The 57,671-nt window shown below is 47.7% G+C and carries 51 protein-coding genes, 2 tRNA genes, 1 other RNA gene and 2 pseudogenes (2 of these 56 running past the window's edge); 47 read left to right on the forward strand and 9 right to left on the reverse strand.

The annotated features are described in order from the left end of the window. From PGS38_RS10150 to PGS38_RS10165, 4 genes are all read left to right on the forward strand, one after another. Positions 1-628 carry the 3' portion of an MBL fold metallo-hydrolase gene (locus PGS38_RS10150; RefSeq protein WP_055218850.1) on the forward strand. Its footprint begins 170 nt before the window's first position, so only the last 628 of its 798 coding nucleotides appear in the window; its start codon lies beyond the left edge, outside the window; its stop codon occupies positions 626-628. A 97-nt stretch (positions 629-725) separates the two neighbouring features. Further along, positions 726-998 (forward strand): ACT domain-containing protein, encoded by a 273-nt coding sequence (locus PGS38_RS10155; RefSeq protein ID WP_022462719.1) that lies wholly within the window; start codon positions 726-728, stop codon positions 996-998. A gap of 19 nt (positions 999-1,017) precedes the next feature. After that, positions 1,018-2,382: a PFL family protein gene (locus PGS38_RS10160; protein ID WP_055267333.1), complete on the forward strand. Its 1,365-nt coding sequence runs from the start codon at positions 1,018-1,020 to the stop codon at positions 2,380-2,382. A gap of 227 nt (positions 2,383-2,609) precedes the next feature. Beyond that, positions 2,610-2,843 (forward strand): hypothetical protein, encoded by a 234-nt coding sequence (locus PGS38_RS10165; RefSeq protein WP_055267335.1) that lies wholly within the window; start codon positions 2,610-2,612, stop codon positions 2,841-2,843. On the opposite strand, the pseudogene PGS38_RS10170 reads toward PGS38_RS10165, so the two are convergent. Further along, positions 2,764-2,946: pseudogene (locus tag PGS38_RS10170) on the reverse strand (IS66 family transposase); the annotation flags it as partial. The gene PGS38_RS10165 and the pseudogene PGS38_RS10170 sit on opposite strands and share 80 nt — an antisense overlap. Before the next feature lie 481 nt (positions 2,947-3,427). On the opposite strand from PGS38_RS10170, the gene PGS38_RS10175 reads away from it, so the two are divergent. The 4 genes and pseudogenes from PGS38_RS10175 (at position 3,428) to PGS38_RS10195 (ending at position 7,360) form a co-directional block, all read left to right on the forward strand. Further along, a complete protein-coding gene (locus PGS38_RS10175; RefSeq protein WP_118594900.1) occupies positions 3,428-5,602 on the forward strand; it encodes a hybrid sensor histidine kinase/response regulator in 2,175 nt (724 codons plus the stop codon). 24 nt (positions 5,603-5,626) lie between these two features. Next, positions 5,627-6,364 (forward strand): annotated as a pseudogene (locus PGS38_RS17810) (substrate-binding periplasmic protein). 257 nt (positions 6,365-6,621) lie between these two features. Continuing rightward, entirely contained in the window at positions 6,622-6,927 is a 306-nt protein-coding gene (locus PGS38_RS10190) for a response regulator (RefSeq protein ID WP_055228394.1), read from the forward strand. 121 nt (positions 6,928-7,048) lie between these two features. Then, positions 7,049-7,360, forward strand: a complete 312-nt coding sequence (locus PGS38_RS10195; RefSeq protein WP_147342484.1) for a hypothetical protein — start codon at positions 7,049-7,051, stop codon at positions 7,358-7,360. Here PGS38_RS10195 and PGS38_RS10200 read toward each other — a convergent pair. Then, a complete protein-coding gene (locus PGS38_RS10200; protein WP_117805083.1) occupies positions 7,303-8,553 on the reverse strand; it encodes a tRNA(Met) cytidine acetate ligase in 1,251 nt (416 codons plus the stop codon). The genes PGS38_RS10195 and PGS38_RS10200 overlap by 58 nt on opposite strands. Positions 8,554-8,768: 215 nt before the next feature. On the opposite strand from PGS38_RS10200, the gene pta reads away from it, so the two are divergent. From pta to ilvA, 11 genes are all read left to right on the forward strand, one after another. Further along, entirely contained in the window at positions 8,769-9,764 is a 996-nt protein-coding gene (gene pta, locus PGS38_RS10205; protein WP_022462726.1) for a phosphate acetyltransferase, read from the forward strand. Between the two features lie 99 nt (positions 9,765-9,863). After that, a complete protein-coding gene (locus PGS38_RS10210) occupies positions 9,864-11,060 on the forward strand; it encodes an acetate kinase (RefSeq protein ID WP_022462727.1) in 1,197 nt (398 codons plus the stop codon). 74 nt (positions 11,061-11,134) lie between these two features. Further along, positions 11,135-11,662 (forward strand): YceD family protein, encoded by a 528-nt coding sequence (locus PGS38_RS10215; RefSeq protein ID WP_055267341.1) that lies wholly within the window; start codon positions 11,135-11,137, stop codon positions 11,660-11,662. Between the two features lie 2 nt (positions 11,663-11,664). Then, complete coding sequence (gene rpmF, locus PGS38_RS10220) at positions 11,665-11,844, forward strand: 50S ribosomal protein L32 (RefSeq protein ID WP_022462729.1); 180 nt, start codon at positions 11,665-11,667, stop codon at positions 11,842-11,844. Positions 11,845-12,051: 207 nt separating this feature from the next. Then, a complete protein-coding gene (locus PGS38_RS10225; RefSeq protein ID WP_055218872.1) occupies positions 12,052-12,837 on the forward strand; it encodes a hypothetical protein in 786 nt (261 codons plus the stop codon). Between the two features lie 228 nt (positions 12,838-13,065). Next, positions 13,066-14,106: a phosphate acyltransferase PlsX gene (gene plsX, locus PGS38_RS10230; RefSeq protein ID WP_118601360.1), complete on the forward strand. Its 1,041-nt coding sequence runs from the start codon at positions 13,066-13,068 to the stop codon at positions 14,104-14,106. Continuing rightward, on the forward strand, positions 14,096-14,329 hold the full coding sequence (gene acpP, locus PGS38_RS10235; RefSeq protein WP_117802558.1) for an acyl carrier protein: 234 nt from the start codon (positions 14,096-14,098) through the stop codon (positions 14,327-14,329). The genes plsX and acpP overlap by 11 nt, the downstream gene beginning before the upstream one ends. A 105-nt stretch (positions 14,330-14,434) precedes the next feature. After that, positions 14,435-15,127 (forward strand): ribonuclease III, encoded by a 693-nt coding sequence (rnc, locus tag PGS38_RS10240; RefSeq protein WP_055218876.1) that lies wholly within the window; start codon positions 14,435-14,437, stop codon positions 15,125-15,127. A gap of 7 nt (positions 15,128-15,134) precedes the next feature. Beyond that, entirely contained in the window at positions 15,135-18,695 is a 3,561-nt protein-coding gene (smc, locus tag PGS38_RS10245) for a chromosome segregation protein SMC (protein ID WP_118594897.1), read from the forward strand. A gap of 60 nt (positions 18,696-18,755) precedes the next feature. Beyond that, complete coding sequence (gene ftsY, locus PGS38_RS10250; RefSeq protein WP_022462735.1) at positions 18,756-19,697, forward strand: signal recognition particle-docking protein FtsY; 942 nt, start codon at positions 18,756-18,758, stop codon at positions 19,695-19,697. Positions 19,698-19,732: 35 nt separating this feature from the next. Further along, positions 19,733-20,944, forward strand: coding sequence for a threonine ammonia-lyase (ilvA, locus tag PGS38_RS10255; RefSeq protein ID WP_055219017.1), 1,212 nt, complete (start codon positions 19,733-19,735; stop codon positions 20,942-20,944). Between the two features lie 124 nt (positions 20,945-21,068). Here ilvA and PGS38_RS10260 read toward each other — a convergent pair. Next, positions 21,069-21,153, reverse strand: a tRNA-Leu gene (locus tag PGS38_RS10260). 25 nt (positions 21,154-21,178) lie between these two features. Continuing rightward, positions 21,179-21,263 (reverse strand) — tRNA-Leu (locus tag PGS38_RS10265). Positions 21,264-21,466: 203 nt separating this feature from the next. Between PGS38_RS10265 and PGS38_RS10270 the strand changes: the two genes are divergently transcribed. From PGS38_RS10270 to PGS38_RS10355, 18 genes are all read left to right on the forward strand, one after another. After that, positions 21,467-22,474: a deoxyguanosinetriphosphate triphosphohydrolase gene (locus tag PGS38_RS10270; RefSeq protein WP_055218880.1), complete on the forward strand. Its 1,008-nt coding sequence runs from the start codon at positions 21,467-21,469 to the stop codon at positions 22,472-22,474. A gap of 16 nt (positions 22,475-22,490) precedes the next feature. Then, positions 22,491-24,269 (forward strand): DNA primase, encoded by a 1,779-nt coding sequence (dnaG, locus tag PGS38_RS10275; protein ID WP_055228390.1) that lies wholly within the window; start codon positions 22,491-22,493, stop codon positions 24,267-24,269. 105 nt (positions 24,270-24,374) lie between these two features. Further along, complete coding sequence (gene rpoD / locus PGS38_RS10280) at positions 24,375-25,517, forward strand: RNA polymerase sigma factor RpoD (RefSeq protein ID WP_055228389.1); 1,143 nt, start codon at positions 24,375-24,377, stop codon at positions 25,515-25,517. A 22-nt stretch (positions 25,518-25,539) separates the two neighbouring features. Beyond that, complete coding sequence (locus PGS38_RS10285; protein ID WP_118594896.1) at positions 25,540-26,238, forward strand: tRNA (adenine(22)-N(1))-methyltransferase; 699 nt, start codon at positions 25,540-25,542, stop codon at positions 26,236-26,238. 118 nt (positions 26,239-26,356) lie between these two features. Continuing rightward, positions 26,357-28,012, forward strand: coding sequence for a nucleoside kinase (locus PGS38_RS10290; RefSeq protein ID WP_243037597.1), 1,656 nt, complete (start codon positions 26,357-26,359; stop codon positions 28,010-28,012). A gap of 91 nt (positions 28,013-28,103) precedes the next feature. Then, an RNA gene (gene rnpB, locus PGS38_RS10295) (RNase P RNA component class A) lies at positions 28,104-28,454 on the forward strand. A 182-nt stretch (positions 28,455-28,636) separates the two neighbouring features. Continuing rightward, the gene (locus PGS38_RS10300; RefSeq protein ID WP_117510305.1) at positions 28,637-29,233 is read left to right on the forward strand and encodes a Maf family protein; all 597 of its coding nucleotides are present in this window, start codon (positions 28,637-28,639) and stop codon (positions 29,231-29,233) included. Positions 29,234-29,249: 16 nt separating this feature from the next. Further along, positions 29,250-31,424, forward strand: a complete 2,175-nt coding sequence (locus PGS38_RS10305; protein WP_118594895.1) for a M3 family oligoendopeptidase — start codon at positions 29,250-29,252, stop codon at positions 31,422-31,424. 233 nt (positions 31,425-31,657) lie between these two features. Beyond that, complete coding sequence (locus PGS38_RS10310) at positions 31,658-31,867, forward strand: FeoA family protein (RefSeq protein WP_022462744.1); 210 nt, start codon at positions 31,658-31,660, stop codon at positions 31,865-31,867. A gap of 19 nt (positions 31,868-31,886) precedes the next feature. Next, a complete protein-coding gene (locus PGS38_RS10315) occupies positions 31,887-32,108 on the forward strand; it encodes a FeoA family protein (protein WP_022462745.1) in 222 nt (73 codons plus the stop codon). A 116-nt stretch (positions 32,109-32,224) separates the two neighbouring features. After that, the gene (gene feoB / locus PGS38_RS10320) at positions 32,225-34,375 is read left to right on the forward strand and encodes a ferrous iron transport protein B (protein ID WP_022462746.1); all 2,151 of its coding nucleotides are present in this window, start codon (positions 32,225-32,227) and stop codon (positions 34,373-34,375) included. A 97-nt stretch (positions 34,376-34,472) separates the two neighbouring features. Continuing rightward, the gene (locus PGS38_RS10325; protein WP_022462747.1) at positions 34,473-34,607 is read left to right on the forward strand and encodes a FeoB-associated Cys-rich membrane protein; all 135 of its coding nucleotides are present in this window, start codon (positions 34,473-34,475) and stop codon (positions 34,605-34,607) included. 33 nt (positions 34,608-34,640) lie between these two features. Next, positions 34,641-35,096, forward strand: a complete 456-nt coding sequence (locus tag PGS38_RS10330) for a transcriptional repressor (protein ID WP_022462748.1) — start codon at positions 34,641-34,643, stop codon at positions 35,094-35,096. 176 nt (positions 35,097-35,272) lie between these two features. Further along, complete coding sequence (locus PGS38_RS10335; RefSeq protein ID WP_022462749.1) at positions 35,273-35,584, forward strand: DUF6110 family protein; 312 nt, start codon at positions 35,273-35,275, stop codon at positions 35,582-35,584. Between the two features lie 97 nt (positions 35,585-35,681). Next, positions 35,682-37,769 (forward strand): heavy metal translocating P-type ATPase, encoded by a 2,088-nt coding sequence (locus PGS38_RS10340; protein WP_118594894.1) that lies wholly within the window; start codon positions 35,682-35,684, stop codon positions 37,767-37,769. Between the two features lie 364 nt (positions 37,770-38,133). Then, complete coding sequence (locus PGS38_RS10345) at positions 38,134-38,424, forward strand: DUF2325 domain-containing protein (RefSeq protein WP_022462751.1); 291 nt, start codon at positions 38,134-38,136, stop codon at positions 38,422-38,424. An 18-nt stretch (positions 38,425-38,442) separates the two neighbouring features. After that, a complete protein-coding gene (locus PGS38_RS10350) occupies positions 38,443-38,997 on the forward strand; it encodes a DUF3793 family protein (protein ID WP_055228382.1) in 555 nt (184 codons plus the stop codon). Between the two features lie 91 nt (positions 38,998-39,088). Beyond that, positions 39,089-39,511, forward strand: a complete 423-nt coding sequence (locus PGS38_RS10355) for a flavodoxin (protein ID WP_022462753.1) — start codon at positions 39,089-39,091, stop codon at positions 39,509-39,511. Between the two features lie 94 nt (positions 39,512-39,605). Here PGS38_RS10355 and PGS38_RS10360 read toward each other — a convergent pair whose 3' ends face one another. Further along, positions 39,606-40,760 carry a DUF4317 domain-containing protein gene (locus PGS38_RS10360; RefSeq protein ID WP_022462754.1) on the reverse strand — a complete coding sequence of 385 codons (1,155 nt, stop codon included), beginning with the start codon at positions 40,758-40,760 and terminating at the stop codon, positions 39,606-39,608. Positions 40,761-41,035: 275 nt separating this feature from the next. Here PGS38_RS10360 and PGS38_RS10365 point away from each other — a divergent pair, with 275 nt between their 5' ends. From PGS38_RS10365 to nadC, 4 genes are all read left to right on the forward strand, one after another. Continuing rightward, positions 41,036-42,250, forward strand: coding sequence for an AI-2E family transporter (locus PGS38_RS10365; RefSeq protein WP_242991186.1), 1,215 nt, complete (start codon positions 41,036-41,038; stop codon positions 42,248-42,250). 384 nt (positions 42,251-42,634) lie between these two features. Further along, on the forward strand, positions 42,635-43,543 hold the full coding sequence (gene nadA, locus PGS38_RS10370) for a quinolinate synthase NadA (RefSeq protein ID WP_118594893.1): 909 nt from the start codon (positions 42,635-42,637) through the stop codon (positions 43,541-43,543). 40 nt (positions 43,544-43,583) lie between these two features. Continuing rightward, positions 43,584-44,960, forward strand: coding sequence for an L-aspartate oxidase (locus PGS38_RS10375; RefSeq protein WP_118594892.1), 1,377 nt, complete (start codon positions 43,584-43,586; stop codon positions 44,958-44,960). Further along, entirely contained in the window at positions 44,926-45,780 is an 855-nt protein-coding gene (gene nadC / locus PGS38_RS10380; RefSeq protein WP_022462757.1) for a carboxylating nicotinate-nucleotide diphosphorylase, read from the forward strand. Before PGS38_RS10375 ends, nadC begins: the two co-directional genes overlap by 35 nt. Positions 45,781-45,921: 141 nt before the next feature. On the opposite strand, the gene PGS38_RS10385 is transcribed toward nadC, so the two are convergent. Next, positions 45,922-46,554: an SdpI family protein gene (locus tag PGS38_RS10385; RefSeq protein ID WP_022462758.1), complete on the reverse strand. Its 633-nt coding sequence runs from the start codon at positions 46,552-46,554 to the stop codon at positions 45,922-45,924. Beyond that, positions 46,538-46,822, reverse strand: a complete 285-nt coding sequence (locus PGS38_RS10390; protein ID WP_022462759.1) for an autorepressor SdpR family transcription factor — start codon at positions 46,820-46,822, stop codon at positions 46,538-46,540. Before PGS38_RS10390 ends, PGS38_RS10385 begins: the two co-directional genes overlap by 17 nt. 194 nt (positions 46,823-47,016) lie before the next feature. On the opposite strand from PGS38_RS10390, the gene PGS38_RS10395 reads away from it, so the two are divergent. Continuing rightward, positions 47,017-48,198, forward strand: coding sequence for an MFS transporter (locus tag PGS38_RS10395; RefSeq protein WP_022462760.1), 1,182 nt, complete (start codon positions 47,017-47,019; stop codon positions 48,196-48,198). 60 nt (positions 48,199-48,258) lie between these two features. On the opposite strand, the gene PGS38_RS10400 is transcribed toward PGS38_RS10395, so the two are convergent. Beyond that, positions 48,259-48,696 carry an aspartate carbamoyltransferase regulatory subunit gene (locus PGS38_RS10400; RefSeq protein ID WP_022462761.1) on the reverse strand — a complete coding sequence of 146 codons (438 nt, stop codon included), beginning with the start codon at positions 48,694-48,696 and terminating at the stop codon, positions 48,259-48,261. 19 nt (positions 48,697-48,715) lie between these two features. Then, a complete protein-coding gene (gene pyrB, locus PGS38_RS10405; RefSeq protein ID WP_022462762.1) occupies positions 48,716-49,636 on the reverse strand; it encodes an aspartate carbamoyltransferase in 921 nt (306 codons plus the stop codon). A gap of 413 nt (positions 49,637-50,049) precedes the next feature. Here pyrB and pheA point away from each other — a divergent pair, with 413 nt between their 5' ends. The 5 genes from pheA to PGS38_RS10430 form a co-directional block, all read left to right on the forward strand. Next, positions 50,050-51,180, forward strand: a complete 1,131-nt coding sequence (gene pheA, locus PGS38_RS10410) for a prephenate dehydratase (RefSeq protein WP_055222099.1) — start codon at positions 50,050-50,052, stop codon at positions 51,178-51,180. Positions 51,181-51,256: 76 nt separating this feature from the next. Beyond that, the gene (locus tag PGS38_RS10415) at positions 51,257-52,585 is read left to right on the forward strand and encodes an ATP-binding protein (protein WP_055222098.1); all 1,329 of its coding nucleotides are present in this window, start codon (positions 51,257-51,259) and stop codon (positions 52,583-52,585) included. 83 nt (positions 52,586-52,668) lie between these two features. After that, positions 52,669-54,210: a Ppx/GppA phosphatase family protein gene (locus tag PGS38_RS10420; protein ID WP_022462390.1), complete on the forward strand. Its 1,542-nt coding sequence runs from the start codon at positions 52,669-52,671 to the stop codon at positions 54,208-54,210. 13 nt (positions 54,211-54,223) lie between these two features. After that, positions 54,224-56,410 carry an RNA degradosome polyphosphate kinase gene (locus PGS38_RS10425; protein WP_022462391.1) on the forward strand — a complete coding sequence of 729 codons (2,187 nt, stop codon included), beginning with the start codon at positions 54,224-54,226 and terminating at the stop codon, positions 56,408-56,410. A gap of 605 nt (positions 56,411-57,015) precedes the next feature. After that, positions 57,016-57,671, forward strand: the 5' portion of a protein-coding gene (locus PGS38_RS10430; protein WP_118594891.1) for an ABC transporter ATP-binding protein. Its footprint extends 499 nt past the window's final position; only the first 656 of its 1,155 coding nucleotides appear in the window; the start codon lies at positions 57,016-57,018; the stop codon falls past the right edge of the window.

Here is a 57,671-nt window from a genome sequence, read left to right on the forward strand (position 1 = left end):
GCATTCCGATCATATCCAGGGCCTTGGCGTGCTGGCGCGCCGGTACGGTATTCCGATTTACGCAACGGATGGAACAATTCAGGCGATGCAGCAGACGAAGAGCCTTGGAAAGTTTCCGGAGGGGATTTTCCACACGATTCACGCGGATGACACGTTTACGCTGGGTGATATCGCCGTACATCCGTTTACGATCTCCCACGATGCGGCAGAGCCGGTCGGCTACCGCATGGAATCCGGCGGGAAATCGATTGCGATCGCGACGGACCTTGGTGTCTACAGCGATTACACGGTTCAGAATCTGACCGGGCTGGATGCCGTTTTGTTGGAGGCAAATCACGACGAGAACATGCTTGCGGTCGGACCGTACCCGTATCCGTTAAAACAACGGATCGCCGGGGCGAAAGGCCATTTATCGAACCTGGCGGCAGGCCATCTCCTCTGCGAGATTCTGCACGACAATCTGCAGGAAGTGCTGCTCGGCCATCTGAGCAAGGAAAATAATTATGAGGCACTGGCCTTTGAAACCGTGGCCTGCGAGGTCACAACGGGTGATAATCCGTATCACTCGGGTGATTTTCATCTCGCTGTCGCTAAAAGAAGCGAAGTATCACCGTTAATTGAGGTTTAAATATACATTTTTAGCTACATACCATGTTTTTCGCAAGGCCGCCATTACCGGTTTTTCCGGGGCTTTGACATAAAACCAGAAAAAGGAGAATGGAAACATGAAGAAGACAATTATCACTGTCGTAGGCAAGGACACCGTGGGCATTATCGCAAAGGTATGTAATTATCTGGCAGAGAACCAGGTAAACATCGAAGACATTTCTCAGACGATTGTGCAGGGATATTTCAACATGATGATGGTAACGGACGTCTCCAAGAGCGAGAAATCCAACGCAGAGCTTGCAAAAGATCTGGAGGAGCTTGGAAGTTCCATCGGCGTTGTCATCCGCTGCCAGCATGAAGATATTTTCAATATGATGCATCGTATCTAAAGCGAAGGAGAAAAACGACATGATAAATCTGTTTGAAGTAAAGGAAACGAACGAGATGATCGAAAAAGAGAATCTGGACGTTCGTACCATTACCCTTGGAATCAGTCTTATGGACTGTATCGACTCCAATCTTGACAAGCTGAACCGCAAAATCTACGACAAAATCACGACGACTGCCAGAAATCTGGTTTCCGTAGGTGAGGAGATCGAGGGCGAGTTCGGTATTCCGATTGTAAACAAGAGAATTTCCGTTACCCCGATTGCCTTAGTCGGCGCAGCAGCCTGCAGAACGCCGGAGGATTTCGTGACGATTGCACAGACTCTGGACCGTGCGGCAAAAGAAGTCGGCGTCAATTTCCTCGGCGGCTATTCCGCTCTGGTAAGCAAAGGTATGACGACAGCAGATGAGCTTCTGATCCGTTCTATCCCGCAGGCACTGGCTGTTACGGATTTTGTCTGCAGCTCCATCAACCTTGGCTCCACCAAAACCGGTATCAACATGGATGCTGTCAAACTGATGGGTGAGATCATCAAGAAGACGGCGGAGGCAAGCAAAGAGAACAATTGCCTTGGATGCGCAAAACTCGTTGTTTTCTGCAATGCACCGGACGACAACCCGTTCATGGCAGGCGCTTTCCACGGCGTAACCGAGGCGGATGCCATCATCAATGTCGGCGTTTCCGGCCCTGGTGTTGTCAAACATGCTCTGGAAAAAGTACGCGGCGAGAACTTTGAGGTACTCTGCGAGACGATCAAGAAGACCGCATTTAAGGTAACGCGTGTCGGCCAGCTCGTTGCACAGGAGGCTTCCAAGCGGCTGAACATTCCGTTTGGTATCATTGACCTTTCCCTGGCACCGACTCCGGCGATCGGAGATTCCGTTGCGGATATCCTTGAGGAGATCGGCCTCGAGCACGCAGGTGCACCGGGAACGACGGCGGCGCTGGCACTTCTGAACGATCAGGTGAAAAAGGGCGGTGTTATGGCATCTTCCTATGTCGGCGGTCTCTCCGGCGCATTCATCCCGGTTTCTGAGGACCAGGGTATGATCAACGCAGTCAACGACGGTGCGTTGACCATCGAGAAGCTGGAAGCTATGACTTGTGTCTGCTCTGTAGGCCTTGACATGATCGCCATCCCGGGAGACACGAAAGCATCGACCATCTCCGGAATCATCGCAGATGAGCTTGCCATCGGTATGGTCAACCAGAAAACAACGGCAGTCCGCCTGATTCCGGTCATCGGAAAAGGCGTGGGCGAGACCGTAGAATTTGGCGGCCTCCTCGGCTATGCACCGATCATGCCGGTCAACAACTTCTCCTGCGAGGCATTCGTCAACAGAACAGGAAGAATCCCGGCACCGATTCATTCGTTTAAAAACTAAAGAGAAAGCTGAAAAGCCGGCAGTGATCCTGAATGGAAAGGATCGCTGCCGGCTTTTTTTACTATCTGCGCAAATAAAAATAGTAATTTTAAGGAATGTATAGTATGATATATTACATATTGATAATTTTACTTGCAACCCATAAAAAGTGTAAGAAAAAATGAATTATTACGGGGAACTTCAGCGGTAGCAGCCGTTGTTCTAGCAATACCTCTGCGGATGTGGATGTGAAGGCCGCCATAGAAAACACAAAGTATTATTTGAACAAAAACGGCAAAATGCAGACTGGCTGGCAGAAGATCGGTGGAAAATGGTATTACATGGATAAGAACGGAGCGCTGCAGGAATCTAAATGGATCAGCGGAATTTATTATGTAAAAGTCGATGGGCAGTCCGTTCGTCTGATGAAAGACCGGAAAGCTTTCCTTCCTCCCGGTAAATCGCACGGATCGGGTTCATGATGAGGTACAAAACAGACTGTTTCCTCAGATCTTTCGGTATGACCTCCAGTGCCTCATGGAACTTGCGCCTGTAATGTACCCAGCACCCTGCGATCTTCAGATCTCCAAAATATGATGTTCCTCAACTTCGACTTTTCAGGCACAAAGCGGTAACATCTGGATATGGCATCTGGAAGCTGTTTTCATTCTTTTTGCCGATCTGTTTTTTTCTTTTTGGCTGCTCTTATTGGACAGCACGATCTGTTCCATCATCAGCTGCATCTTATCATTGCGGGTCTGTGTCTGTTTTGTCAGTTCCTCCATCTGATCCTGAAGACAGAGAAACAGAAGAAAATATATCTGCCGAAAGTCCATTTCCGTTTTTGATACACATCACTGGAACTTTGGGCACAGTTGCTGTTCTTTTTTTGCCTTTTAACGCTAAAAGGTAATGTTTTTCTTGTGTGCAGTAAAGTGTTAGAGTATAATAAAACCAGTTTTTTTGCATAAGTTTAAGCGGAGAATCCTGCCGTAGCAGGATCCTTTCTTACGGTGTTATTTCACAGACGTAACCATAATAGTTTTACTGCAGGGGGGGATAGAAAATGAAAACAAAAGAGATTCAGGAACTCTATCAAATAAAATTACATAGTATGGACACGATCCTGCATCAGATATCGCTTATGGATCAGGTGGAAAATGAGCAGGAGCTGTCAGAAATTATTCACTCTTTGTTGCAGGCGATTGGAAACTATACAGGGGCAGACCGGGTATATGTTTTTGACTGGGAAACCGATCAGAAGGACAGTCTGAGCAATACATTTGAATGGTGTGCCGATGGAGTGGCACCAGAGATAGATAACCTTCAGGCAATCCCGGTCAGTTCGATGCCGAACTGGGTGAAACGATTTGAAAACAAGGAAGTAATCGTGATTCATGATCTGGAAGCGACAAAAAATTCTGAACCGGAAGAATATGAATTGTTAAAAACACAGGAAATATGTTCCTTGATTGCGGTGCCGATTTATGCCAATCATCAGATGAATGGATTCATCGGGGTAGATAATCCTGATTTGAGGCAGAATGAGATTTCCATTACACTGCTGTCTGATGTTGGCGGACATCTTGGATGTGTGAGGGAAAATCTGAAAAGTACGGTACTGTTGAAAAAGGCTCTTGATGAGGCGACAAAGAGGTCAGAGATTATTGCCGCAATTGCTACGTTGTATGTAACAATCGTACAAGCCAATGTTAAAGAGCGGACATATGAGCTTTTGAAAGGCCATGACCTTGTGCAAAAAATCCTTGGACAAAAGGGGAAAATTGATGATGTTATGGAAAGACTTCCAACAGCATTTGCCGCCCAGGAAGAGAGAAAAAAATACCGGGAGTTTCTTGACTTTGATACATTGACAGAGAGACTTCGTAATACGAATTTTGTTTCGATTGAATTTATGGGAGTAAACGGAGAATGGCGGCTGGCCAGATTTATTGTAAAGAGCAGAGATGCACATGGAAACGCTGTGGATGTGCTTTATGTCGTACGAGATATTACGGAAGAAAAATCACGGGAACTCATGTATCAGAAACAGCTTAAGGAAAGCATGGAAGATGCTCATCGCGCGAATCTTTCAAAAACAGCCTTTCTCCGGCGTATGAGCCACGATATCCGTACACCGCTAAACGGAATCGTGGGGATGATCCATATCGCTGAAAAATATAACAATGATGTGGTCAAGTTAAGGGAATGCAGGAAGAAGGTACTTCAGTCCGCCGATTATCTGCAAAATCTGATCAACAATGTCCTGGATATCAGCAAACTGGAATCCGGTTCCCTTGTGTTGGAACATAAATCCTTTGATCTGGCAGAACTGTTAAGGAATAATCTGACGGTTGTTGCAATGAGTGCTTATGAGAATGGTGTAAGATTTGAAGGCGGCGTGGAAGCAAGCACAATCCGCCACAGATATTTGATTGGAAGTCCGGTACATCTGAGCAGGGTTTTAATGAATCTTTCTTCCAACGCGATTAAATACAATCATTTTCATGGAACAGTGAATGTTCATTGCGAAGAATTATCGGATGATGGGAATATAGCTGTTTTTCAGTTTGTATGTTCAGATACCGGTCTTGGTATGAGTGAAGAATTTCAAAAACATGCGTTTGATGCTTTTGCGCAGGAAGGCAAACAGTCAACTACAACATTCAGTGGCTCCGGTCTGGGACTTTCGATTGTCAAAGATATTGTTGAACGGATGGGTGGAACGATAGAACTGGAAAGCGAAGAAAATGTAGGAAGCACGTTTACGGTTACGGTTCCATTTGAAATAGATTATTTGGCTGAAAATAATGATTCACAGAAGGACAGCTACTCACAGGACAGGGATCTGTCAGGAAAACGGGTGCTTCTTGTTGAAGATAATGTCATTAATATGGAGATAGCCCATGAAATCCTGGGGGAGGAGCATCTGAACATTACAGAAGCGAAAAACGGAAAAGAGGCACTTGAAATATTTCAGAATTCCAGGTTGGATGAGTATGATGTCATCATCATGGATGTGATGATGCCGGTCATGGATGGGCTGGAAGCAACAAAAGCAATTCGTATGCTGGAACGTGAAGATGCCAAAAAGATTCCAATCATTGCCATGACGGCAAATGCTTTTGAGGAAGATCGGAAAGCATGTCTGGAGGCCGGGATGAATGAACATATTGGAAAGCCGATTGATATTCCGCGATTAAAAAGAGCGATCACAAAACTGCTGACAAAAAAGGGGTAGTAAACGCAAAAACATAATCATTCATTGAAATTAAGAAAAACTATAGTAATTTTATTAGGACTTTTGATATTTAGCAGTCACCCTGGCAGGGTGCAAAAACACAGATAACACGAAAGAAGAAACCGAAAAGCCTGTTATTACCCTCGGCAGCGACAGCTATCCACCATACAATTATCTGAATGAGGATGGTGTACCGACAGGAATTGATGTAGAACTGGCTACGGAAGCATTCAAAAGAATGGGATAACAGGTGAAGGTTGTCCAGATCAACTGGGAGGAGAAAAAAGAACTGGTGGAGAGCAGCGAGATTGATTGTATCATGGGCTGTTTTTTCTATGGAAGGACGTCTTGACGATTACCGCTGTCCAGTCCACAACCAAACCGGAAAGCATCTTTCTGAACCGGACGGATGAGAGGATCCCAAAGCTGGGAAATCTGATCATCCTGGGACACCGGGAGCTGATCTATACGTTTCTGGGAAAAGGATATGTAGATGCGGTTGCTGCACACGAGGAATCTATCGTTCAGTATAGGAAGGATTATGATGCAAGCTTCCGTATCCTGGAAGAGCCTCTGATGATCACCGGAATAGGCGTTGCTTTTGCAAAAGAGGATGACAGGGGAATCTGTGAGCAGATGGGCCAGACACAGGAAGAGATGCGTCTGGATGGCACATCCCTGAAAATCATTGAAAAATACCTGGATGATCCCCAGAAGTATCTGGAGGTGGAGAAAAACGGATCCAGCTGCTCGGCGGTCTGATAGGAATCTGTGTAGCTGTAGTCTCTCTGTTTTATTTCTTCCACGCAGAAAAAGCAGAAGCAGAGAAAAGAATGGTGGAGATTGTAAACTATGTGAAAGTGCAGTGTTCCACTACACCCATTATAATGAATCTTCGGAATCCAAAAGTCTCCTCCGTGCCATTGAAAGTGCCAGACAAATGAGTACAAATATTAAAATGGAAACAGAAAACGGCGGGCAGCTAAGAGAGGATTTCCTGAAAGAAAAAAGGTGCCGACGTGACAAAAACATGGGATGGTCAGGAAGCTGTTGAACTGTTCAGAAATAGTGAACCTGGTGAATTTGATGTCATTCTTATGGACATTATGATGCCGGTCATGAATGGTTATGAAGCTACAAAGATGATTAGGTCTCTGGACAGAGAGGATGCAAAGAAAATACCGATCATTGCAATGACAGCAAATGCGTTCACGGAGGACAGAATAAGGGCAAAAGAAGCAGGGATGAATGAACATGTTGCTAAGCCTGTTGATGTGGAATTACTGATGAAAGTAATTTATAGCGGGAGTGCTATGAAGCATTAATAGTACATGAGAAAACAAGGAGGAATTCAGTTGTTGGAGAAAGCGGTTCAGGCTGCAATATATGAAAAAGCTCTTAAAAATCATTATATAGAAATCCTGTACATTGATTTTGAAGATACTCATGCGTTATGCATCTGGCAATATAGATGATCTTAATCGGATAAAACAGCAGATGACGATGGAAGCAATCACACAGGGAACAGCAGAACACATCATGCATCATGTTATGATCAATTTTATACTGAATGGTGAGATGCGTTTCATGCAGTTTGACTTTACAAGAGAAAGTGCAGATACAAAAAATGTTTTCCTGTTTGTGGAGGACTATACAGTTCCACAGCAGCAGATGATGCTGCTGCTGGAAAAAAGCTGGTTCTATAACAGAACCAGCTTTTTTGTGTATTCATGGACGAACTGTGTCCCTGTTTTGTGAGAACGGACAGTCTCGTAAAAAAGAGAGGCCTGTATATCGCTCTCAAAGGCGGCAAGTGCATCGCCGGTAAGAAGCCGCGGGGCGTCGGCTGCCTTGGCAATGAGCGGCAGAGAAGAACGTCTTCTAATCTCTTTTAACAATGCACCGGCACTTTTTCGGAAACCGAGAACACGGTTATAGCCGGCCGGGTACAATGTTTTCTGGTTCAGAAGCAGATGCATCAGGGCACGGCTGATGCGGGTGTAGGTCATCTCTTTTGTTTTGAGCTGCAGGGCGAACTCCGAGAATGAGGAGCATGCGTGGCGCTGGCGGAGGATGCGGTTGGCAAGATCCGGCGAAAGATCAAGATAAGAGGAAAGGGATTCCTTCGTTTCTGTGAGGAGCCGCGCGGCGAGGAGCAGGCTGAAATCATCGCTGGAAAGCAGGCCGTGTGCGGTGACGGCGTCCTGGAAAGCGGGATAGACTGCTTCCGGCATGCAGGAGGCGAGCGCGGACAGTTCCGGATCCTTATGCGGATTGGAAAAAAGAAGATTCCGCATTGCTGTAGCAGAAGGGAGTGCCTGTGTGAAAAGCGCTCCTTCGTGGTAGCCGCTGCCCTCCCGGCGGATCGTTACCGGCCGAATGCGGCTTTGTGACAGCAGAAGTGCCTGGACATATTCAATGCCTAAAATATTGTTTGGTTCTTTTAAAAAGGTATCAAGTTCTTCTTTTGAAAGCGAAGAGAAGGAAGCGCTGTCAGAAAAATAAGCGGAAAGTGCCTGTGCGCGCGCCGTCGGGAAGGAAAGTCCGTTCCGAAGCAGACCGGAGAGCAGCTCGCGGTATTCCTCCGGCTCGTGGAGCAGAACATCAGCGAGTTCCAGAAACGGCGCCGTGTCTCCATATTCACTGCCAAAGCAGAGAAAATCGACGCAGCCAAGCGCAGTAAGAAGCGATACCGCCCCGCGTGCGAAATGCTGTGCACTGCCGAGTGCAAAGTGACACGGAAGCTGTAAGATAAGGTCCGCGCCGCCAAGAAGCGCCAGCTCCGCACGGTCATGTTGGTCAAGAATCGCAGGTGCGCCGCGCTGGACGAAATCGCCGCTCATAATCACGACAAGATAGTCCGCCCCGGTCAGTTCCCTGGCTTTTGCCAGCTGATAAGCATGGCCGTTATGAAAAGGATTATATTCTGCAATGACTGCGGTAATGGTCATAAAACGTACCTTCTTTCGAAAAAAATAGCACGATTCCAAACAGAGAGGAACCGCGGATCACATAGCCCTATCGTAACAAAAACAGAAAAGGAATGCAAGAATTCCTCCGTTTTGGATTTTTTGTCCAGTTGTTTTGAATTTTATACTTGCGAAAGGGCAAAAAGCGTACTACAATGAGAATATCGAGTAAATTTATCGAAAGGAGTCAAAAGATCATGGGATTTATTGACACAATTAAAGCAAGAGCAAAAGCAGACAAAAAAACAATTGTACTGCCAGAGTCAGAAGACAGAAGAACATATGAGGCTGCTGCACAGATCCTGAAAGAGGACCTTGCAAATCTGATCATCATCGGAAGCGAAGAGGCAGTAAAGAAAGGCAGCGAGGGACTGGATGTCTCCAAAGCTACTATTGTAGATCCAGAGAAAAACGAGAAAACACAGGCTTATGTAGATAAGCTGGTAGAGCTTCGTGCAAAGAAAGGCATGACTCCGGAGAAAGCAAGAGAGACCATCCTGAATGACTATACATATTATGGCGTTATGATGGTTAAAATGGGAGATGCAGACGGACTTGTTTCCGGTGCCTGCCATTCTACCGCAAATACCCTTCGTCCATGCCTGCAGATCTTAAAGACCAAACCAGGTACAAAACTCGTATCCGCATTCTTCCTGATGGTAGTTCCGGACTGCGAGTACGGCGATGACGGTGTATTCGTATTCGGTGACTGCGGTCTGAACCAGAACCCGAATCCGGAAGAGCTGGCTGCAATCGCAGAGTCTTCCGCAGAGTCCTACCGCATGCTGACCGGAAACGAGCCAAGAGTTGCTATGCTTTCCCACTCCTCCAAAGGAAGTGCAAAACATGCTGATGTAGACAAAGTTGTTGAGGCTACCAGAATTGCAAAAGAAGCAAACCCGGATCTCGCTCTCGACGGCGAGCTGCAGCTTGATGCAGCAATCGTTCCGAGCGTAGGTGCATCCAAAGCTCCGGACAGCAAAGTAGCAGGAAAAGCAAACGTTCTGATCTTCCCGGATCTGGATGCCGGAAACATCGGATACAAACTGGTACAGAGACTGGCAAAAGCAGAAGCATACGGCCCAATGACGCAGGGTATCGCAGCTCCAGTCAACGATCTGTCCCGTGGATGCTCCGCAGAGGATATCGTTGGTGTTGTAGCAATCACTGCTGTACAGTGCCAGGCACAGTAAGCACGAAATAAAACCAATTACAAGCGGTTTTCTGGCCGGCTGCGGAGAACAGGCCGGCCAGAAGTTTTAATAAGACTTTTAAAATAGGAGAATTTAGAAATGAACGTATTAGTAGTAAACTGCGGAAGTTCCTCTCTGAAATTCCAGCTGATCAATTACGATAACCGTGACGTCCTGGCAAAAGGACTCTGTGAGAGAATCGGTATCGACGGACGCCTCGTTTATGAGCCAAAGAACGGCGAAAAAGAGGTAACAGAAGCAGCAATGCCGACACACGTAGAGGCAATCCAGATGGTTCTGGACGCTCTGGTAAACGAGAAGAGCGGCGTCATCAAGAGCCTGGAAGAAGTAGATGCCATCGGACACCGCGTTCTGCACGGCGGAATGAAGATCACAAACTCTGTTATCATCGATGACGAAGTAATCAAAGTTATCGAGGAGTGCGCTGACCTTGGTCCTCTGCACAATCCGGCAAACCTGATGGGAATCAATGCCTGCATGAAACTGATGCCGGGCGTTCCAAACGTAGCAGTATTTGATACCGCATTCCATCAGACCATGCCTCCGAAAGCATATATGTACGGTATTCCGAAAGAGTACTATGAGAAATACGCAATCCGTAAATACGGCTTCCACGGAACTTCTCATAAATTCGTATCCAAGAGAACCGCAGAGTTCCTTGGCAAAGACTACAACGATCTGAAGATCATCGTATGCCATATGGGAAATGGTGCTTCCCTTTCCGCTGTAAAGAACGGCAAATGTGTAGATACCTCCATGGGCCTTACCCCGCTCGAAGGTGTGATCATGGGAACCCGTTCCGGAGATATCGATCCGGCTTTTGTTGAGTATCTGTGCAACAAAGAGAACCTGACCGTATCCGAGGTTCTGAACATTCTGAACAAGAAATCCGGTATGCTCGGCATGACCGGCATCTCCAGCGATTACCGTGATGTATCTGCAGCAGCAGAGGCAGGTAATCAGGATGCCATCAACTGTCTGGAAGCATACGCTTACCGCATTATCAAATACATCGGTTCCTACATCGCAGCTATGGGCGGCGTAGATGTGATCACCTTCACCGCAGGCCTTGGAGAGAACGCTATTCCACTTCGTGAGACCATCTGCAAAGCATTTGAGTTCATGGGTCTGGAATTCGATTCTGAGGCAAATAACTGCCGCGGCGTTGAGAAGATCATCACCAAAGAAGGCTCCAAGATTACAGCATGCGTGATCCCGACCAACGAGGAAATCGCAATCTGCGAGGAGACTGTAGAGTTAGTAAAAGGAAAATAAAAAATAATTCAAAAAGCAGTTGACAATTCTTACCTTCCCGGGTATAATTGGTAAAGTGTGATTAGGAGAACAATATGAAAATCAGTCTGACCAAGTTATTTGCGCAGGACGGAAAGTCCGAAAAGTATGAAATTCCGCTTACATCCGAAACTTTTTCGATCGGCGGGCAGGACTATCGGGTAATCGAAAAACATCCTGTTATCCTTGGCCTTACGCATGAAGGCAATCGTGTGATCACGATCACCGGCAGCGCAGACCTTACAATGGAGATTCCATGTGCAAGATGCCTGACACCGGTAGCGACTCCATTCCAGCTCGAGTTCGATCTGCAGATTGATCTGAATCTGTCAGAGGAAGAACGCGAGGAAAAAGAAGAGGACTCTTCGTTTGTGGAGGGAGACGAGCTCGATGTGGAAGAACTGGTTCGTAATGAGCTCATAGTCCAATGGCCGATTCGAGTGCTGTGTAAAGATGACTGTAAAGGAATCTGCAGCCGTTGTGGTGCGAATCTGAATATTCAGACCTGTGATTGTGATACCACAGGGCTAGACCCCCGAATGGCTGCAATCAAAGATATATTCAGCAAATTTAAGGAGGTGTAACTATGTCCATTTGTCCTAAGAATAAATCTTCCAAAGCAAGACGCGATAAGAGAAGAGCAAACTGGAAAATGTCTGCTCCGAACCTTGTAAAATGCAGCAAATGTGGTGCTCTTATGATGCCGCACAGAGTTTGCAAAGCTTGTGGTTCTTACAACAAAAAAGAAGTCGTTGCAATGGACTAATATTCATAAATCGGAATCAGTTCCGATGTGCAATGCAGCAAAAGGCTCCCGTCACCGGGGGCTTTTTTGTTGTCTCTGCGGGTTGTCTGGAAGCGTCATATAAAAGATTTGACGTGGTGTGTCGTGATGTGCTATAATGGTCTCGGTGAGAATTGAAACAATATTGCAACATTTTCGTAACAATTATAAAAAAGGAGTGCAAAGCATATGAAGAATAGACGAATCATATTTCTGGCAGCATGCATGTGCAGTGTAGTATTCCTCTCAGGATGTTCCACAGACAGTCTGATGGATAAAATGATGGGAACTGAGACGACGGTTTCGTCTTCGGCCAGTGTAGATATTTCAAAAGAGGACAGCGATGCTGTTCATGTAGATGCCAATCTGGAAAAGCCGGTTTTTTCGGTAAATCCGGTGGAGAGCCTGCAGATTCCCGTTGGAAATACATCTGGAAAGCTGACTTGTGAGGCAGGAATAACGGGAGAAGGCACAGTAACATATCAGTGGTATAAGAACAACGTAAATTCCAACGGCGGAGGAACGCCGATTGAAGGCGCAACAGAAGTGACATACCAGGTCGATACTTCGGCGGAGGGCAAAGATTACTATTACGTTGTGGCAACAAACACGGTTGGAAATACCGTTTCCATGGCGACGAGTACGGTAACAGAAGTTACGGTAATTCCGGCAGGGAAATGGGTTCAGAATGAAAACGGATGGCAGTATCAGAATAATGATGGAAGCTATGCAACCAATACCTGGCAGAATATCGACGGCTACTGGTACGTGTTTGATGAAAATTCATACATGGTGACAGGATGGTACTGGAGCGGAGAAGAATGGTATTATCTGGCGGACAACGGTCAGATGCAGACCGGCTGGTTCACGCAGGATGGTGAGGAATATTATCTGGATCCGGATACCGGTGTCATGGCACGGAATACAACCATAGACGGTCATGAGATGAATTCGAGCGGAGTCAAGGTTTCTTAAGAAAAATAAGACAAAACAGAGCGGGTGGATTTTGGAAAGATAAATCCACCCGCTTTTTTGGAATACAGGAGAAAGCGCGGATGGGCATTTGTGCTTGATTTTTGCAAAGGAGTTTAGTATAGTTAATACAGCACTTGCATGAGTGCTTTTAGAGCGTGGTTGAAAACGGTTTTTTGAAAGAAAAAGAGTTTTCAAACGCGCTTTAGAAAAGAGAAAAGAGGAAAAAACATGAGTGACTTAGTCAGAGTTGCAGTGGACGCGATGGGCGGCGATTATGCGCCTGCGGAGCCGGTAAAAGGCGCCGTTGAGGCCGTAAACGCAGATGAACGTGTCAAAGTCCAGCTGGTCGGCCAGGTGGATGTCATCGAAAAAGAACTGCAGAAATATACGTACCCGAAGGAGCGGGTTGAGATCGTTCCGGCAACCGAGATCATTGAGACGGGAGAGCCGCCGGTCAATGCGATCCGCCACAAAAAAGATTCTTCGATCGTTGTCGGCATGAAAAAAGTGCGCTACGGAGAGGCAGACGCGTTTGTCTCATCAGGAAGCACCGGAGCAGTCCTGGTCGGCGGACAGACGATCGTAGGACGCATCAAGGGCGTAGAGCGCCCGCCGCTGGCTCCGCTGATCCCGACGAAAGACGGTGTATCCCTTCTGATCGACTGCGGTGCGAATGTTGATGCAAGACCGTCCCATCTGGTGCAGTTTGCCATGATGGGTTCCATCTATATGGAACACGTTGTCGGCATTAAAAATCCGCGTGTGGGAATCGTGAATATCGGTGTGGAAGAAGAAAAAGGAAACGCGCTCGTCAAAGAGACGTATCCGCTTCTGAAAGAAACCCCGTATATCAACTTTGTCGGCAGTATCGAAGCAAGAGAAATTCCAAACGGAGCCGCAGACGTTGTTGTCTGTGAGGCGTTTGTCGGAAACGTTATCTTAAAGCTGTATGAGGGCGTCGGCGCGACCCTGATTTCCAAGGTAAAACAGGGCATGATGACATCTCTGCGCAGTAAAATCGGAGCCCTTCTTGTGAAACCGGCGCTGAAAGAGACACTGAAGTCTTTTGATGCCAGTGAGTACGGCGGAGCACCGCTGCTTGGCTTAAAAGGACTCGTTGTAAAAACGCACGGAAGCTCAAAAGCCAACGAATTTAAAAATTCCATTCTCCAGTGCATTTCATTTAGCGAGGAGAAGATTCCGCAGAAAGTGCAGGAGCATCTGGCAGACTATAAGAGCAGCAGGGAGGCAGCGAAAGATGGAATTTGAGAAATTACAGGAGATCATTGCGGATGTATTAAACGTAGATCCGAATGAAGTAACCATGGAGACAACCTTTACAGATGATCTGGGAGCGGATTCCCTGGATGTATTTCAGATTGTGATGGGAATTGAAGAAGAATTTGATATCCAGATCGAAGCAGAAGAAGCAGAGCACATCGTATCGGTTGAGGATGCGGTGGAAGCGATCAAAAAGAAACTGGCAGAATAATAGAAAATGGCGAAGGGGCTGTTTGCTACAGGACAGCCCCTTTGTTACCGTCCGCAGAACACCTGCAAACGGTAACTATGAGGAAGGACAGGCTTAAAACAGGTTATGAATAATATTGATAAACTCGTGGATTTGGAAAAGAAGATCCAGTATAAATTTCAGGATTTCGGACTGCTGGAGATGGCGATGCGCCATTCTTCCTACGCAAATGAGCACCATATGGAGCGCCTGGAGTGCAACGAGCGTCTGGAGTTCTTAGGAGATGCCGTGCTGGAAGTTGTATCCAGCGAATTTTTATACAAGACATTCCCGCGTCTCCCGGAGGGCGAGATGACGAAAAAACGCGCCAGCCTCGTCTGTGAACCGGCACTGGCATTCTGTGCCCGTGAGATTGACCTTGGAAGCTTTCTACTCCTTGGAAAGGGCGAGGAGGCAACCGGCGGCCGTCACCGCGATTCCATCGTTTCGGATGCTATGGAGGCAACGATCGGTGCGATTTTCCTGGACGGCGGCTTTGAACCGGCAAAAACGTTCGTTCTGAACTATATCTTAAACGATATCGAACACAAACAGCTTTTCTACGACAGCAAAACGATTCTGCAGGAGCTGATCCAGGGTGAGACGGATGAAGAGATTGTTTACACCATCTTAAAAGAAGAGGGACCGGATCACGACAAGAGCTTCTGGGCACAGGTCAGCGTCGGAAAGAAAGCGCTCGGTACCGGAAAGGGCAGAACGAAAAAAGCGGCAGAACAGGCAGCGGCATACGATGCAATTCTTGCCAGAAAAAAAGCGTAGGTGAATTATGTATCTCAAATCCATTGAAATGCAGGGATTTAAGTCGTTTGCCAACAAAACCATTCTGCAGTTCCACGACGGTATTACCGGCGTTGTAGGGCCGAACGGCAGTGGAAAGAGCAATGTTGGCGATGCGGTGCGCTGGGTGCTCGGCGAACAGAGCGCCAAGCAGCTCCGCGGCGGAAATATGCAGGATGTTATTTTCTCCGGAACCGAGACGAGAAAGCCGCTCGGCTACGCGTCGGTTGCAATTACACTCGACAATTCCGACCACAAGCTGAATGTCGATTTCGAGGAAGTCACGGTGACGAGACGGCTCTACCGCTCCGGTGAGAGCGAGTATCTGATGAACGGCGCATCGTGCCGGTTAAAGGACATCAACGAGCTGTTCTACGATACCGGTATCGGAAAAGAAGGCTATTCCATCATCGGACAGGGTCAGATTGATAAGATTTTAAGTGGTAAGCCGGAAGAGCGCCGGGAGCTGTTTGACGAGGCGGCAGGAATTGTCAAATTCAAGAGAAGGAAGGCCGTGACCGAAAAGAAGCTGGCGGAAGAGCAGCAGAATCTGGTGCGCGTCAACGACATTCTCTCGGAACTGACAAGGCAGTTAGAGCCGCTGGAACGCCAGTCTGAGACGGCAAAGATTTATTTAAAGAAGAAAGAGGAATTAAAGCTCCTCGATATCAATATGTTTCTGCTCGAGATGGAGCGCATCCGGAACGATCTCGCGAAAGTAGAAGACCGGTACCGGATTACAGAAGAGCAGTTAAAGAGCACGAAAGAGGCTTTTGAGCATACGAAGCAGGAGTATGAAAAGCTGGAACAGGAGCAGGAAAAACTGGACCAGACGATTCTTTCTGCGCGCGATCAGGCGGGGGAGAATGCACTGAAACGTCAGCAGCTCGAAAACCAGATCGAGGTGTTGAACGAGCAGATTCATGCATCAGAGAGGAACAGCGACACATTAAGAGAACGTCTGGAGGCGATCCGCGCGGAGAGCCGCACAAAGACGGCAGAAAAAAATACATATCAGGCAGAAAAGGACGGGCTTCATGAAGCACTTCTTGCGTCAGAGACGGAAAAGAGTGAGAAAGAGGCCGCTCTCTCGGAATGCCAGGAGCAGATCCAGGCAGTCGAGCTGCAGAGTGAACAGGATAAGAGCGAAGTCATCGGCCTTCTGAACCAGCGGGGTTCCACGAAGGGAAAAATGCAGCGCTACGATGCGATGCTCGAGCAGATCGGCATCCGAAAGGCAGAATTAAGCCAGAGGGTGCTGCATTTAAAGACGAGCGAGTCCGAACAGAACGGGCAGATGGAAGAACTGCAGAACGCGTTTGAAGCGCTCGAAGAGACGGTAAGCAGCCTGAAACAGCAGTACCAGGAGGCAGATCAGAAGATTACCGCGCTGACGGCGGATCTCTCGAACCAGACGAAAGAGATGGAAGCCGGCCAGACCAATTACCACAGAGAAGCGTCAAGGCTCGAATCCTTAAAGAACATCACCGAGCGGTACGACGGCTATGGAAACAGTATTCGGAAGGTCATGGAGCAGAAAGACCGGAATCCCGGCATCCACGGCGTTGTGGCGGATCTTCTGCAGGCGGAGAAAAAGTACGAGACGGCGATCGAGACCGCACTTGGCGGCAGCATTCAGAATATTGTCACCGACAATGAGGCGACGGCGAAATACCTGATTGAATACCTGAAACGGGGCCATTTCGGCCGTGCGACGTTCCTTCCGCTCACCAGTATGCGCGGGAAAAAAACGCAGGTGAATGAGGATGCGGCAAGAGAAACTGGTGTGCTCGGTGTGGCAAATGCACTTGTTTCGTACGACCCGGTGTATGAGGGCCTTGTGGCACAGCTGCTTGGAAGAACGCTGGTGGTCGACACGATCGACCATGCCATTGTGATCCAGCGGAAATACCGTCAGACGCTCCGCATGGTAACCCTCGAGGGCGAGCTCTTGAGCCCGGGCGGTTCCATGACAGGAGGTTCGTTCCGGAACAACAGCAACCTGCTCGGAAGACGGCGTGAGATTGAGGAACTCGAAAAGAGCGTACAGGGTCTTGCGAAGGAACTGCGGGAAATCCAGCAGGAACTTGAAGAGAAGAAAAATAAGCGGAATGAAATCCGCGATCTCCGCACCGAGCTGAATGAAAAACTGCAGCGGCAGTACATCGAGCAGAATACGGTGCGCCTGAATCTGGAAAAAGCGCGCGAGAAAAAGACGGAAATCCGTCTGGATTTTGAAGCGCTTCAGAAGGAGAGTCTCGAGATTGAAAATCAGATCGCCGAGATTGAGCGGAACCGGAAAGTCATCGGTCAGGAAATGCAGGAATCGGTGGAGCGGGAAAGCACGCTACAGGAGAATATCCAGAAGGCACAGGAGGCGCTTACAGGGCTTCGCCGCCGGGAAGCAGAATATACGAAGGATCTTGAAGAAATCCGGTTAAATTACGCAAATCTGTCCCAGAAGGATGGATTCCTTGCCCAGAACATCCGCCGTCTTGAGGAAGAGACGGGAAAACTGGAAGCGGAAAGCCGCACCATGCTGGAAAAAGCGGCGGAGGAAAAAGACGATGTCAAAAGGAAACAGCAGGACATCGTGGAGATCCAGAAGACGATTGCAGCAGCAGTGCAGGCAAAAGAAGAGGAAGACCGCCGGATTGTGGAACTGCAGGAGAAAAAAGAAGCATTAAGCGCAGATCACAAAGAATTTTTCGAGAAGCGGGATCAGCTCTCCGACCAGATTTCCCTGATGGACAAAGAGTGCTTCCGTCTGAACAGCCAGAAAGAAAAGCTGGAGGAGACAAAAGAGGCACAGACCTCGTATCTCTGGGAAGAGTACGAAGTGACACCGGGCCACGCAAGAGAGTTCCAGATGGAGGAGATTCCGGAGCGCAGTGAATTAAAGCGGCGTGTGCTGGAAGTAAAAGATGCGATCCGGAAGCTTGGCTCTGTCAATGTGAATGCGATTGAGGAGTACAAAGAGATTTCGGAGCGCCACGCCTTTCTCGATGCACAGCACACCGATCTTGTCAAGGCGGCAGAGACACTGCAGGGCATCATCGATGAGCTGGATGCCGGTATGCGCAAGCAGTTCACGGAAAAATTCGAGGAGATCCGGAAAGAGTTTGACCGCGTGTTCCGCCAGCTGTTCGGCGGCGGAAAGGGAACGCTGGAACTCGAGGAGGACACGGATGTACTCGAGGCAGGTATCCGCATCATTTCCCAGCCGCCGGGAAAGAAACTGCAGAATATGATGCAGCTCTCCGGAGGCGAGAAGGCACTGACCGCGATTGCGCTGCTTTTTGCAATCCAGAACTTAAAGCCGTCCCCGTTCTGTTTACTTGACGAGATCGAGGCGGCGCTCGACGATTCCAACGTAACGCGTTTTGCACAGTATCTGCATAAGCTGACAAAAAATACCCAGTTCATCGTCATCACCCACAGGCGCGGTACGATGACGGCGGCAGACCGTCTGTACGGCATCACGATGCAGGAGAAGGGTGTTTCTACCCTTGTTTCTGTCGATTTGATCGAGGGAGAACTGGACAAATAGAAACGAATAAGATACAATACGAAAGAAGTAAGATAGAAAAGATAAAGGGAGGCGAACGGTATGGCGGAGGAGAAAGTAGGCTTTTTCAAACGTCTTGTCAACGGTCTGACGAAGACCCGAGACAGCATTGTAGCTGGAATTGATTCTATTTTCAGCGGCTATTCCAATATTGATGACGATTTTTATGAGGAGATCGAGGAGATTCTCGTCATGGGAGATATCGGCATCAATACAACGACCAAAATTATTGACCACTTAAAAGAGCGGGTGGCAGAAGAGCACATTACCGATCCGGCAGAGTGCAAACAGCTTCTGATCGAGAGCATCAAAAAACAGATGGATGTAGGCGATACAGCCTATGAATTTGAAAACCGGAAATCGGTAGTGCTGGTGATCGGTGTCAATGGAGTCGGAAAAACGACCTCCGTCGGAAAGCTGGCCGGCCTTCTGAAGGATCAGGGCAAAAAGGTTGTTCTTGCGGCAGCAGATACGTTCCGTGCAGCGGCAGGCGAGCAGCTCACGGAGTGGGCGCACCGCGCCGGCGTGGATATCATCGGCGGACAGAACGGAGCAGATCCGGCGTCCATCGTGTACGATGCAGTCGCAGCGGCAAAAGCCAGAAATGCGGATGTGCTGATCTGTGATACGGCAGGAAGACTTCACAACAAGAAGAACCTGATGGAAGAGCTCCACAAGATTTACCGGATTCTGGAAAAAGAGTACCCAGAGGCATACCTGGAAACGCTGGTGGTGCTGGATGGTACCACGGGCCAGAATGCGCTGCAGCAGGCAAGACAGTTTGCGGAAGTGGCAAATGTCACCGGTATCATTCTGACGAAGCTGGACGGAACTGCAAAGGGCGGTATCGCCGTTGCCATCCAGTCCGAGCTTGATATTCCGGTCAAATACATCGGCGTGGGCGAGAGCATCCACGATCTGCAGAAATTTGATGCAGACCAGTTTGTAAATGCACTGTTCCATACATCCGAAGAGAATGCTTAAAAAGACAACAAGGAGAAAAGACTATGGCAGAAGAAATGCTGACACTCCCGAAATTTGAGGAAGCGTCTGAAATTGTAAAAAAAGTAACACAGGAGACCAAACTGGTTTACAGCAAATATTTCAGCGAGCAGACGGGAAATAAAGTCTACTTAAAACCGGAAAATATGCAGCTGACCGGCGCCTATAAGCTGCGCGGTGCCTATTACAAAATCAGCACCTTAAGTGAAGAGGAGCGCGCAAAAGGACTGATCACCGCATCTGCAGGAAACCATGCACAGGGCGTTGCGTATGCGGCAAAATGCTACGGTGCAAAGGCTGTCATTGTGATGCCGACGACCACACCGCTCATCAAAGTAGAGCGTACCCAGAGCTACGGCGCTGAGGTTGTTCTGTACGGAGATGTGTACGATGAGGCATGTGCAAAAGCATACGAGCTTGCAGCAGAGCATGGCTATACCTTTATTCACCCGTTCGATGATCTGACCGTTGCAACCGGCCAGGGAACCATCGCTATGGAAGTGATTCAGGAGCTTCCGCTCGTAGATTATATCCTTGTTCCGATCGGAGGAGGCGGACTGGCTACCGGTGTTTCCACACTGGCAAAACTGCTGAAACCAAACATCAAAGTCATCGGTGTTGAGCCGTCCGGAGCAGCCTGTATGAAGGCTTCTTTTGAAAAAGGCGAGGTAACGACCGTATCTCCTGTCAGCACAATTGCAGACGGTACTGCAGTACAGACACCGGGATCCAAGATTTTCCCGTATGTAAGACAGAACCTGGACGAGATCATTACCGTGGATGATGATGAGCTGATCGTAGCATTTCTTGATATGGTAGAAAACCACAAGATGATCGTCGAGAACTCCGGTCTTCTGACTGTGGCTGCATTAAAGCATCTGGATGTCAAAGGCAAAAAGATTGTTTCGATCTTAAGCGGCGGAAATATGGACGTCATCACCATGTCTTCCGTGATCCAGAACGGACTGATCCAGAGAGACCGTATCTTTACTGTATCCGTTCTTCTGCCGGATAAACCAGGCGAGCTGGTACGCGTTTCCCAGGTGATTGCAAACGAGAACGGAAACGTCATCAAACTGGACCACAACCAGTTCTTCACAACGAACAGAAGTGCTGCAGTAGAGCTCCGCATCACAATGGAGGCATTCGGCACCGATCACAAGAATCGTATCGTCAAAGCACTGGAAGAGGCAGGCTATACACCGAAGATTGTAAGACCGAATCTGTAAGAATAAAAATTGCAGAGAAAATTCTGAAAAAAGGAAAAATAAAAATCAGAGGAGATCCGAAAAAGAATTTCCTCTGATTTTTTTGAGAAGGAAAAAACCCTTGCATGCACAAGGGTTCTCATTCTGCGGAAGATGGGACTTGAACCCACACGATCGCAATGACCACCAGATCCTTAGTCTGGCCTGTCTGCCAATTCCAGCACTTCCGCATGTTATGTAGTTTTTTAAATTTCATGCGGAAGATGGGACTTGAACCCACACGATCGCAATGACCACCAGATCCTTAGTCTGGCCTGTCTGCCAATTCCAGCACTTCCGCATGTTCTTTAAGTTTTTGTCATCTCGCTGACGACAAGATGTATTATAGCACCAGAGTTGTAAGCCGTCAACACTTTTTTTGAAAAAATTTGAAAAATTTGAAAAATAAAAAAGGAAATCGGAATCGGGCACCGAATATAGGAAATAGGAGGACAATGAAAAGAACTGTTACAGGCATATTACCGGGAAAGAGGTGGTCTTCGTTTGAACTTGAGAGAATCGTTTGAAGAACGGGAATTTCAGGAGCTGAGTCCTTATGCGGCGCACAGCCGGAATTCCAGAGGAAGGGACCGATATGAACCGGAGTGTGACATCCGCACCGTCTACCAGAGAGACCGGGACCGGATTCTCCACTCCAAAGCCTTTCGCAGGATGAAAGACAAAACACAGGTGTTTCTCGCTGCGCAGGGCGATCATTACCGGACCCGCCTGACGCACACACTCGAGGTGTCCCAGATTGCCCGCACGATTGCGCGGGCGCTGAATCTGAATGAGGATCTGACCGAAGCCATTGCGCTTGGCCACGATCTCGGACACACGCCGTTTGGCCATTCCGGGGAAGCGGCGCTCAATGCGGTGCATCCCGGGGGCTTCCGCCACGCGGAACAGAGCGTCCGTGTCGTGGAGGTTCTAGAAAAGGAAGGACAGGGCCTGAACCTGACCTGGGAAGTGCGGGATGGAATTCTGAACCACCGCACGGCGGGAAAGCCGTCGACCCTGGAGGGACAGGTTGTGCGTCTCTGCGACAAGATCGCCTACATCCACCACGATATGGACGATGCCATCCGTGCCGGCATTTTAAGCGAGGATGACATCCCGATTACGATCCGCGTCGTCCTTGGCGATACATGCCGCGAGCGGCTCAATACGCTGATCCACGACATTGTGGAGCAGAGCCGCGGAACGGAGTATGTGCGCCAGTCGGCGGAGATTGCCGAGGGCATGCGCATGCTGCGGGAGTTGATGTTCGCGAACGTCTACCGCAACCCGGAGGCGAAAAAAGAGGAGGAGAAGGCAAAAAAGATGCTGATTTCCCTCTACACCTACTACCAGGAGCACCCGGAACAGATGTCCCGCGAGTACCGGAATCTGATCGGGTGCGGCGAGGACAAGACACAGGTAGTATGCGATTACATTGCCGGTATGACCGATCAGTATTCCATGCACAAATACGAGGAGCTGTTCGTGCCGAAAGCCTGGGCGGTTTATTAGATACAGGGAGGAAAAAATGCGATATTCCGATGATTTAGTGGAAGAGATTCGTATGAAAAATGACATCGTAGATGTGATATCCGGCTACGTAAAGCTGACAAGAAGAGGAAGCTCTTACTTCGGGCTCTGCCCTTTCCACAATGAGAAGTCCCCTTCCTTTTCCGTCAGCCCAGGAAAGCAGATGTATTACTGCTTCGGATGCGGAGCCGGAGGAAATGTTTTCACATTTTTGATGGAATACGAAAACTTCACGTTTGTGGAAGCCTTGAAATTTCTGGCCGACCGGGCCGGGGTGGAGCTTCCGCAGATGGAGTATTCGAAAGAAGCAAAGGAGCAGGCGGATTTAAAGAACACGCTGCTGGAAATCAACAAACAGGCGGCGAAATTCTATTATTACCAGCTCCACACCGAACGCGGAAAACAGGGCTACGATTACCTGAAGGGGCGCGGCCTTTCGGATGATACGATTCGAAAATTCGGCCTTGGCTATTCAGATAAGTATGGAAGCCTGCTGTACCGTTTCTTAAAAGAAAAAGGGTATGACGATGAAATCCTGCGTCAGTCGGGCCTTTTTCTGGCGGACGAGGTGCATGGCATGCAGGACAAGTTCTGGAACCGTGTCATTTACCCGATCATGGATGCCAACAGCCGTGTCATCGGCTTCGGAGGCCGTGTGATGGGGGATGGAAAGCCGAAATACCTGAATTCGCCGGAGACAAAGATTTTCGATAAGAGCCGCAATCTCTACGGGCTGCATCTGGCGCGCTCTTCACGGAGAAAAAATCTGATTATCTGCGAGGGCTATATGGACGTCATCTCCATGCACCAGGCAGGATTCAATAACGCGGTAGCTTCTCTTGGAACAGCACTCACATCGCTGCAGGCGGGGCTGATGAAACGGTATACCGACGAGGTTCTTGTGATCTATGACAGCGATGAGGCAGGCGTCAAAGCGGCGCTTCGTGCGATTCCGATGCTCAAAGGGGTTGGTCTTACAACGCGTGTCGTCAATTTGAGACCGTATAAGGACCCGGATGAGTTTATCCAGCACGAGGGCTGCGAAGCGTTCGAAAAACGTCTGGAAGAGGCGGAGAACAGCGTTTTGTATGAGATCCGCATGAAGGAACGCGATTTCGACCTTGCCGACCCGCAGGGCAAATCCGATTTCCTGCATGAGGCGGTGCGTCGTCTCGTTGCAATCGAGGATGAGATCGAGCGGAACAGTTATCTTGAGGCAGTGGCAGGAAAATACGGGATTGCCGTCGAAGTACTGCGAAAGCAGGTCGGTCAGATGGCACTATCAGGAGCCGGAAGGACGGAGCGTGTCAAGCCGCGGAATACAGCCGCAAACAAAAAAGAGAAAGAGGGCGGTGTCGAAAAAGCACAGAAGCTGATGCTGACATGGATGACCTCTTATCCGGCGCTCATTGGAAAACTGGAAAAATATATTACGCCGGAGGATTTTACCACACCTCTTTACCGCCAGATTGCAGAGATGATTGTGCTGCAGTATCACGAGGGCGGGGTGAATCCGGCAAAGCTTTTGAATCAGTTTGTTGATTCCGAGGAGCAGAAAGAAGTTGCAGGCCTTTTTAATGCCAGAATCCCGCTGGAGACAGAGGAGGAAAAACGGCGCGCGCTGCATGATGTGATCTGCAATATGAAAGAAAACAGCATTGCGTATCAGTCGGCACATATGAATGTGACCGATATGGCGGCGCTGCAGAAGCTGATGGCGGACAAAAAGAGCCTGGAGCGGTGGAAAGCAGGGGAACTTCCGGATTTCGCTTTTTAAGGAGGCCTGGATACCAAAGAAAAACCCTGGAATCTTCTGTTCTGCGTGTTTAATTTCGCAGGGCAGGGACAGAATATATACAAGCTATGGAAGGATGGACAGTCAATGGAGTTCGATAAAGCAAAATTTATGGAAAAATTAAAAGAGCTGGTAGCATACGGCAAAAAGAAAAAGAGCGTCCTGGAATATCAGGAAATCAACGACTTTTTCCGCGATATGCCGCTGGATGCGGAGCAGATGGAGAAGGTATTTGAATACCTGGAGGCAAGCGGTATCGACGTACTGCGCCTCTCCGATATGACCGAGGATCCAAATGCGGCAGACCGCGATCTTCTCCTTCTGGACGACGATGACATCGACCTTTCCGAGGAAGAAGAGATCGATATGGAAAACATCGACCTTTCCGTTCCGGAAGGCATCAGCATTGAGGACCCGGTCCGCATGTACTTAAAAGAGATCGGTAAAGTGCCGCTTCTTTCCGCAGAGGAAGAGATCAAGCTGGCACAGAGAATGGAAGAGGGCGATGAGGATGCGAAAAAACGTCTGGCAGAGGCCAACCTTCGTCTCGTTGTTTCCATTGCAAAACGTTATGTCGGCCGCGGCATGCTGTTCCTGGATCTGATTCAGGAAGGTAACTTAGGCCTCATCAAAGCGGTTGAAAAATTCGATTACCGCAAGGGATACAAATTCTCCACCTATGCAACATGGTGGATCCGCCAGGCAATCACAAGAGCGATTGCAGACCAGGCGAGAACGATCCGTATTCCGGTTCATATGGTAGAGACCATCAACAAGCTGATCCGCGTTTCCCGTCAGTTACTGCAGGAGTTAGGCCGCGAACCTACTCCGGAAGAGATCGCAGAGGAGATGCACATGTCTGTAGAGCGTGTGCGTGAGATCCTGAAAATCTCCCAGGAACCGGTTTCACTCGAGACACCAATCGGTGAGGAAGAGGACAGCCACCTCGGTGACTTCATCCAGGACGACAATGTGCCGGTACCGGCAGACGCGGCAGCATTCACCATGCTGAAAGAGCAGCTGGAGGATGTCTTAAGCACACTGACCGACCGTGAGCAGAAGGTTCTGCGTCTCCGTTTCGGACTTGACGATGGCCGTGCGAGAACCCTCGAAGAGGTTGGTAAAGAGTTCAACGTTACAAGAGAGCGTATCCGTCAGATTGAGGCGAAAGCGCTTCGAAAGCTCCGCCATCCGAGTCGTTCCAGAAAACTCAAAGATTATCTGGACTAAGTTTTCAGTCAGGAGAAAAGACATGCAGTTATCAAAAAGACTTTCCGCGGTAGCGGAGTTTGTCACCCCGGGCGGCTGCCTGGTCGATGTGGGAACAGATCACGGCTATGTGCCGATTGCGCTGCTGGAACAGAAGAAGATTTCCTCCGCAATCGCCATGGATGTGAACCGCGGACCGTTAGAACGGGCCAGGGAGCATATCACGCAGTATAACATGGGGGACTACATAGAAACACGGCTTTCCGATGGCCTTCATGCCCTGCAGGCGGGGGAGGGGGATTCTCTCCTCATCGCGGGCATGGGCGGCGGGCTCACCGTAAGGATTTTAAGTGAGGGTGAGCCGCTGCTGTCCGGCTTTGGTGAGCTGATTCTGGAGCCGCAGTCAGATATCGACCGCGTGCGCGCATGGCTGCTGGAGCACGGATTTTACCTTGCACAGGAGAATTTCGTGGAGGAGGATGGAAAATACTATCCGATTCTGCGGGCAGTGCATGGGGAAAAGGAAGATCTGAAGGCGGAGGAGCTTTTCTATGGACCACGTCTTCTGGAAAACCAGAATCCGGTGCTGTTGGAATATCTGCAGAAGCAGCAGAACCAGAACAGAATGCTGATCGGCCAGCTCTCTGGCAATCCGGGGGAGAAGGCGACACAGAGGCTTTGTGAATTAAAAGAAAAAGAGGCAATACTGGAATCTGCGCTTGCGCGGTTCCATACGATGTAACGACAGCGTTTTATCATGAGGAGGCGTGTCTGAAAATTTCAGGTTTTATAATTTTCGGGCGCGCCTTCGTTTTTACTTCTGAATTTTCAGAAAGTTTTGCAAAAAGGAGGAATTACAAGTGATTCAGGTAACAATTGATGGAAAGAAATATGAATATCCGGAAAATTGCTCTTATTATGAGATTGCAAAAGATTTTGAGAAAACGATGGATGCTCCGATTGTCCTGGTGAAGGTGGACGGACGGCTGAGGGAGCTGCACAAGCAGCTGAAAAAAGACTGTGAACTGGAATTTGTGACGACGAAGGATGAGATCGGACATAAAACGTATCAGAGGAGTCTTTCTCTTCTGCTGGTAAAAGCGGTGTATCATGTGGGAGGCTACGATAAGATCCGCCATGTGATGCTGCATTTTTCGGCGGGTTCGGGCTTTTTCTACACGGTGGACGGCGATATCACGCTGAATCAGGAGTTTTTGGACGAAGTAAAAGCGTATATGCATGAACAGGTGGAAAAGGCGGTGCCGATTTATAAGCGGAGTGTCGATACGCACGAGGCGAGAGAACGGTTCCGGCTGCATGGCATGACGGATAAAGACCGCTTGTTCCGTTACCGCCGTGTCTCCCGTGTGAATCTGTACAGTCTCGGGGATTTTGAAGACTATTATTATGGATTTATGACGTATGATACGAGTTATCTGAAGTATTTTGATCTCTATTTATACGATGACGGCTTTGTGCTGCAGATGCCGGAGAAAAAGGCGCCGGAGACGGTGCCGGCGGCGAATCTCTCCCCGAAGGTGTTCCAGGTGCAGCGGGAATCGGAGCGCTGGGGTGAGCAGATGGGAATTTCCACGGTTGCCGACTTAAATGAACGCATCACGAAGGGCAATATTCAGCAGATGATGCTGATTGCGGAGGCGCTGCAGGAGCAGAAGATTGCGAAGATTGCGGAGCAGATTGCGGAAAGAAAGCAGGTTAAATTTGTGCTGATTGCGGGGCCGTCTTCCTCCGGAAAGACAACGTTCTGCAACCGGCTTTCCATCCAGCTTTCAGCGCATGGTCTGACGCCGCATCCGATCAGCCTTGATAATTACTATGTGAACCGGGTAGATACGCCGCGGGATGAAAACGGCGATTATGATTTTGAATGCCTGGAAGCACTGGATATCGAGCTTTTGAATCGGGATATGACAGCACTTTTGAACGGAGAGCGTGTGGAACTGCCGTATTTTAATTTTAAGACGGGCAAGCGCGAGTACAAGGGGAATTTTATTCAGATGAAGGAGACCGATGTGCTGGTGCTGGAGGGGATTCACGGGCTGAATGAAAAACTGACGTGGTCGCTTCCTTCGGAAAGTAAATTCCGGATTTATATCAGTGCGCTGACGCAGATTAATGTGGATGAGCACAACCGGATTCCGACGACGGATGGCCGGCTGATCCGGCGTATGGTGCGTGACAGCCGGACACGGGCGACGTCGGCGAAGGAGACGATTGCGATGTGGCCGTCGGTGCGCCGCGGGGAAGATCGTAATATTTTCCCGAATCAGGAGAAGGCGGATGTGATGTTCAATTCAGCGCTGGTGTATGAGCTTTCGGTGCTGAAGCTGTATGCGGAGCCGCTTTTGTTCCAGATTGAGGAGGGAGAGCCGGAATACCAGGAGGCAAAGCGGCTGCTGAAGTTTTTGGATTATTTTGTCGGAGTGCCGATTGAGGATATTCCCAAGAATTCGATTCTGCGGGAGTTTGTGGGGGGAAGCTGCTTTGATGTATGAGAGGCTGCTTTGCGGGATCTGTGATTTGGGGGATGGACAACAGAGAAAGTTTGTGATATGATTATTAACTGTCTGATGTTCCGTTTTTGACAAAGTAAGATATGTAATCGCGGCTGGCAGGACCGAAAGGGGCCAGGTGAGGAAAGTCCGGGCTTCGCAGGGCAGGATGCCGGATAACGTCCGGCGGAGGCGACTCCAGGGATAGTGCAACAGAGAGATACCGCCAGGTTTTTTCTGGTAAGGGTGGAAAGGCAGTGTAAGAGACTACCGTTTCTCTGGTAACAGAGAAAGCCATGTAAACCCCATCCGAAGCAAGACCGAATAGAAAACGTATATGGCTGCCCGTCATGTTTTCAGGTGGGTCGCTTAAGGGGACTGGCGACAGTTCCATTGGATAGATGATTACACACGACATAACCCGGCTTATCGTTTTGCTTTGCATAAGACGGAAATTCAGGCATCTGGATAAAATAAGTACGCCGGGAACGGACACGAGTGGATTGTGTTTGTTCCCGGCGTACTTATTTTATCCGGCCATCTGGCGCAAGCCGCACATTCCCGCGGACCGCTGCATGGTGTGAAAAAAATGCATGTCATGAAAGAAAAAATAAAGGAGACAGCAGGATGAAAGTGATATTGGCTTCGGGGTCACCCAGAAGAAGAGAGTTGATGGAGATGTTGGGAATACGGTGTAAGGTTCAGGCTTCAGGGGCGGAAGAAGTTGTGACGTCTGCGGAACCGGAGAAGGTTGTGGAGGAGCTTTCACGGCTGAAATGTCTGGATGTTGCGGAGATTACCGAAGGGGATGCCGTTGTGATCGGGGCGGATACGGTTGTGGCTTTTGAAGGGGAGATCCTTGGCAAGCCGAAAGGGATAGAACATGCCAGAAGCATGATGCAGCAGTTGCAGGGAAGGGTGCATCAGGTGTATACTGGAGTTACGATTGCGGTAACAGAGGGGGACGCAAAGCGTGTGGTATCGTTCTGTGACCGTACAGATGTAGAGTTTTATGCGATGACAGAGGAGGAGATAAACGGGTATCTTGCTCTTGAGAAAGAGGGGGAGGCTCCTGTGTGGTCGGATAAGGCTGGAGGATACGGAATTCAGACGGTGTTTGGGACAAAGTTTGTGAAAGGAATCCAGGGAGACTATTATAATGTGATGGGACTGCCGGCGTCCCGGGTTTATCATGAGTTGAAAAATCTGGGCGTTCTGGAATAGAAGGAGGTAAGAGAAGATGAAAAAGTTTTCGGAAATTGAATACGTAAGGCCGGACATGGAGGCAGAGCAGGAAAAAGTAAGAGCGTATACGAAGGCGCTCAAAGAGGCAAAATCATATGAGGAGCTGCGCGGACTTTTTATGGAAGAAAAAACGCGCGAGGATGCCTGGGCGACAATGGCGGAAGTGGCGCAGGTAAGATATACGGTGGACACCAGAGATTCGTTTTATGAAGGAGAGGTTCAGTTCTGGAATGAGACGATTCCGGCGATCCATCTGCTGATACAAAAGGCAGAGAAGGTGATTCTGGAGTCTCCGTTTATCAAAGAGTTTGCAGAGGAGTTTGGGGAATTCTTTGTGAAGAATATGGAGGTTGGCCAAAAATTAGCGGACGACTGTATCGTGGAGGATCTGATCGAAGAGGCGAATCTGACGCAGCAGTACAGTAAAATTACGGCGAATGCTTCGACGAAATTTAAGGGCGAAACGTGTAATTTTTATGGACTTCTGAAGGCGATGCAGAGTACGGACCGCCAGATGCGGAAAGAGGCGATGACGGCATGGGGAGATTTGTATGAAGAGATTTCCGGGGAGCTGGATGCGCTGTATGACAAGCTGGTTCCGCTGCGCGATAAAATTGCGAAGAAGCTGGGATTTTCTTCTTACATTGAATTTATTTACCTGAGCTATGGAAGATACGATTATACGGCGGAGGATGTTGCAAGGTTCCGTGCGCAGGTGAAGGAGAAGATTGTACCGCTCTGCCTGGAGCTTCGGAAGGAGCAGGAGAAACGGCTTGGAGTGGACAGGCTGCATTATTACGATGAGGAGCTGATTTTCCCGGAAGGAAACGCGGTTCCGGAAGGAACGACGGAGGAACTGGTTGCGAAGGCGCAGAAGATGTACCATGAGCTGTCGAAAGAGACGGGTGAGTTCTTTGACTTTATGGTGGAGCATGAGCTGTTTGACCTGGAGACGAAGCCGGGAAAACAGACAGGCGGTTACTGCACATTTCTGAATACGTTCAAGGCGCCGTTCATCTTCTCCAACTTTAATGGTACGAGCGCGGACGTTGATGTTCTGACTCATGAGGCGGGCCATGCATTCGAGGCGTATACGGCGGCAAAACAGATTCCGTTTATGGATATGGTATTCCCGACAAGCGAGGTGGCGGAGATTCACTCGATGACAATGGAGCATTTCGCATACCCCTGGATGAATGCATTCTTTGGAGAGAAAGCAGATGATTACCGTTATGCGCACCTGATGAGCGCGCTGGAAGTGATTCCGTACATGGTATGTGTGGATGAGTTCCAGCATAAGGTATTTGAAAATATCGGCATGACGGCCAAGGAGCGCCGTGCGATCTGGCATCAGTTAGAGCTGACCTATATGCCATGGAGAAATTATGACGGCCACAAGTTCCTCGAGGAGGGCGGTTTCTGGATGCAGAAGCAGCATATCTTTGTGAACCCGTTCTATTATATTGATTATGCGCTGGCACAGATCTGTGCTTTCCAGTTCTTTGAGCGTTTCAAAAAAGAGCCGGAAAAGGCGTGGGGCGATTATTACCGTCTCTGCCAGGCAGGCGGAAGCAAAGGATATTTTGCACTGCTGGAGCTGGCCGGACTGAAGAATCCGTTCGTGGATGGAACGGTGGAAGAAGTCGTTGCGGGACTGAAGCCCTATTTAAAACAAAAAGTAAAGTATACGATCCGTCCGGTAAAAGAGGAAGATCTGAAAAAGGTAGCCGAGGTGGAGGCGCTATGTTTCCCGGCTGCCGAGGCGGCAGGTTATGAAGACTTCATGGAGCGGTACAAAACCTGCAAAAACAGCTTTTTTGTAGCGGAAACTGAAGATGGCGAAATCGCAGGCTTCTGCAATGGCTGCTGTGCGGATACCGATTATCTGGCGGATGCACTCTACCATGACGCCACGCTGCACAACCCGGACGGCGATTATCAGATGATTTTCGGACTGGACGTCAATCCGAAGTTCCAGAAACAGGGCATTGGAGAAGCACTGATGCGTCATATGGTAAAAAGCGCAGGAGAGCGTGACAAAAAAGCCGTTGTTCTTACATGCAAGGATCATATGATTCCATTCTACAAAAGGATCGGATACGAATATATCGAACTTTCCGACTCGACGCATGGCGGTGCAAAATGGCATAAGATGATGTACCGTTTCTAAAAAGAAATGGAAAGCAAAAAGGGCAGAACAGGGAGATACGAAATTTCTCTGTTCTGCCTTATTTTTCAAAAAAACAGGGCTCTTAACGAAGGCTTTTTCTCAGTAACGGAGTAAATTTCAGAAAAAAATACAAAAAAATAGTAAAAAAGCAGTTGACATCTAACGTACGTTAGCATATACTAACAACTGAAATAGAGATGAAACTCATTATCATACACAGGAGGTAATTGACTATGCCTTTAACGATGGCAAATCCAGGCGAATGTTACACAATCAGAAAAGTTGGCGGAAAAGAAGAGACCAGAAGATTTCTTGAAAATCTTGGCTTCGTCGTTGGCGGAAACGTGACAGTCGTATCGGAAATCGACGGCAATCTCATCGTGAATGTGAAAGATTCCAGGGTAGCCGTTGGAAAAGATATGGCAGCCAAAATCCTGATTTGATAGGAAAGAAGGAGAGAAGATGAAGACTTTAAAAGAGACTTCCGTAGGAGAAACCGTTAAAGTTGTAAAACTCAACGGCTCCGGTCCGGTCAAAAGAAGAATCATGGATATGGGAATCACCAAGGGTGTTGACGTATTCGTGCGCAAAGTTGCTCCGCTCGGCGATCCGGTCGAAGTAACCGTCAGAGGATACGAATTATCCTTAAGAAAAGCAGATGCCGAAATGATTGAAGTAGAGTAAATTTTTTTTGCCTGCTTGTTAGCGAATGCTAACAAAAGCAAGCTGTGGCCAATATTGGTAAGGCTTGTGAAGTTATTAAAATCAGTAAAAATCAAAGAAAGAGGGGCATGGAAAAAATGGCAATTAAGATTGCACTCGCAGGAAACCCGAACTGCGGTAAGACAACATTGTTCAATGCACTGACAGGCTCCAACCAGTTCGTAGGAAACTGGCCAGGTGTAACCGTCGAGAAAAAAGAAGGAAAGCTCAAAGGCCACAAAGATGTCACCATCATGGACCTTCCGGGTATCTATTCTTTATCTCCGTATACACTGGAGGAAGTGGTAGCCAGAAATTACCTGATTAATGAAAGACCAGATGCGATCCTGAACATCGTAGATGGTACCAACATTGAGCGTAACCTGTATCTGTCCACACAGATCATGGAACTTGGTATTCCGGTGATCATGGCTGTCAACATGATGGATATTGTTGAGAAGAACGGAGACAAAATACATATCGACAAACTGGCGAAAAAGCTGGGCTGTGAAGTTGTAACCATCTCTGCTCTGAAAGGAACCGGAATCAAAGAAGCTGCTGATAAAGCAGTGCAGATTGCACAGAAAAAAGGTGCTGCTGTACCGGTTCATGAGTTTGACAAGGATGTGGAGGCAGTCATCCGCACCGTTGAGAGCAAACTCGGAAGTGATATTGTAAATGAGCAGAAACGCTTCTTTGCAATCAAACTTCTGGAGAAAGATGATAAGATCACAGAGCAGATGAAATCCGTTCCGGATGTATCTGCCGAGATCAAACAGCTGGAAGACAAATTTGATGACGATACCGAGAGTATTATTACAAACGAGCGTTACGTTTATATTTCCAGCATCATCGGTGACTGTGTCACAAAGAACAAGAAAAACGCCATGACAACATCGGATAAGATCGACCGGATCGTAACCAACCGCTGGCTGGCACTTCCGATCTTTGCAGTTGTTATGTGGGTTGTATATTATGTATCTGTCACAACAGTAGGTACTTTTGTAACGGACTGGACCAACGATGTACTCTTTGGAGAGATCATTCCGCCGGCCATTGAAAATCTGCTGAACGCGATCCACTGCGCTGACTGGCTGCAGGGTCTGATCCTGGATGGTATTGTTGCCGGTGTTGGTGCCGTACTTGGATTCGTACCGCAGATGCTGGTACTGTTCCTGTTCCTGGCATTTCTGGAGTCCTGCGGTTACATGGCGCGTGTTGCATTCATCATGGATCGTATCTTCCGTAAATTTGGACTTTCCGGAAAATCCTTCATTCCGATGCTGATCGGAAGTGGTTGTGGTGTTCCTGGTATCATGGCTTCCCGTACCATCGAGAATGACCGTGACCGTAAAATGACCATCATGACAACAACGTTTGTACCTTGTGGAGCAAAACTTCCAATCATCGCCCTGATCGCAGGCGCCCTGTTTAATGGAGCTTCCTGGGTTGCACCAAGTGCTTACTTCGTTGGTATCGCAGCAATCATCTGCTCCGGTATCATCCTGAAAAAAACAAAACTGTTCGCTGGCGATCCGGCTCCGTTTGTTATGGAGCTTCCGGCTTACCACTGGCCGACGGTAAGCAACGTTCTCCGCAGCATGTGGGAGCGTGGCTGGTCTTTCATCAAAAAAGCCGGTACGATCATCCTGATGTCTACCATCGTTCTGTGGTTCCTGATGAACTTCGGATGGGTTGACGGATCCTTCGGAATGCTGGAAGCTGAGCAGTTAAATGACAGTATCCTGGCTTCCATCGGAAGCGTGATCGCTCCTCTGTTTGCACCTCTTGGATGGGGCGACTGGAAGATGGCTGTTGCAGCTGTTTCCGGACTGATCGCAAAAGAGAACGTTGTTGGTACCTTTGGTATCCTGTTCGGCTTTGGTGAAGTTGCAGAAGACGGTGCCGAGATCTGGGGACAGCTCGCAGGAAGCTTATCTACGGTAGCAGCTTATTCCTTCCTGGTATTCAACCTTCTGTGCGCACCGTGCTTCGCAGCAATGGGTGCAATCAAACGTGAGATGAACAATACCAAATGGTTTTTTACTGCAATCGGATATCAGACACTGCTTGCCTATGTTGTATCCCTGTGCATCTATCAGATCGGTAACCTGTTCATCGGCGGCGGTTTTGGAATCGGAACGGTAGTTGCTGTTCTGCTCATCATCGGATTTGTATATCTGCTGGTAAGACCTTACAAAGAGAGCGCAACTCTGAGCGTTTCCACCAACAAAATGTTCAGCAAATAATTGCTGTGACAGATAGAGAACATGTATCTGATGAAGAGTCCGTATCCGGCATCCGCTGCAGGATGCGGACTCTTTTGAAAAGAAAGGAGTTGTTTCTATGGGAACTTTTATCACACTTGTAGTCGTTGTTGGTCTGGTAGGACTTGCAGTACGCAGTATGATTAAAGATAAAAAAAGCGGCAAGGGAAGCTGTGGTGGTAACTGCGGGCAGTGCAAGGGACATTGCGACTGACAGGACAGGAATCATCATCAGGAGGTAGAACGTATGCCGCAGGAACAGACAAAGCATGAAGCCAGAAATTATCACAGAACACAGATGAAGCGAGAACTGATTATTCAGAAGCTCCGGGAACAGGGATGCAGAATAACCAGACAGAGACGGATTCTGCTCGATATTATCCTGGAAGAGGAGTGCTCCTGCTGTAAAGAAATTTACTATAAAGCTCTGCAGAAAGACAGCAGCATCGGGCCTGCTACGGTGTATCGCATGGTGAATACACTGGAGAGCATCGGTGCAATCAGCCGCAAAAATTTTTACAAGATTGCCTGTGGAGAAGAATGCTTCAAAGATCAGGGCTGTACCGTAGAACTGAGCGATCATACCATCTGCCGCTTAAGCGGAGAGATGTGGATGGACGTGATGAAATCCGGACTGAAGGCAAAGGGCTATATTCAGAATCAGGATATTGAAAATGTGATTGTTTCAGCGGTGGAAGGCTGAAAAACGGGGAAAACGGGTGAAAATTCCTTCCGTTTTCCCTGTTTTAATGAAAATAATTATCAAAAAGAACTGTACGTATTGTCTAACCGAGCAGGTGAGTGCTATACTGTGAACCACAGCGGGGGAAAATGTAAAATTCAGAAAAAATTTATTTTAATAACAGGAGGAAATGTAATATGACAATCAAAGATTTAAAACATCCAGGACTTTTCGCAGCAGGAGTATTATTCGGAACAGCAGGTATCAAAGCACTGTCCAGCAAGGATGCGAAAAAACTTTACACCAACTGCACCGCAGCTGTTCTTCGTGCAAAGAAAGTTGTTATGGATACGGTAACGACCATCCAGGAGAATGCGGAGGACATCTATGCTGACGCAAAACAGATCAACGAAGAGCGTGAAGCAGCAGAAGAGGCAGTAGAGGATGTAGCTGAAGAGACAGCAGAGGAAGCTGTTGAAGCAGAAGCAGAGGATACGGTTGAGGCATAAGCTGTACACAGCAACATCTGATTTACGTCGTATTCATACGGAAAAAACAAAACGCCTGCAGAATTCTCTGCAGGTGTTTTTCTAGGAGGCATAAGATTTGAAATTTTATATTAAACACGAAAGCAGAGGCAGAATCCGAATCCATCTGGCACAGAAGCGCATGTCCTCCGTACAGGCAGAGACACTGCTGTACTATCTGCAGAATCAGAACCAGGTATCTTTCGCGAAGGTATATGACAGAACCGGCGATGCCGTGATCTGTTACGAGGGAGAACGAGCCGCTGTGATTCGGATGATACAGCTCTTCCACTACGAGGAAGTAGAGCTGCCGACCGGACTGCTTGAGAGCTCCGGCAGAGCGTTAAACAACGAATATCAGGAAAAGCTGATCAGCAAAGTGATTTACCACTTTGGAAGAAAATGGCTTCTTCCGGCACCGATCCGTGCCATCTATACTACGGTTGTTTCCGTAAAATATATCTGGAAAGGAATCCAGACACTGGCACAGGGAAAGATCGAAGTTCCGGTTCTTGATGCAACCGCAATCGGTGTTTCGATGCTCCGCGGCGACTATGGAACCGCAGGCTCTGTCATGTTCCTGCTCGGCGTAGGAGAGCTGCTTGAGGAATGGACGCATAAAAAATCCGTCGGAGATCTGGCACGCAGCATGTCGCTGAACGTCGGAAAGGTATGGCTGAAAAAAGACGGCCAGGAAATTCTCGTTCCGTCTGAAAAAATTGTTGCGGGCGACGAGATTGTCGTACATATGGGAAATCTGATTCCATTCGACGGCGAGGTATCCAACGGCGAGGGTATGGTAAACCAGGCTTCTCTGACCGGAGAATCTGTTCCGGTACGCCGTACCTTAGGTTCCGTTGTCTATGCGGGAACGGTTCTTGAGGAGGGCGAGCTTACCATTCTTGTGAAGCAGACCGGCGGATCCAGCCGTTACGAGAAGATTACCGCGATGATCGAAGAGTCCGAGAAACTGAAATCCGGACTGGAGAGCAAGGCAGAGCATCTGGCAGACCGTCTTGTACCGTATTCCCTTGGCGGAACGGCGTTGACGTATCTTCTGACCAGAAATGCAACGAAAGCACTCTCTATTCTGATGGTAGACTTCTCCTGTGCGTTAAAACTTGCCATGCCGATTTCCGTTCTCTCTGCAATCCGCGAGGCAAACCAGCACAAGATCACCGTAAAGGGCGGTAAATTCCTGGAGGCTGTGGCGGAAGCGGATACGATCGTTTTCGATAAGACCGGAACACTGACAAAAGCGCAGCCGACCGTAGCAGAGGTGGTATCCTTCAGCGAAACAAAGAGCCCGGATGAGCTTCTGCGCATCGCAGCCTGCCTGGAAGAGCATTTTCCGCATTCCATGGCAAAAGCCGTAGTAGACGCGGCAAAAGAGAAACATCTGGATCACGAGGAGATGCACTCCAAAGTAGAATATATCGTTGCACACGGTATTTCTACAACGATCAATGGCGAAAAAGCGATTATTGGAAGTTATCACTTCGTATTTGAGGATGAGAACAGTATCATTCTGGAAGGAATGGAAGAGAAGTTCCGTCATCTGCCGGAGGAGTATTCTCATCTCTATCTTGCCTTAGAAGGTGTACTTGCAGCAGTTATCTGCATTGAGGATCCGCTTCGTCCGGAGGCGGCCGAAATTATCCGTCAGCTGAAAAAAGCAGGTCTGAAAAAGATCGTCATGATGACCGGAGACAGCGAGCGCACGGCAAAAGCGATCGCGAAGAAGGTCGGCGTGGACGAGTACTATGCTGAGGTACTGCCGGAGGATAAGGCAAACTTTGTGGAGAAAGAAAAAGCAGAGGGACGTAAAGTCATTATGATCGGTGACGGTATTAACGATTCACCGGCACTTTCTGCCGCAGACGTTGGAATCGCCATCAGCGAGGGCGCAGAGATTGCGCGTGAGATCGCGGATATCACCGTTGCCGCAGACGATCTGGCAGAAATTCTGGTGCTTCGTATGCTGAGCAACCGTCTGATGAAACGGATTCATAAGAATTACCGCTTTATCGTTACGTTCAATGCCGGACTGATTCTGCTCGGCGTGGGCGGTATTTTACAGCCAACCACTTCCGCACTGCTTCACAATACATCTACTCTTTACATTGGCTTAAAGAGTATGGGTAACCTGCTGGACGAGCCGGTATAAAAAACAGAACAGAATAGCAACGGGAAAGCCGCCGGAGTCTTCTTCTTAAGATTCCAGCGGCTTTTTAACAAAAGCAGGGAAAGTCTCTGCTTCCATTGCGAATATTCTTTCACCAGCGTGATGTGAAAAAGAAAATGATACAATTTTCTCAAGAAAAGCCGGAAAAATTTGCAGGATATCCTTGACAAAATCCGACAAAAACGGTATGATATACCCAACAGTTAGATATAGCTAACTAAAGTACAACGGATAAAACCAAAAATCATACGGGATCCCGGTAGAGGGATTCTTTCTTAAAACACAGGAGTTAGAATAAACTAATTTCAAGTAGCATAAGATAACAACAGAAAGGCAGGTAGAGAAGATGAGTGTCGTAATTATCGGTGGAAATGAAAGAATGGTGTGTCAATATACAGATATCTGTAAAGACTATGGATGTAAAGCAAAGGTGTTCCCGAAAGAGCATGGCTCCGTTAAGAAAAAAATTGGGAATCCGGATCTGATGATTCTCTTTACCAACACCGTATCCCACAAAATGGTCATCACTGCTTCCCAGGAAGCAAAGAAAAACAATATTCCGATCGCAAGAATCCATACCAGCAGTGCCACCGCACTTCGCTCGGTATTAGATGAGCACTGCGCAGCAGCAATGTAAGAAGGAGACGTAAAAGGCATGATTGAGAGATTTCTGATCGAACACTGTTCGGCAACGCTGGCTTCCATCAAAGCCGCAAATTTATGTAATATGACATTTTCATCCAAAGAAGAACTGGAAGATCAGATTTCATACTGGAGTGCCTGTCTGGAACCAAAAGGAATTCACATCTTTGTATTGCGGGAGCATGAGACGAGAGCACTGGTCTATGTGTACCGTGAAGGGCTTCTCCAGAAGGAGCTGGAAAATCCGGAGAATGCAGCGTTTTTAAAATCCTATGGATATGAAAATACAGACATTGCCTATGCACTGAATCGCCTGAAAACCCGGGTAGCAGAGTGTAAAGAAGGATTTCCGCATGAGATCGGTGTGTTTCTCAACTATCCGCTCGGTGATGTGATCGGTTTTATTGAGAACAAAGGCCACAATTATAAATGCAAGGGATGCTGGAAGGTCTATTGCAATGAGTGCGAAACACAGAAAACATTTCAGCGCTATCAGAAATGCAGAAACGTGTATCTGCGTCTCTGGAAGCAGGGAAGAAGCGTTTTACAGCTCACCGTAGCTGTTTAACATAAAATCCTGCATACCATAAAAAGGGCAGTAGGATCGGGGAAAGAAAAATCCCCCGGAATCAGAAAATAAAGAAAGAAGGATTTGAAACATGAGCAAAGTAGCAGTAGTTTATTGGAGTGGAACCGGCAACACAGAAATGATGGCACAGAAAGTAGCAGAGGGAGCAAAAGAGGCAGGCGCAGAAGTTTCTGTTCTGACTTGCGCAGATTTCTCTGCGGATGATGTAGATGCATACGATGCAATCGCTTTCGGATGCCCGGCTATGGGGGCAGAAGAGCTGGAAGATACCGAGTTCGAGCCAATGTTCTCCGCATGTGAATCCAAACTCTCCGGAAAGAAAATCGCTCTGTTCGGTTCCTATGGATGGGGAGACGGCGAGTGGATGCGCACCTGGGAAGAAAGCTGCAAAAATGATGGCGCCGAGCTGGTATGCGACAGCGTGATCTGCGCAGACGCGCCAGATGATGAAGCTGAGGCAGCATGCATTGCACTTGGAAAAGCACTCTGCTAAGCATAAATAAAAGGAAGAAAAAGCGGCAGCCCTTTTGTCTGGGACTGCCGCTTTTTTTTTCGGACAATGAGAAAGACTCGCTGTCATTTGGCTGTTAAAATTCGGTATCATCCGCATCGGATGGCCGTGACGGTTTTAAAAGAATTCCGTTGATTTCCACTTCATCGGCTGCCTCGATCAGAATATACGGTGTTCCGTCGATCGTACGGGTTTCGATGAGCTGGGCCTTTTCCGGGCTGACTTTGATGATAACATCCGGGGTGCGGATCTCGTAGTTCCGTGTACTGGCCACGTTCGAGGCAACGAAGCTTGCTTTCTCATCCGCAATGGATTCGTACTTCTCGTCGAACTCGTCAAGCTGTTCATTCGGTACGCCGCTGCTGGCGAGCAGACGTTTTACCTCGTGTTTATCGAGCACCACCGGTTCCGGATCGTCTTTCCGCTCTTCAATCATGGTATTTAAGTTCTCCTGAATGGTCATAACAGTAGAAAAATCACAGGCGGAATCGAGAGTTTCTTCTATAATAGACTGAAACGTTTCTTTCTGAGATTTCGCGGAAAGCGGCGCCTGACAGCCCAGGAAGTGGTCGAGAAAGTCCGGCTGATCCATCTCTGCGTTTTTCGTGAAATACAGCAGATTGTGGATATCCGTGTTGCGGTCTGTGAAGGCCGGGAAGAGAAAACCGTTTTCCGGTGCGCCGACCACCCAGTCCTGCACGCGGTTTTCAATCGTATTGTGGGACACATTGTAGCAGAGACCCGGTTTGTCGAGTTTTACCGGGCAGATGCTGCAGAGGATAAATTCATAGACGTAATCGGAAGCATCGTCCATATCCAGATTATCAGAAGCGCGTCCCGGTACATCGTATGCACCATGGATCAGAATAATATAGTAGTTTTCCGGATAGAGATAATCCGCCATCACCTTTTCATAAAATTCATCAATCAGCGCTTCGTCCTTCAGCTCACTGTTGCGGAGTTTTAAGAGAAACTCCTGTGTGCCGCCCTCACTTTCCTGGGAGAGCGGGAACTCCATATTCAGCAGATTCTTTCCGATGGTACCGGAGAGGGTGCTTTTAAAAATCTTAAAATACTTAAACATTTCTTCCTCTTCGAGAGAGAGAAACGCTTCTTTTAATTTTGTCTTAATATTCTTTTCCGCATCCACATAGCATCCGCAGATTCGCGTGATCGCACAGTGGGATGGGGTAAACAGTTTTTTAATTTCGGCAATTTCCTTTTTGTTCATATAGAATGCTCCTTTATCAGCAATTTCGTATCTTAGACAAGTACTTTCTATTATAGACCATAGGGAAGGGAAAAGGCAAGAAAGAAAATAGCGACTATATCTTATTATACTTTAAATATAATTTCAAAAATCTTGACAGAGGTACCGATTCTGTTATACGATTAGGTCTAATAAAGGGGAGTAATTTGAGTTTGAAAATTTGCGTTTGCAAGTTTTCCGATTATTCAGCTACTTAAATGGATACGCATGAAATTAAGAAAAAGAGGAGAATGATAGTGGATATAAGTAAAAAATCTGTAAAAAAAATCCGGGAACTTATTGTGTTTACAGCATTTCTTGTGGTCGCACTGTGGAAGTTTAATGTGGTACTCGATGTGTTGAAAGCAATATGGGGGATCGTATTTCCATTTGTACTTGGCGGAGCGATCGCATTTGTGACCAACGTGCCAATGAGCTTTTTGGAAAAGAAAATTTTTGGAAGGGCAAAAAAAGAAAATAAGATAGTCGAAAAACTGGCAAGACCGATAAGCCTGTTCCTCACGATCGTATTTGCGGTTGGCGTGATTGTACTGGTGATGTTTGGTGTGATTCCGCAGCTTACGCGGACAATAGGAACCCTGATGATGAGTATCGCTGATTTTATTCCGCAGATGCAAAGCTGGATCCGGGAGTTTTCCCATAATAACCAGGAAATCATGAAGCTTGTAGATCAGGTACAGTTTAATCCGGATCAGGCGATCAAGTGGGGGATAAGCCTACTTGGAAATGGTGCAGGAAATATGATGAATATCACAATGTCAGCAGTGGGTTCCATAGTTAGTGGATTGGCAGCCTTTTTTGTTGCATTTTCCTTTGCCTGCTATGTCCTTTTTCAGAAGGAAACGCTGCAGGTGCAGATTCGAAAAGTATTTTTCGCTTTTCTTCCAAAGGAAAAAGCAGATGCTTTTCTTAAAGTCTGCTCTCTGACTTATCAGACATTTGCAAATTTTCTTACAGGTCAGTGTCTGGAAGCCGTGATCCTTGGCTGTATGTTTGTTGTGATATTGAGCATTTTGAGGATGCCATATGCACTTTTGATTGGAGTTTTAATTGCGTTTACGGCATTGATCCCGATTTTCGGAGCCTTCATCGGGTGTGCAGTGGGAAGCTTTTTGATCTTTATGGTAAATCCGAAACAGGCAATTTTATTTATTATAGTATTTCTGGTGCTGCAGCAGATCGAGGGAAATCTGATCTATCCTCATGTTGTGGGTGAGTCTGTAGGGCTTCCATCGATTTGGGTTCTTGCAGCAGTTACGATCGGCGGAAATCTTATGGGAATTATAGGTATGCTTGTTTTTATTCCGTTGCTTTCCGTGTTCTATACTATTTTTCGGGAATTCGTATATCTGCATCTGAAAAAAAAGCATATCAAACAGGTGACAAAGACAGAAATAGAAGAAGATACGGCGGAAGAAATGGTAAATAGTGAGATACCAGAGGTGAAATGATAGAATCCCGTCTTTGACAGCTGTATGGTGATAAAACGGTTACAAACCCAGTAAATATGGGTATTGTGGCCGTTTTTTTTTGTAGATCATTATTCAACCGTCAAACTTCCGGGTGTTTTTTATAGCAGTCCCAGAAAATAATGCAAAACTTCAGCACTGCAGAACGTGAATTACTGCGTCACAGATTTTTGTATCTTAGACAAGTACTTCCTATGATAGACTACAGGGAAGGGAAAGGCAGGAAAGAAAAAAATGTACAATGGATATTACAACTGTCTTGTCACATGACAAAAGTTGTGGTATACTAAGCGCTAAAGTGTTAAAAAAATATCACGATTCAGGGTTCTGAATCGTTATAGTAAAAATAGGAAGGAAACAAAACCAATGGATACCAGAAGAGAAAAGCTGGAAGCATTAAAGAAAGAAAAAAACGCTGTCATCATGGCACACTATTACGTGCCGGATGAGGTGCAGGAAATTGCCGATTACATCGGGGATTCGTATTACTTAAGCGACATGGCGACGAAAGTGGACGCCAGTGTCATCGTTCTCTGCGGCGTTCGTTTCATGGGTGAGAGCGCCAAAATCTTAAACCCGGGCAAAAAAGTACTGCTCCCAGATCTGCATGCCGACTGTCCGATGGCTCACATGGCAGCGATTGAAAAAATCAAGGAAGTCCGGCAAGAGTACCCGGATGTGGCTGTCGTATGCTATGTCAATTCCACCGCGGAATTAAAAAGTCATTCCGACGTCTGTGTCACCTCCTCCAACGCAGTAAAAATTGTAAAAGAACTGCCGAACCACGACATCTTCTTTATCCCTGATGAGCATCTTGGTACCTATGTGGCTGAGCAGGTGCCGGAGAAACATATCATCTTAAATGACGGTTTCTGCCACGTACATGCTGCCATCCGCCCGGAAGCCGCAAAGGCTGCAAAGGAAGCGCGCCCGCAGGCAAAGCTTCTCGTTCACCCGGAGTGCAGAAGTGAAGTCGTTGCACTTGCCGATTATGTCGGAAGCACCGCAGGCATCATCAAATATGCCGAGGCAAGTAAAGATACCGAGTTTCTCGTTGCAACCGAGCTTGGTGTTTTCGCGGAGCTGAAAAAGCGCTGCCCGGATAAGAAGTTTTATGCAGTGGGAAATACGCAGATCTGCCCAAATATGAAAAAAGTAACATTGGACAAATTAATAGAAGCACTGGAAAACGAGGAGAATGAAGTTCTGTTAAGCGAACAGGAAATTTCAGACGCACATGCGCCGCTGTTAAGAATGCTCGAGCTTGCAAAGTAACAAAATAAGCAGAACGCAGAAGCGGAAAAGAGGAAACGAAATGAAAAAGTATTATGATGCAGTGATTGTAGGATGCGGTGTGGCAGGATGCTTTACGGCACTTCATCTGCCCCAGGAAGCCGATATTCTGATGATAACAAAAGCAGATACCGAGGACAGCGACTCCTTCCTCGCACAGGGCGGTATTTGTGTTCTGAAAAACGAGAGCGATTACGATGCGTTCTATGAAGATACGATGCATGCCGGGCACTATGAAAATACGCCGGAATCCGTCGACATTATGATCCGTTCTTCCCGAAATGTTATCAATCAGCTCATTGCCTGGGGTGTGGATTTCCGTCGCGATGAGAACGGAGAACTCTGCTATACGAAAGAAGGCGCACATTCTACCAACCGCATCCTGTTCCACGACGATGTAACCGGAAAGGAGATTACGAGCAAGCTTCTCGCGCAGGTAAAAAAGCTGCCGAACGTGACGCTTCTTGCGCACACGGAAATGTGTGATATTCTTTCCGGCAAAAATGGCTGCGAGGGTGTTCTGATCCGGGATGAAGAAGGAAAGCTGGTTCCGGTTTATGCCAGGGATGTGATCTGGGCGTGCGGCGGTATTGGCGGAATTTATGACAATTCTACGAACTTCCCGCATCTGACAGGAGATGCACTTGCAATTGCGATCCACAGGAACGTAGCACTGAAAAATGTCAATTACGTACAGATTCACCCAACAACGCTGTATTCCCAAAAGAAAGGCCGCCGTTTCCTGATTTCCGAATCTGTCCGCGGAGAGGGCGCTGTACTGCTCGATAAAAATGGCGAGCGTTTCACCGATGAACTGCAGCCGCGTGACATGGTATCCCGTGAGATCCACCGTCAGATGGAAAAGGACCACACGAAGCACGTATGGCTTTCCCTGAAAACGATTCCGCTCGATGTAAAAGAACGGTTCCCGAATATTTACCAGAAATGCCTGGAAGAGGGATACGATATCACGAAAGAACCGATTCCGGTTGTACCGGCACAGCATTACTTTATGGGCGGCGTCAAGGTAGACAGCAATAGCGAAACGACGATGGATCATCTGTATGCAGCAGGTGAGACGAGCTGCAACGGCGTGCACGGTGCAAACCGTCTGGCAAGCAATTCTCTGCTGGAGAGCCTTGTATTCGCAGAGCGCGCGGCAAAGAAGATGGCTGCCGAATGGGCCGCAGAGGGTCTTGTAGAGAACGCAGACCGCAAAGAAACGGCAACGGAGCCGAAGGAAGATGAATGGAAGCTCCTTGCAAAACGGTACGATATTAGAAAAGAAGATTACCAGGATATGGAAGAATATGCAGAACGCTGCAAAGAGAGCATCTGGGATGCGATCAGAAAGGAAGACAAATATGAATCCAATCACAAGAACACTAAATGTGGATAATCTGCTGCTGTTGGCGCTGCAGGAAGATATCTCCAGTGAAGATGTAACCACGAATGCTGTCATGCCAGAAGCCTGCCAGGGAACGGTACAGCTTCTCTGCAAACAGGACGGCGTCATTGCCGGTATGGAAGTATTTGCAAGAGTATTTACGCTGCTCGATGAGAAAACCGAGATTATTCCGTATGTGAAAGACGGCGATGAAGTCAAAAAAGGCGATCTGCTCGCAACCGTAAACGGCGATATCCGTGTTCTGCTGTCCGGTGAGAGAACCGCGCTCAATTATCTGCAGCGGATGAGCGGAATCGCAACGTATACGAGAAGCGTTGCGAAGCTGCTCGAAGGTTCCAAAACGACCCTTCTCGATACCAGAAAAACGACCCCGAATATGCGTATTTTTGAAAAATATGCAGTCAAAATCGGTGGCGGCCAGAATCACCGCTACAATCTGTCCGACGGCGTTCTGTTAAAGGACAACCATATTGGAGCTGCAGGCAGTGTCACAAAAGCGATCGAGATGGCACGCGATTATGCTCCGTTTGTGCGTAAGATTGAAGTCGAGTGTGAAAACCTCGATATGGTCCGCGAAGCAGCAGATGCAGGTGCCGACATTATCATGCTCGACAATATGACTCCGGCGCAGATGAAAGAGGCGGTAGCCGTCATCAACGGCAGAGCAAAAACCGAGTGCTCCGGAAATGTGACAAAAGAAAATATCGCCACTATCCTCGACACCGGCGTAGACTATGTTTCCAGCGGTGCACTGACGCATTCTGCACCGATTCTTGATGTATCATTGAAAAATCTGCATCCAATAGAATAAGTATAAAAATAGGAATCATTTCCTTATAGATATAAAAATCGCGAAATAAAAAAGCTTCTGTTCCTCCCGGAAAAAGGGAAGAACAGAAGCTTTTTTAAACAGGAAACTTCGTTGAATTTTCTTATAAAAAATTCTCCGGGTTTAGATTCCTTTTTTAAACAGGAGAAAGGAATATCCGATCGGAATCAAAACCAGCGCTGCGATCGTGAGAAATAAAATCCATTCAAGCTGCAGAAAGCTGTTTACGATCATGGCAACGCCGCCGATGATCCAAACCCAGCCGGCGAGGCGGTGAGTGCGGTTCCAGTTTTCCTGACTGTGAAGGGTCCATGGAACCTTGATGCCGGTTGTGTAGTTCTGTTTGCATTTTGGCATGTAATTGCCGATGAGAATAAAGAGAAGGCCGACAATCCCATTGCTAACAAAACCGATATCAACTGCGATGCCGACTGCGTTTGCGTAGATGGAGCAGCAGACGATCAGAGAGGTTACAGGTATGATCCACAGAACAAGACGGATCATCTTCGGGCCGATGTTCTGCCGCTTCGGATCAGAAAAAGTGAGAACAGCGGTAAAAATCTGCAGAGCGGCAAGAAACAGAGGAATACCGATCACTGCCATCGTTTTGCTGCTCCAGCCGTTTGGAACATTGTTTGTGCCAAAATGGGTGGCAATGGTGTCCGGCATGCGATTCCAGAGCAGAAGTCCGATCACCATCGGAAAAAGAGAAATGAGTGTTGTCAGAATCAGTGTTGTTTTATATTTTTTCCACATCAGAAGTGCCTCCTTTGAGCTCTGAAATCCAGAGCATGATTTCTTCCAGGACGGAAGTGTTGAGTTCATAATAAATAAAATTTTTCTCCCGGGATTCCAGCACAAGGTCTGCTTTTTTCAGAATACCGAGATGGTAGGAGATGGTTGCACCTGCCATATCAAAGTGCGATCCGATCTCCCCGGCAGAAAGTCTTTCGTTTTTCAGAAGCTCCAGAATCCTTCGCCGGACAGGATCGGAGAGAGCTTTAAACGTTTCTGCGAATGCCATGGAAACCTCCTTTCCGGCAGTATGAATGCAAATTAATTAGAAATTCATCTAAATACTTTTTATCACATGGAAAGCGAAAAGTCAATAAGCATTTCGAAAAAATTCCAAATAGTTTTATTGTTGATTTTGAGTTGCTATTTTCTGCAGAATACGCTACGATAAGGGAAAAGTTGTAGAAAAAGGGGGACAAAAACATGAAAAAACACCTGTCCGTGCGCTACGGCACGATTCAGGGCTGCTACTGGATGGGATACGCGGCACTGATGGGGTATGCCAGCGTTTATCTTCTTGAAAAAGGCTTCACAAACACACAAATCGGCCTTCTGACGGCAGTTGGCTGTATCGTGTCAGCGGTTCTGCAGCCTGCGCTGGCATCCTACGCAGATCGGCCGGAAAGCCCGTCCGTACGAACAATGCTCCTTGGAGCGAACCTGATTCAGCTTGTTCTTATCATTTCCCTTGCTGCAACGGCAGAAAGCAGTTCTATGGTGGTAAGGACACTGCTGTACGGCGCAAGCATTACGATGCTGATGCTGATGATTCCGTTCGTTAATTCTCTTGGTATGGAGACGATCCGCCAGGGAGAGGAACTTGATTACGGAATCGGGCGCGGCATGGGTTCCGTTGCATATGCGATTGCATCATGGCTGCTCGGCCGGCTGACCGCATCCTTTGGAGCAGACATGATTCCGATCTGGGCTATCGCACTGACCATTCTTTTCCTCATCTGTGTATTTCGCTTTCCGTTTAAAAAGGACAGGAAAAAAGCAGAAGCAGAAAAAGAAGAGACAGGAGCAGCCGGTCCGGTCGATTTTCTGAAACGGTATCCGTCCTTCGTGGTAGTACTGCTTGGCTGCATTCTGATCTTTATGTCACATAGCCTGATTAACAGCTTCAATTATCAGATTGCAATGGCAAAAGGTGGTGGCAGCGGTGAGATGGGAAATGCGATGACCATCTCTGCAGTTTCCGAGCTGCCAACGATGTTTCTGTTCGGCTATCTGCTGAAAAAGAAGAGCAGTGTTTTCTGGCTCCGTCTCTCCGGCCTGTTTTTTGTCCTGAAAAGCATAGGAACCTTCCTGGCCTTTAATATTCCGACATACTACGCTGTTCAGCCGTTCCAGATGTTCGGCTGGGCGCTGATCAACGTCGCCTGCGTCTATTACGTGGACGGCATCATGGAGCCGCAGGATTCGATTAAAGGACAGGCATATATGGCGATGACCATCACCGCAGGAAATGTAATGAGCTCCCTGTTTGGCGGCTGGCTTATCGATGCAGCCGGTGTTGGCGCGATGCTGATCTGCGCATCTCTTGCGGCCTTCATCGGCTGGCTGATTGTGTGCCTCGGTTCGAAAGAAGCAAAAACTGCATAGGAAAGATAAAAGAAAGCGCCCGAAACCGAACGTGGTTCCGGGCGCTTTGCCGTACAGCTCTTATTTATTTCTGTTTCCTGTATACTTCTCATCACAGTATTTGCAACGGTAAACCTCTTTTTCCGGGTCAGCCAGGATAAAGACATGTTTTAATCCCTGCTCAATAGAGGTGATACAGCGCGGGTTTTTACATTTAATCACATCAACCACCTGTTTCGGCAGATGAAGTTCTTTTTTCTCCGTAATCTCGCCGTCTTTAATGACATTGACAGTGATATTGTGATCGATAAAGCCTAAGATGTCAAGATCCATCTTATCAACCGAACACTCAACTTTCAGAATGTCCTTTTTTCCCATTTTTTCACTTTTGGCATTTTTAATAATGGCTACGGTACAGTCCAGCTTGTCCAGTCCCAGATCATGGTAAATGGTCATAGCCTTTCCTGCTTTAATATGGTCGAGCACGAAGCCCTCTTCAATACGTCCTACGTTCAGCATAGCGAAAGATGCTCCTTTCTTAATCGACTTTGATGTTCAGCAGCGTCAGAATCAGGGCCATACGTGCATAAACACCGTACTGAACCTGTTTAAAGTAAGCAGCGCGCGGGTCATTATCCACGTCAACGGAGATCTCATTGACACGCGGCAGCGGATGCAGAACCAGCATTTCCGGAGAAGCAAGATCCATTTTGGACTGATCCAGAATATAGAAATCCTTCATGCGGATGTAATCATCCTCGTTGAAGAAACGTTCTTTCTGGACACGGGTCATATAAAGAACATCCAGCTTCGGGAGAACATCTTCCATTTTAATAACTTCCTCAAATGGAACATTGTTCGCCCGCAGCACATCATCACGGATGTAATCCGGGAGACGAAGCTCCTCCGGGGAGATTAATACAATTTTAATGCCGGTATAACGAACCAGCGCTTCAATCAGGGAATGAACCGTTCTGCCGAATTTAAGATCACCGCAGAAGCCGATGGTAAGATTGTTCAGGCGACCCTTTAAAGAACGGATGGTGAGAAGATCGGTAAGAGTCTGCGTCGGATGCTGATGTCCGCCATCACCTGCGTTGATCACAGGAATACGGGAGTACATCGATGCAACGAGCGGAGCGCCTTCTTTCGGATGACGCATGGCACAAATATTTGCAAAGCAGGATACCACGCGGATGGTGTCGGCTACGCTTTCACCTTTGGAAGCGGAAGAAGAATTGGCAGAAGAAAAACCAAGAACAGTACCGCCAAGATTCATCATGGCAGCCTCAAAGCTGAGACGGGTGCGTGTGCTTGGTTCATAAAATAAAGTAGCAAGTCTTTTGCCATCGCAGGCATGTGCATATTTCTCCGGGTTCTTTTCAATATCGTTCGCCAGATCCATTAACTGATCCAGTTCTTCGACCGAGAAATCAAGGGGACTCATTAAGTGTCGCATATATTACCTCCTATGAAGATCCTTATTTTTGTTACCGTTCACAGGTTCCCTGCGAACGGTAACATTCGCAGCCCTCATTTAAAGTTTTGCTTCGCAAAAGGAGGGCTGCTCACGCCTGAATCACTTTCTTACGCAGCGAAACAGCAGGTGTTTCCCTGCTGAGTGAACAGTAACTTATTTTTTCTGTGTTCCACCTTAACACAAAAACAGGATAAATGCAAGATAAAAAATGGCAGGAAAAAGGTCGAAAAGCAGAGTAATATGAAATGTGAAAAAATAAAGTGAAATAGCAGTCAAAAAGGAAAAAGATTGTACAAAAGCCGAATTTCGGAAGATCTTTTCTTGTAAATTAAACGGAGATGGAGTAAAATATTGATATCTGCAACAAATGCAGAGTATCAGGAGGACCAGATATGCTAGACTTAGGAAAAATCCGCGACGAGATCGATGCCACCGATGACGAGATCGTCCGCCTGTTCCAGCACCGGATGGCGCTGACGGCGGAGGTTGCGCAGTACAAGATAGAGACAGGAAAAGCCGTTTTTGATGCGGAACGTGAGCGCCAGAAGCTGGAAAAGCTGACAGGCGAGGGAACAAATGCATTCAATATAAAAGGCATCCAGGAGCTGTTCCAGCAGATCATGTCGATCAGCCGGAAGCGTCAGTATCAGCTGCTGACAGAAAACGGCGGCGAGGAGATGACCGATTACACGCAGGTTGACCACCTCCCGACACACGGCAAAAGAGTTGTTTTCCAGGGTGTGGAGGGCGCCTACAGTTTCGGTGCGATGAAAGAATTTTTCGATGATACGATTACAAGCTTTCACGTAGATACCTGGAAAGAGGCGATGGAGGCGATTACGAGGGGCGAAGCCGATTATGCCGTGCTTCCGATCGAGAACTCCACAGCAGGCATTGTATCCGATATTTATGATCTTCTGGTGGAATATCCGCACTACATCGTCGGTGAGCAGGAATTGCCGGTGGAGCATGTGCTGATGGCACTGCCGGGAGCAAAGGCTGAGGAGATCCGCACCGTGATTTCCCATCCGCAGGCGCTGGCGCAGTGCCGCCGTTTCCTGGATTCCAATGAAAACTGGAAGACGGAAGAGCGTCTCAATACAGCCGCCGCTGCAAAAGAAGTATCCGAGAGCGGTGATCTTACGATGGCAGCCGTCGGAAGTCCGTACGCTGCAGAGCATTTCGGACTGCAGATCTTAAAAGAAGGTATTTTTGATGCCCAGGGAAATACGACACGCTTTGTTATCATTTCTGGGCAGAAACGCTTTGTAAAAGATGCACAGAAAATCAGCGTATGCATGGAACTGCCGCATCAGAGCGGTTCTCTTTACAACGCACTGGCACATTTTATTTACAACGATCTGAACATGACCAAAATCGAGTCCCGCCCGATTCCGCAGCGGAAATGGGAGTACCGTTTCTTCGTGGATTTCGAGGGGAACTTAAGCGATCCGGCAGTCAAAAACGCACTGCGCGGATTGCAGGCAGAATCCGCGAAATTCCGGATTTTCGGAAATTATTAATCCAGAAGAGAGGGCCGTACCAAGCGGCCTTTTCGCATAAATAAAATGAAAAATGACAGGAAGGAAGAGACAAAAGATGATTAGAATAGAAGAATGTATCCTCTACCGCGATTTCGCAGAGGGGGAGGTACTGCGCGATATGACGATACTGGTGGAGACCTACAAAAAACTGGTCAATGCTCAGATTTCCCTGAAGGACCGCCGGTTCCGTGAGAATATGAGCGCATATGAGCCGCAGTTTTATGAGGCACTGAACCGCCTTGTCGAGATGGCAAACCGCTACGGCTTCTCCGGAAATCTCTGGCACGATTATCTGACATATCTTCTGGTCAACAAAGAAAATGCATTTTCTACCTCCTGCGAGATTGTCGGAAAAGTCGAGGGAAGCATCAACCAGATGGCAAAACATGATTTTGTCCGTTTCAAAGAGCTGTTCGATTTCGATATCTGTGTTTTTGATGAGATTTTTGAGTCCGGCGATGCCTCTGTCATCAGTTCCTATGAGAACACGGACAGCCCGAATAAACTATTCAACAAAGAAGTCCGGGATCGTATCTGTGAGCTGGCCATCCGTCTGGCAAAGGCTGCATCCGCAGATGAATTTATGGCTGATATGGTTCAGTTTTACAAAGATTTCGGAGTGGGAAAACTGGGACTTCACAAGGCATTTCGTATTGCGCATACAGGAGAGAACGTTGAGATTATCCCGATTACCAACATTCCGGATGTGCGCCTTTCTGATCTTGTCGGCTACGAAATTCCAAAGCAGAAGCTGATCGACAACACGAAAGCGTTTGTCGAGGGCAAGAAAGCAAACAACTGTCTGCTTTTTGGTGATGCCGGAACCGGAAAATCCTCCAGCATCAAGGGCATCCTGAATGAATATTACGATCAGGGACTGCGAATGATCGAGGTTTACAAGCATCAGTTTCAGGATCTAAATGAGCTGATTGCACAGATCAAAAACAGAAATTATAAATTCATTATTTACATGGATGACCTTTCCTTTGAAGAGTTTGAGATTGAGTACAAATACCTGAAAGCTGTCATTGAGGGAGGCCTGGAAAAACGTCCGGACAATATTCTTATTTATGCAACCTCCAATCGTCGCCATCTGATTAAAGAGGATTACAGTGATAAAGAAGGAACAAGACAGGATATGCATACTTCCGACACCGTACAGGAGAAACTATCCTTGGTATACCGTTTCGGCGTCAGCATCTATTTTGGTGCACCGGATAAGAAAGAATTCCAGAAGATTGTTTCCACACTGGCCGAACGATACGGCGTGACGCTGCGTGAGGAAGAGCTTTTGGCAGAAGCGAACAAATGGGAACTGTCCCACGGCGGTCTGTCCGGCCGTACCGCACAGCAGTTTATCGATTATCTGCTCGGAAAACAGTAAAAAGAAAAAGGTCAAAAAGTCCGCTTGGTATTGGGAGCGGGCTTTTTGGGATATCCTTTGAAAAAGAAGGAGGAAAAGCATATATGCAGTATTCCACATTTGCTGCCATTGATATCGGCAGCTACGACGTCATTCTGGAGATTTTCGAGATCTCCAAAAAACAGGGAATCCGAAGCGTGGATAAGATCTGTCATCGGATGGAGCTTGGAAAAGATACGTACACGTTGGGAAAAATTCGCCCTGAAATGGAAGAAGAGCTGTGCCGTGTACTCGCAGATTTTGTGCGGATTATGGAAGGCTATCGCGTGGACGATTACCGTGCAACGGCATCCAGTGCGATCAGTGAGGCGTCGAACAGTCTCTATGTCCTTGGAAAAATTCATCAGCTGACCGGTTTTTCTGTCACTGTTCTCTCCAACTCGGAGCAGCGTTTTCTTAGCTATAAAGCGCTCGCGGCGATGGAGGACAATTTTAACAAGATCATTGAAAAGGGAACTGCGATTCTCGATCTTGACGGTGGCAGTTTTCAGATTTCCCTGTTCGACAAGGATGCACTTGTCACAACACAGAACATCCGCATGGGAAGTCTTCGCATCCGCGAGCGTCTTGCCGGAATTCAGAGTGAGACGGAACATTACGAAGAGATGGTCGAAGAGCTGATTTGGAATGAAGTATCGAGCTTTAAAAAGATGTATCTGAAAGACCGTAAAATCGAAAACATTATGCTGATCGGCGATGTTTTCACCGACAGTGTTTATCAGAATATCGAAGAAAAAACGACAAAAATCATTTCCCGTGAAAACTTTAATACCTGGTATGAGAAAATTATCCGTCAGTCACCGATGGAGCTTGCTGTAAAACTTGGTATTCCGCTGGAAAACGCTTCACTGATGTACCCGTCTGCTGTGATTTATAAATGTCTGATTGATATGATGGGTGCGGAGCATATCTGGATTCCGGGCGTGCATATGACACGTGGTATTGCATACGAGTATGCGGAGCAGATGAAACTGCTGAAAGGCGGTCATAATTTCGAAAATGATATTCTGATGGCGGCAAAAAATATCGGAAAACGGTACGCGGTGAATCGCCCGCACGTCCAGAACCTGGAGATGACGGCCCTTGCCATGTTTGATGCGACGAAAAAGATGCACGGCATGAAAGAACGCGAGCGGCTGCTGCTTCGGATGGCGGTGATGCTGCACGATGTCGGAAAATACATCAGCCTTAATAATGTAGCGGATTCTTCCTATAATATTATCATGTCAAACGAAATCATCGGACTGTCCCATATTGAACGGGAGATGGTCGCACTGATTGCAAAATACAATACGGCAGTGCTTCCATCCTACGATGAGCTGGTGATGGAATCGTCGCTTAGTGCAGAACAGTATCTGACCGTATCGGAGCTGACAGCAATCGTCCGTCTGGCGAATGCACTAGATCGGAGTCACCTGCAGAAAATCCAGTCGATCCGCGCTGCCTTAAAGGAGAGAGAACTGCATCTGTCTCTGACGGTTGACCGTGATTTCACACTGGAGCAGGGACTGTGCCAGGATAAATTAGATTTTTTCAATGAGGTATTCAGCATACAGCCGATTATTAAGATGAAACGGCAGATGTAAGGAGGCGAACAAGATGGATATAACACCATATAAGAAACCGGAATATTTTCGAAACCGGGAATTGAGCTGGATCAGCTTCGACGAGCGTGTTTTAAACGAGGCGCGGGATAAGAGTATTCCGCTGTTTGAACGTCTGAAATTTATCAGCATTACCTCCTCCAACCTGGATGAGTTTTATATGGTTCGTGTGGCTTCACTAAAAGACCAGGTGCATGCAAACTATACGAAAAAGGATCTGTCCGGCATGGATGCGAAGGAGCAGCTTACCGAGATCAGCAAACGGACGCATGAGCTAGTGCAGCTGCAGTACAATACGTACAATCGCTCGGCGGTTCCGTCTCTGGAGCACGTTGGCCTTACGATTATCAGTGAGCACGAGAAGCTGACGAAGGAGCAGGCGGAGTATGTGGATTCCTATTTTGAGGAAAACATTTACCCGGTTCTGACCCCGATGGCCATGGATTCGGCCCGCCCGTTCCCGTTGATCCGGAACAAAACATTGAATATCGGTGCACTGGTGCAGAAGAAAGAGGATTCGCTTCTGAGCCGTGCGGAGGATAAGAAAGAGAAGAAAGGCAAGGAGAAGGAAAAGGAGAAAGAACTGGAATTTGCGACGGTTCAGGTTCCTTCGGTACTGCCGCGTTTTATTCTGCTTCCGCAGGATGAAAAGACGGGACAGCGGTATGTGATTCTTCTGGAGGAGATCATCGAGCGGAACATTGGAAAGCTGTTCTTAAGCTACGATGTGGTCTGCGCGCATCCGTACCGTGTTATGCGAAATGCAGATCTTTCGATCGATGAGGATGAGGCTTCCGACCTGTTAAAAGAGATCCAGAAGCAGCTTAAAAAACGTCAGTGGGGCGAAGTGATCCGTCTGGAAGTGGAAGATAAGATGGATAAGCGGCTCCTGAAGATGCTGGAAAAAGAGTTTGACATCGATGAAGACGACCTGTTCCGGATTCCGGGACCGCTCGATCTGACGTTTTTAATGAAAATGTATGGGCTCGACGGCTTTGATGAGTATAAAATTCCAAAATACATTCCAGCAGCAGTTCCGGCGCTGATGAATGAGGATGACATTTTTACAAACATCCGAAAAGGAGACATCTTACTGCATCATCCTTATATGACGTTTGATCCGGTCGTGCAATTTGTACAACAGGCAGCAAAGGATCCGGATGTACTGGCAATCAAACAGACGCTGTACCGTGTGAGCGGCAATTCTCCGATTATCGCGGCACTGGCGCAGGCGGCGGAAAACGGCAAGCAGGTTTCCGTACTGGTGGAATTAAAGGCACGGTTCGACGAAGAAAACAATATTGTCTGGGCGAAGATGCTGGAAAAGGCGGGATGCCATGTGATTTATGGTCTTCTGGGACTGAAAACACACAGTAAGATTACACTGGTGGTTCGGCGCGAGGAGACAGGCATTCGCAGATATGTACATCTTGGCACGGGAAACTATAACGATTCTACGGCAAAGCTGTATACGGACTGTGGCCTGTTGACATGCAATGCAAAGATCGGTGAGGATGCAACAGCAGTATTTAACATGCTTTCGGGCTATTCGGAGCCGGATCACTGGAACAAACTGGTGGTTGCGCCACTCTGGATGAAAGACAGATTCCTGCATCTGATTGCTATGGAGGAGGAACACGCGAAGAAGGGACAGAAAGCGCATATTATTGCGAAGATGAACTCGTTATGCGACCGCGATATTATTGCGGCGCTTTACAGTGCTTCGGCAGCCGGAGTAAAGATTGACCTGATTATCCGGGGAATCTGTTGTCTGAAGGTTGGAATCCCGGGTGTCAGCGAGAATATTACCGTTCGCTCGATTGTCGGCAATTTCCTGGAACATGCGCGGATTTTCTACTTCTACAGTGGTGGAAATGAAGAGGTGTTTATGGGAAGCGCGGACTGGATGCCGCGAAATCTGGAAAAACGGGTGGAGATTGTGTTCCCGGTTGAGGATGAGCAGATCAAGAAAGAAGTAATGCATATTCTTGATATCCAGATGAAGGATAATGTGAAAGCCAGTATTTTACAGGCAGACGGAACGTATACAAAGCCGGATAAGCGCGGAAAGATGCTGGTGAATTCACAGGAGTATTTCTGCAGGGAGGCAACGGAAAGAGCGGAAAAACCAAAAGAACAGGAAAACAGCAGGGTGTTTGTGCCGGCGGAACCGGTGGAATAGGTTTGGACGGACGCCCCGTAACGCACACAAGGGTGATGCGCGGTTTCGGGAGCTAGTAATTCTAAGGCTCTGTCATTTTGCTAAAACCATGCGCCAAAAATCAAAACTCGCTGTCGCTCAGACAGTTGATTTTTGGCGCATAACGCAAAATGCCAGAACCTAAGAATTACACGCTCCCTGCAAATGCGCATCACCCTTGTGTGCGTTAAGGGGCTGTGTGAAGGACGGACACGGATGTGGGAGCGGGAGCGCCCACTGCGTTGACATGAAAGAAGAATATGGTATGTTGTGATGAGAAAGAGCTGCAGCTTTGAGAGTTGCGGCGTTTTTTTGTGTCAAAAATAATCTGTTGGGTATTGGGAAAAGGAATGGCTATTCAGAATTTGTTTTGAAAATTGGTTTTGCGGGTGATTTTCGGGGATTTTACAAAGAGTGATCTGGAAGAGTGGCTGGAAAAGAAGGGGATGGAGATAAGGGAAAATGTGGACATTTTTTGTAAAGTAACCGGTTATTTTATTAACGGATATTTTACAAAGCGGTGGTAGTGGGCTTTACGGAAGGAAAGGTATAATGAGTCTCGACAAGACGAGGAGGAAGAAAAACGAATGTCAAATATTGTGTTGAAGAATGTCTGTAAATCTTATGATAAGGAACATTATGCGGTTCAGGATTTTTCGCTTGAAATACCGGATCGGGAGTTTGTGATTTTTGTTGGACCTTCCGGCTGCGGAAAATCGACGACGCTTCGGATGATTGCCGGTCTTGAGGAGATTACGAGCGGGGAGCTCTGGATTGATGGACAGCTTTGTAATTATGTAGAAGCAAAGGATCGCGATCTTTCGATGGTATTTCAGAACTACGCGCTTTATCCGAATATGACGGTATATGAAAACATGGCGTTTTCTCTGAAAATCCGGAAACAGCCCAAGGATGAAGTTGATAAAAAGGTACATGAGGCAGCTAAAATGCTTGGAATTGAGCATTTACTTGACCGGAGACCGGCAGCACTTTCCGGTGGTCAGAAACAAAGAGTTGCGATTGGAAGCGCAATTATGAGACGGCCGAAAGCATTTTTAATGGATGAGCCGCTTTCAAATCTGGATGCGAAGCTGCGGGCACAGATGCGGGTGGAGCTGGCAAAATTACATAAGGAACTGAAAACGACGGTGATTTATGTTACCCATGATCAGACGGAGGCGATGACGCTTGGTACAAAAATTATTGTTATGAAAGACGGTGTTGTGCAGCAGGCGGATGCACC

Source organism: Fusicatenibacter saccharivorans (genome assembly GCF_027667425.1).
Taxonomy (GTDB): Bacteria; Bacillota; Clostridia; order Lachnospirales; family Lachnospiraceae; genus Fusicatenibacter; species Fusicatenibacter saccharivorans.

What these genes read in the sequence shown, in the direction of transcription:
- pta (WP_022462726.1), top strand. Translation starts at nt 8,769, where the DNA reads ATGGGATTTATTGACACAATTAAAGCAAGAGCAAAAGCAGACAAAAAA.
- PGS38_RS10160 (WP_055267333.1), top strand. Translation starts at nt 1,018, where the DNA reads ATGATAAATCTGTTTGAAGTAAAGGAAACGAACGAGATGATCGAAAAA.
- nadC (WP_022462757.1), top strand. Translation starts at nt 44,926, where the DNA reads ATGAATCCAATCACAAGAACACTAAATGTGGATAATCTGCTGCTGTTG.
- PGS38_RS10355 (WP_022462753.1), top strand. Translation starts at nt 39,089, where the DNA reads ATGAGCAAAGTAGCAGTAGTTTATTGGAGTGGAACCGGCAACACAGAA.
- feoB (WP_022462746.1), top strand. Translation starts at nt 32,225, where the DNA reads ATGGCAATTAAGATTGCACTCGCAGGAAACCCGAACTGCGGTAAGACA.
- PGS38_RS10285 (WP_118594896.1), top strand. Translation starts at nt 25,540, where the DNA reads ATGCAGTTATCAAAAAGACTTTCCGCGGTAGCGGAGTTTGTCACCCCG.
- smc (WP_118594897.1), top strand. Translation starts at nt 15,135, where the DNA reads ATGTATCTCAAATCCATTGAAATGCAGGGATTTAAGTCGTTTGCCAAC.
- PGS38_RS10385 (WP_022462758.1), bottom strand. Translation starts at nt 46,554, where the DNA reads ATGTGGAAAAAATATAAAACAACACTGATTCTGACAACACTCATTTCT.
- PGS38_RS10210 (WP_022462727.1), top strand. Translation starts at nt 9,864, where the DNA reads ATGAACGTATTAGTAGTAAACTGCGGAAGTTCCTCTCTGAAATTCCAG.
- PGS38_RS10315 (WP_022462745.1), top strand. Translation starts at nt 31,887, where the DNA reads ATGAAGACTTTAAAAGAGACTTCCGTAGGAGAAACCGTTAAAGTTGTA.
- PGS38_RS10305 (WP_118594895.1), top strand. Translation starts at nt 29,250, where the DNA reads ATGAAAAAGTTTTCGGAAATTGAATACGTAAGGCCGGACATGGAGGCA.
- PGS38_RS10325 (WP_022462747.1), top strand. Translation starts at nt 34,473, where the DNA reads ATGGGAACTTTTATCACACTTGTAGTCGTTGTTGGTCTGGTAGGACTT.
- PGS38_RS10375 (WP_118594892.1), top strand. Translation starts at nt 43,584, where the DNA reads ATGAAAAAGTATTATGATGCAGTGATTGTAGGATGCGGTGTGGCAGGA.
- rpoD (WP_055228389.1), top strand. Translation starts at nt 24,375, where the DNA reads ATGGAGTTCGATAAAGCAAAATTTATGGAAAAATTAAAAGAGCTGGTA.
- PGS38_RS10420 (WP_022462390.1), top strand. Translation starts at nt 52,669, where the DNA reads ATGCAGTATTCCACATTTGCTGCCATTGATATCGGCAGCTACGACGTC.
- PGS38_RS10335 (WP_022462749.1), top strand. Translation starts at nt 35,273, where the DNA reads ATGACAATCAAAGATTTAAAACATCCAGGACTTTTCGCAGCAGGAGTA.
- PGS38_RS10225 (WP_055218872.1), top strand. Translation starts at nt 12,052, where the DNA reads ATGAAGAATAGACGAATCATATTTCTGGCAGCATGCATGTGCAGTGTA.
- plsX (WP_118601360.1), top strand. Translation starts at nt 13,066, where the DNA reads ATGAGTGACTTAGTCAGAGTTGCAGTGGACGCGATGGGCGGCGATTAT.
- PGS38_RS10215 (WP_055267341.1), top strand. Translation starts at nt 11,135, where the DNA reads ATGAAAATCAGTCTGACCAAGTTATTTGCGCAGGACGGAAAGTCCGAA.
- PGS38_RS10175 (WP_118594900.1), top strand. Translation starts at nt 3,428, where the DNA reads ATGAAAACAAAAGAGATTCAGGAACTCTATCAAATAAAATTACATAGT.
- ftsY (WP_022462735.1), top strand. Translation starts at nt 18,756, where the DNA reads ATGGCGGAGGAGAAAGTAGGCTTTTTCAAACGTCTTGTCAACGGTCTG.
- PGS38_RS10200 (WP_117805083.1), bottom strand. Translation starts at nt 8,553, where the DNA reads ATGACCATTACCGCAGTCATTGCAGAATATAATCCTTTTCATAACGGC.
- PGS38_RS10425 (WP_022462391.1), top strand. Translation starts at nt 54,224, where the DNA reads ATGGATATAACACCATATAAGAAACCGGAATATTTTCGAAACCGGGAA.
- PGS38_RS10345 (WP_022462751.1), top strand. Translation starts at nt 38,134, where the DNA reads ATGAGTGTCGTAATTATCGGTGGAAATGAAAGAATGGTGTGTCAATAT.
- rpmF (WP_022462729.1), top strand. Translation starts at nt 11,665, where the DNA reads ATGTCCATTTGTCCTAAGAATAAATCTTCCAAAGCAAGACGCGATAAG.
- PGS38_RS10395 (WP_022462760.1), top strand. Translation starts at nt 47,017, where the DNA reads ATGAAAAAACACCTGTCCGTGCGCTACGGCACGATTCAGGGCTGCTAC.
- PGS38_RS10390 (WP_022462759.1), bottom strand. Translation starts at nt 46,822, where the DNA reads ATGGCATTCGCAGAAACGTTTAAAGCTCTCTCCGATCCTGTCCGGCGA.
- pheA (WP_055222099.1), top strand. Translation starts at nt 50,050, where the DNA reads ATGCTAGACTTAGGAAAAATCCGCGACGAGATCGATGCCACCGATGAC.
- PGS38_RS10360 (WP_022462754.1), bottom strand. Translation starts at nt 40,760, where the DNA reads ATGAACAAAAAGGAAATTGCCGAAATTAAAAAACTGTTTACCCCATCC.
- PGS38_RS10300 (WP_117510305.1), top strand. Translation starts at nt 28,637, where the DNA reads ATGAAAGTGATATTGGCTTCGGGGTCACCCAGAAGAAGAGAGTTGATG.
- PGS38_RS10195 (WP_147342484.1), top strand. Translation starts at nt 7,049, where the DNA reads ATGCGTTATGCATCTGGCAATATAGATGATCTTAATCGGATAAAACAG.
- pyrB (WP_022462762.1), bottom strand. Translation starts at nt 49,636, where the DNA reads ATGCGACACTTAATGAGTCCCCTTGATTTCTCGGTCGAAGAACTGGAT.
- nadA (WP_118594893.1), top strand. Translation starts at nt 42,635, where the DNA reads ATGGATACCAGAAGAGAAAAGCTGGAAGCATTAAAGAAAGAAAAAAAC.
- PGS38_RS10310 (WP_022462744.1), top strand. Translation starts at nt 31,658, where the DNA reads ATGCCTTTAACGATGGCAAATCCAGGCGAATGTTACACAATCAGAAAA.
- PGS38_RS10330 (WP_022462748.1), top strand. Translation starts at nt 34,641, where the DNA reads ATGCCGCAGGAACAGACAAAGCATGAAGCCAGAAATTATCACAGAACA.
- PGS38_RS10155 (WP_022462719.1), top strand. Translation starts at nt 726, where the DNA reads ATGAAGAAGACAATTATCACTGTCGTAGGCAAGGACACCGTGGGCATT.
- ilvA (WP_055219017.1), top strand. Translation starts at nt 19,733, where the DNA reads ATGCTGACACTCCCGAAATTTGAGGAAGCGTCTGAAATTGTAAAAAAA.
- PGS38_RS10350 (WP_055228382.1), top strand. Translation starts at nt 38,443, where the DNA reads ATGATTGAGAGATTTCTGATCGAACACTGTTCGGCAACGCTGGCTTCC.
- PGS38_RS10400 (WP_022462761.1), bottom strand. Translation starts at nt 48,696, where the DNA reads ATGCTGAACGTAGGACGTATTGAAGAGGGCTTCGTGCTCGACCATATT.
- rnc (WP_055218876.1), top strand. Translation starts at nt 14,435, where the DNA reads ATGAATAATATTGATAAACTCGTGGATTTGGAAAAGAAGATCCAGTAT.
- acpP (WP_117802558.1), top strand. Translation starts at nt 14,096, where the DNA reads ATGGAATTTGAGAAATTACAGGAGATCATTGCGGATGTATTAAACGTA.
- dnaG (WP_055228390.1), top strand. Translation starts at nt 22,491, where the DNA reads ATGCGATATTCCGATGATTTAGTGGAAGAGATTCGTATGAAAAATGAC.
- PGS38_RS10415 (WP_055222098.1), top strand. Translation starts at nt 51,257, where the DNA reads ATGATTAGAATAGAAGAATGTATCCTCTACCGCGATTTCGCAGAGGGG.